Source organism: Saccharothrix coeruleofusca, assembly GCF_014648515.1.
Taxonomy (GTDB): domain Bacteria; phylum Actinomycetota; class Actinomycetes; order Mycobacteriales; family Pseudonocardiaceae; genus Actinosynnema; species Actinosynnema coeruleofuscum.
In genome coordinates this window covers 465,308-521,553 of record NZ_BMRG01000002.1, presented here as the reverse complement: position 1 = coordinate 521,553, position 56,246 = coordinate 465,308, and the positions used below count along the sequence as shown (strand labels likewise).

Below are 56,246 nucleotides of genomic sequence, written 5' to 3'. Positions count from 1 at the left end.
CCGCAAGGCCGGGCCCGCTGTGCGCGCGGACCCGGCCTCGCGTCCACTTCCTAGGGCTGCGTGTAGGGCGGCGTGAAGGTGCAGGAGGCGGTCTGTTCCACCGCCGTCCCCTCCTGGCAGGGCGTCCCCGCGTTCGCACTCGCGGTTGTGGCCGTGACGACTCCGAACGACGCGCAGAGGGCCGCGGCGGCCAGGAGTCTGCGGAGAGAGTGCACAACCATCGTCAAGCTCCGTTCGACCAGGGGACAAGCGTCCAAGCGGAGCATGGCACACCGAAGATGTCCAGCTCATCACCCAGTTTGCCCGCACTGGGGTAGGTAGAACCCCCGACTTTCACGGCTGGGCGGTCGCGTCGTCCAAACCGATCCACCACACGGCCGCCCCCGCCCGGTCCCGCACGCCCAGCGTCCGGTAGATCCGCTGGAGGTGGTTCTGCACGGTCTTCGGCGACAGCGCCAGCTCCTCGGCGATCGCGCCGGTGCTGGCCCCGTCGGCCACCCGCCGCAGCACCTCGATGCCGCGCTTGGTCAGGCCCGCCTGCAGCGCCCGCGCGATGCGCCGGTTGGTCTGCTCGGCGGTGGTGCCGCTGCGCAGCGGCCGGTAGCCGCGCGGCGGGGCGAAGGTCCGCTCGCGGTGCGGCTCGAAGCGGTGGTGCGCCAGCTGTTCCGCCAGCCGGGCCGACGGGTCGTGCTCGCGCATCCGCAGCAGGTCGCGTCCCTCCTGCAACTCCCACAGCCGGTACTGCTCCAGCTGCAGCCGGGCGTGCCGCAGCGCCTGCCGCAGCTGACCGGCCCGCTCGTGGGCGGTGCTGAGCGCGCCGTGGGCGCGCACCGCGACCTCCCGCGCCAGGCAGCCCATGGCCAGTTCGGCGGCCTCGGTGAGCTGCGCGATCTGGTCGGCCAGCCGGTTGCGGCTGCCGCTGCAGCGGGCCCGCGCGATGAGCAGCTCCGCGCGCAGCACCGGCCGGTCCCGGCCAGCCAGCAGCCGCTCCGCGCGGCGGCACGCGCGCTGGGCCCGCTCCACCTCGCCCAGGTCCAGCCGGACGTGCGCGACCAGCAGGTTGACCCGCGCCATGAGCAGCGGCTCGTCCAGCTGCTTCCACCGGTCGCGGGCTTGCCCGCACAGCGCTTCGGCGCGGCGCAGCTTGCGCACGCAGGGTTCGCCGTCCAGGCTGCACCGGGCCCCGTCGGTGCGGGTCATGCAGTGCTCGTGGTACTGCGTGCGCATGAGCTTGGCCTGCTCGAACAGGATCGAGCCGGTCAGCTCGGCGTCGCCGGTCAGCTCGGCCAGGCCCAGCGCCCTGGCCAGCGAGTGCAGCGACCGCTCCCGCGAGTCCAGCCGCAGCTCCACCACCGCCCGCGAGAAGCCGCACCACGCCTGCAGCAGCGCGTGCCGGTTGGCCGAGGCGATCTGCTGCACCCGGTCGATGGTGTCCAGCGCGCCGGGCAGCAGGCCGCGCTTGCCCAGCGCCACCGACTGCGCCAGCACGCCGAACGCCACGCCCTCGGCGTCGTCGAGCCAGGAGAACGCGGCCACCGCCTTCTCTGCGGACTCCAGCGCGTCGCCGGGGCGGCCCTCGTCCAGGGCCATCCGCGCCTCGCGCAGGTTGGCCACCGCGGTGGCGCGCGGATCGGCGTTCACCACAGCACACCCCGTGCCCGTGTGCCCCGACCGTGATTGCGCACGGCCCCGATAGTGGCACTACCTACCCACGAGTAGGAAGGGCGCGGGTGAATCCGGTCAGCTCTCGGGGGTGTCCGAGGCGTTGACCACGGCGTCCCGCAGCGCGGCCCGCAGCCTGCCGACCTCCAGCGGTGTCAGCACCGCGGCCTCACCCGGCGGCACGGTCACCACGACGTGCCCCTGGCTGACGAAGACGGTCATGTCGCGACGACGGGATGCGATGTCCCGACAGGCGATCTGCCACTCCTTGGCTGTGCTCACGTCCCCCTACCTCCCACTTCCTCGACACGGGTGCTCGGACCAATCCGGGCGCTCGCGGGGGTGGAGACGCACGCGGACTGGTGGCATGACGGGAGTTCCGCCAGGCGACCGTGCCGAGCCGCCATAGCGTCGCACAGCGTGTTCATCTTGGTCACCTGGAAGAGGGAAAAATGGCTAAACCGCAACGGATCGTGATAATCGGGTCAGCCCCGGTCGGTGGCCGCGCGGCCGGGTCGGTGCTGCTCCGGCAGGTCGGTCCTCTTCGGCCAGTCGGCGCACAGAGCACCGGAAATGCCTGATACGCAGGGGAAATCCGCCTTGGCAACCCCGATGCCCCGAACGCCCGCAGGTGCTGCCCGATCCGCGCGCCGCGATTCCCCCGGCTCGGACCTGCGGTAGACGTCATCGCGCTCTGTAGGGCCGAACGGGTGATCATTTGCTCACATGGAGTAAGGCAAGATCATTGTTGATCGGGAAACCACGTGGGCGCTGTCACACTGATCGGCGTCGTCCGGGAGGCGCGCGTCCGGGAGGTGCGATGTCCGAGCCGATCACCACCGCCGTCGTGCGGGCCGCCGAACTCACCGCCAGCGGACTCCCGCACCGGGCGATCGCCCTGCTGCGGCCCGCGCTCGCGGCCGACCCGCTGCACCCCGAGGCGTGGTGCGGGCTGGCCGCCGCCCACCTCGACGCCGGTGAGCCCGACCCCGCGCTGGAGGCCGCCAAGCGGGCGCTGGTGCTGGGCGGCGACCGGTCCTGGGCGCAGCGGCTGACCGCGCTGGCGCTGAGCGAGCTGGGCAGGCACACCGAGGCGGCGGTCGCGGCCAGGGAGTGCGCCCGACGCGCGCCCGGCGACTGGCGGTGCCTGGTCGTGCTGGCCGAGGTGCTCGCCTCCGACCCCGGTGGACGGCGGGAGGCCGTCGCGGTGGCGCGGGAGGCCACCCGGCTGGCGCCCGAGCAGGCGCGGACGTTCCAGGTGCTGGGGGACGCGGCGCTGCGCGTGCGGGACTGGGGCACCGCCGAGCACGCCTACCGCACCGCGCTGCGGCTGGACCCGTCCGCCGAGGACGTGCGGGCCAACCTGGCGACCGTGCGGCGCAAGCGCGGCGCACCCGCGCCCACCGCGTCCCCCGCGGCCGAGGCGCTGGCCGCCGCGCACGCGCTGGTGTGGCCCGCGTTCTCCCGGCTGGCCGCGGTGCTCGTCATCGGCGGGCCGCTGCTGCTCCTGGCGGGGATGCCGAGGCCGACCCCGGCGACCGGCGCGCTGTCCGGGGCGCTGGTGCTGCTGTGCGCGGTGATCGTGCTGCGGCCGGCGGCGCGGGGGCGCGCGGTCCGCAGGGCCCTGCTGCACCTGCCCCGGCACCGCCCCGAGGTCGCGGTCGTGGCGACCGCCTTCGGGCTGGCGCTGCTGGTGCTGGTGGGCTGGACCGCCGCGCTCCTGCTCGGCGCGAGCACGGTGCAGCCGCTCGTCGTCGCGTGGCTGTGCGCGCTCGCGGGCGGAACCGTCGTGGTGCTCGGCCGCACCGGTTAACCTGGTTGTCGGAAGGGGGGCGGATGACCCGACGCGCGGTGCTCGTGATCATGTCGTTGATCGCGGGCTTCGTCGTGTTCGGCCCCGTCGCCCCGGTCCACGTCGGCGCGGTGGCCGCGGTCGCCACGCCGATCGACGCGGCGCACCTGCCCAGCGCCACCAACCGCACCCCGGCGGTGCACCCGGTCCAGCACCTCGGCCACCTCGGCAAGCCGCTGGACGGCGTGCAGCCCGCCGTGCACGTGCCGCCCCAACCCGTGGTGCGCGCCGACGTCGTCGACCCGACCCACCTCGCCCCCGAGGGCCTGAGCCAGGTCCCGCTCGGCGAACGCGCCCCTCCCCGCACCTCCAGGTAGCCGAACCCACCCCGTTCGCCCTCACCCGGAGGTTCCCTTCCCATGCCGCGCCCACCGGCGCGGCGAGAGCTGCTCGTCCGAGGACTGCTGTCCTTGGGCGTTCTCGCCGCGTCCGCTTTCCTGCTGCTCACCAGCCAACCGCGCCTCGGCCTCGACCTGCGCGGCGGCACCCGGATCGTGCTGGAAACCCCGCCCGAGGCCACCGACCGCGCCCTGGAGGTGCTGCGCCGCCGAGTCGACGAGCTCGGCGTGGCCGAACCCGTGCTGGCCCGCTCCGGCGACCGGCGGATCGTGGTCGAGCTGCCCGGCGTCCAGGACCCGGCCGAAGCCGTCGAGGTGCTCGGCCGCACCGCCCAGCTGGCCGTGCGCCCGGTCACCGGCCCCGGCCAGGAGCAGTCCCCCGACGGAGCCGGACTGGCCCTCGGACCGGTGGCGATGACCGGCGAGGGCATCCGGGACGCGCGGGCCACGCCCAACCCGGCGGGCGTCGGCTGGCAGGTCACCGTCGACTTCCAGGGCGACGCCCCGTCGACCTGGCAGCGGATCACCGCCGAGGCCGCCTGCGCCGCGCCCGGCGACCCGCGCAGGCAGATCGCCTTCGTGCTCGACGGCGACGTCGTGTCCGCGCCGCAGGTCGACCCGTCGGTGCCCTGCCGCACCGGCATGATCGGCACCAGCACCCAGATCACCGGGCAGTTCGCCCAGGCCGAAGCCGAGGAACTGGCGCTGGTGATCCGCTCCGGCGCGCTGCCGGTGCCCGTCGAGGTGGTCGAGCAGCGCACCGTCGGCCCCACGCTGGGCGCCGAGGCGATCGAGGCCAGCAGCCGCGCGGCGATCATCGGCGTGGCGCTGACCAGCCTGTTCCTGATCTTCGCCTACCGAGTGGCGGGCCTGGTCGCGGTGCTCGCCCTGGCCGGGTACGCGGCCGTGGCCTACGCGGCGCTGCTGGCCGTCGGCGCGACCCTGACGCTGCCCGGCCTGGCCGGGTTCGTGCTGGCCATCGGCATGGCGGTGGACGCCAACGTGCTGGTGTTCGAGCGGGCGCGGGAGGAGTACGCGCGGCGCAAGCGCCTGCCCCGGTCGGTCGACCTGGGCTTCCGCGGGGCGCTCAGCGCGGTCGCCGACTCCAACGTGACCACCCTGCTCGCCGCCGGGCTGCTGTTCTGGCTGGCCACCGGGCCGGTGAAGGGCTTCGGCGTGACGCTGGCCATCGGCGTGCTGGCCTCGATGTTCAGCGCCCTGGTGCTCAGCCGCGTGCTGCTGCGGCTGGTGGTGCCGCTGCTGGAGAAGCGGCCCCGGTGGAGCGGCCTGCACGACCTCGGACGGGTGCGGACGTGGCTGACCGCGCGCGGCACGCGGCTGTTCCAGCGGCCCCGCAGGTGGCTGCTCGCGGCGGGCCTGCTGGTTCTGGTGGCGCTGTCCGGGCTGCTGGTGCGGGGGCTGGAGCTGGGCGTGGAGTTCACCGGCGGGCGGATGTTCGACTACACCGCCGCCGCGGTGGACACCGGTCGCGTGCGGGCGGAGCTGGCCGCGGCCGGGTTCGGCGACGCCGTGGTCACCACCTCGGGGGCGGACGGGATCTCCGTGCGGACCGGACCGGTGGACGAGGCCGCCGCGGCCCGGATCGGCGCGGCGGTGGACCGCGCGACCGGTGGGGCCGAGCGGGTCGGCAACGAGCTCATCGGCCCCAGCCTGGGCGCGGAGCTGCGCCGCGACGCGCTGATCGCGCTGGCCATCGCGGTGGCCGCGCAACTGGCCTACCTGGCCGTGCGGTTCGACTGGCGGCTCGGGCTGGCGACCGTGGTCGCGCTGGTCGCCGACGTCGCCGTGCTGGTGGGCGCGTTCGCCTGGCTGGGCAAGACGGTCGACGGGGTGTTCCTGGCGGCTCTGCTGACGGTCATCGGCTATTCGGTCAACGACTCGGTGGTGGTGTTCGACAGAGTGAGGGAGTTGCGCCGCGCGCAAGGGGACCAACCATTCGCGACAGTGGTCGGCAACGCTGTCCTGCAGACCGTGCCACGCACCGTGAACACCGGGATCGGGGTGCTGTTCGTGCTGGCCGCACTGCTGGTGCTGGGTGACGGGTCGCTGGCCGACTTCGCCACCGCCCTGCTGATCGGCCTGGTCGCGGGCACCACCTCGACCGTCGTGACCGCCGCTCCCGTCGCGATCGCCCTGGAGCGCCGATGAGCACCGGGCACGCGCTGCTCGCGGTCGGCGGGGCCTTCCTCGCCGCGGGCCTGATCGCGCGGGCGGGCGTCCGGATCGGACTGCCGACCATCCCGCTGTTCATGGTGGCCGGCATCCTGTTCGGACCCAACACGCCGGGGCTGTCCCTGGTGCGCGATCCCGCCGAGATGAGCGTGCTCTCCGGGCTGGGCCTGGTGTTCCTGCTGTTCTACCTGGGCCTGGAGTTCTCCGTGGACGACCTGGTCTCGGGCGGGCGGAAACTCGCCGTGGCCGGGACCGGCTACCTGCTGCTCAACATCGGCGGCGGGCTGGCGTTCGGGTTCGCCCTGGGCTGGGGCACGCGGGAAGCGCTGGTCGTCGCGGGCGCCATCGGCATCTCCTCATCGGCCATCGTGACCAAGCTGCTGATCGAGGCAGGCCGCATGGGCAACCCCGAGTCACGGCTGATCATGGGCATCATCGTGATCGAGGACCTGTTCCTGGCCGTGTACCTGGCGGTGCTGCAGCCGGTGCTCGGCGGCGCGGACGGCTTCGGCGCGGCGGTGCTGGACTTCGCCAAGGCGCTGCTGTTCCTGCTGGCGCTGGCCGCCGTCGCGCGCTGGGGCGGCCGGGTGGTGACCGGGCTGTTCGGCTCGGCCGACGACGAACTGCTGGTGGTGTGCTTCGTCGGCGTCGCGGTGACCGGCGCGGCGGTCGCGCACGAACTGGGCGTCTCCGACGCGATCGGCGCGTTCATGGTCGGCGCGGTGCTGGGCGGTTCCGGGGTCGCGCCGAGGGTGCACAAGCTCGTGCTGCCGCTGCGGGACGCCTTCGGGGCGCTGTTCTTCTTCATCTTCGGGCTCAGCATCGACCCGCGTGCCGTGGGGCCGGTCGTGGTGCCGGTGCTGCTGGCCGTCGTGGTCACCATCGCGCTCAACCTGGGCGCCGGGCTGTTCGCGGCCAAGCTGCACTCGTTCGACCGGCAGCAGGGCGTCGACATCGGCCTGACCGTGCTGACCCGAGGGGAGTTCTCGCTGGTCCTGGCGTCGATGGCGGTGGCGGCGGGGCTGGACTCGCGGGTGGCCCCGTTCGTCGCGGGCTACGTGCTGCTGCTGGCGGTGATCGGGCCGCTGGCCGTGCTGCGGTCGCACGAGCTGACCTGGCTGCTGCCCGCGCGGCTGTTCGCCAAGGCCGGAGCACGCCACTGAGGCGGTGTGCCGGGACGGGTTCCCCCGTCCCGGCACCGCACGTCAGTCCAGGCAGAACTCGTTGCCCTCGGGATCGGCCATCACGATGTGGCCCGCGCTCAGCGGGGGAGCGGGCTCGTGGCGGCGCACCCGCTTCGCGCCCAGCGCCACCAGCCGGTCGCACTCGGCCTCCAGCGCCGCCATCCGCTCCTCGCCCCGCAAACCGGGAGCCGCGCGGACGTCGAGGTGGACGCGGTTCTTGACGACCTTGTCCTCGGGCACCTTCTGGAAGAACAGCCGTGGGCCGAGCCCGTCCGGGTCCTCCACCGCGGAACTGTCGTTGCGCTGCTCCTCCGGCACACCGATCCGCGCGAGGAACTCGTCCCACGCCGCCGGCACGTCAGCGCCCTCGGGCAGGTCGACCCCCGGAGGGGCGGGGTGGACGTAACCCAGCGCGTCGCGCCAGAAGGACGACAGCGCCGCCGGGTCGTGGGCGTCGAAGGTGATCTGGACCTGGAGGCTCATCGGGTCGTCCCGTTCCTGTGCAGGTGCAGGTCGCGCAGCAGGCAGACCTCGGACAGGTGGTGGATCAGCTCGCGCTGGATGTGCAGCACCAGGTCCGCCATGGGCGCTTCGGGGAAGGGCTCCTTGTCCCCGACCGGGGCCCGCAGCCCGGCCTCGTCGAGAGCGCGCACCCCGGCCGTCCACCGGTCGAGCTGGGTCTCCAACTGCTCCAGCGCCGTGGTCGCGTCGCCCGCGTAGTCCCAGGTCTCGTACGACGCCTCCGGCGCGCCGAAGTGCGCCGCGTTGCGCATGGCGAGCACGCCGACGATGACGTGGCCCAGCCGCCAGGCGATCGTGGTGAAGGGCGGCGGGACCGGCTGGGGGAAGGCGAAGTCGATGGTGAAGTCCCCCGAGCCCCCCTGCGCCGGCGCGGTCGAGGTGCCGCGCGGGCGCACGCTCCAGGCGTCCGGCACCGGTGACCAGAAGTACTCGTCGTCGGTGAGGCCGTCGAGCCTGGCCCGGAGCTGGTGGTCCCAGTGGAACTCCCACTGCTCGCGCAACGTCCGGTTCCAGTCGAAATCGTTCATGGGGACACCGTGACACCCCTAGCGGACAGGATCGTTCCGCTATCTCTGGCAGGGTGGTCGCATGGCGGAGGAGCGGGGGACCACGGAGCGGGTGCTCACCCTGCTCTCGCTGCTGCAGCAGCGCCAGGTCTGGACCGGCCCGGAACTCGCCGACCGGCTCGGCGTCACCTCGCGCACGGTGCGCCGCGACGTCGAGCGGCTGCGCGCGCTGGGGTACCCGGTGCAGGCCTGCCAGGGCGTCGGCGGCGGCTACCAGCTCGGCCCCGGCCAGGACCTGCCGCCGCTGCTGCTCGACGACGAGGAGGCCATCGCCACCGCCGTCTCGCTGCTGGCCGGAGCCGGTGGCGCGGTCGCGGGCGCGACCGACGCGGCGCTGCGGGCGCTGACCAAGCTGGACCGGGTGCTGCCCACCCGACTCCGGCACGAGGTGCGCGCCCTGTCCGGCTCGGTGGAATCCTTCGGCGGAGGCCGCACACCGGTGGACCCCGAAGTGCTGATGACCCTGGCCAGGGCGTGCCGCGCGGAGGTCGAGGCGGGTTTCGGCTACCCGTCCGGCGGCCAGGTGCGGCAGCGGCGGGTCGAGCCGTACCGCCTGGTCGCCTCCGACCGGCGCTGGTACCTGCTGGCCTACGACCTCGACCGCGACGACTGGCGCAGCTTCCGCGTCGACCGGATGACCGACGTGTCCGCGCGGACCTGGCGCTTCCGCCCGCGCGCGGCACCCGACGCGGCGGCGTACGTGCAGGAGGGGGTGGCCAGCCGGGTCTACCGGCACCAAGCGCGCTGCCTCGTGCGCGCGTCGGCCGAAGTGGTGCGGGCGCAGATCCCGGCGTCGGCGGCCGTCGTGCACCCGCGCGGCGAGCACTGCGAGGTGGTCAGCGGCGCGGACAACCTCGACTTCGTGCTGATGCACATGGTCCTGCTGGGACACGACTTCGAAGTGCTCGACCCGCCGGAGCTGCGGGACCGCTGCCGCGTGCTGGCGCAGCGCCTGCTGGCCGCCGGTGCGCCCGTGCTTGCGGGTGGCGCGGGCCGGGAAGAGCATGATCGGCGGACCGTTGGCCGAGTGGATGATGGTGTGGGATGACGAGCTTCGCCGCGTACCAGAACGAGATCTACCTGCAGGGCCTGGCGGACAACAAGCCGCCCTTCACCACCAACCCCGACGAGCTGGAGGCGTCCGCCCGTGAACGCCTCGGACCGGGGCCGTTCTGGTACGTGGCGGGATCGGCCGGGACGGGGGCCACCGCGCGGGCCAACCGGGAGGCGTTCGACCGGTGGCGGATCGTGCCGAGGATGCTCACCGACGCCACCACCCGCCACCTGGGCACCTCGCTGCTGGGCACGGAGCTGCCCGCGCCGGTGCTGCTCGCGCCCATCGGGGTGCAGTCGATCCTGCACCCCGAGGGCGAACTGGCCACCGCGCGGGCGGCGGCCGAGCTGGGGGTGCCGTTCATCCTGTCCACCGCCTCCTCGCACACCATCGAGGACGTCGCCGAGGCGGCCGGGGACGCGGCGCGCTGGTTCCAGCTGTACTGGCCCAACGACCCGGACGTGTGCGCCAGCATCCTGGACCGGGCCCGCCAAGCCGGGTTCACCGTCCTGGTGGTCACCCTCGACACCTGGACGCTGGCGTGGCGCCCCCACGACCTGGACCAGTCGTACCTGCCGTTCCTGCGCGGGGTGGGCACCGCGATCCCGTTCAGCGACCCGGCGTTCCGCGCCGGACTGGCCGCGCCGCCGGAGGAGGACCTGCCGATGGCGATCCTGCGCTGGGTGCAGCTGTTCACCGGCACCGACCGCGGTTGGGACCAGCTGGCCTTCCTACGCGAGCACTGGGACGGGCCGATCGTGCTCAAGGGCATCCAGCACCCCGACGACGCGCGCAAGGCGGTCGACGCCGGGGTGAGCGGCATCGTGGTGTCCAACCACGGCGGCAGGCAGGTCGACGGGGCGGTGGCCTCGCTGGACGTGCTGCCGGAGATCGCCGAGGCGGTGGGGGAGCAGGTCGAGGTGCTGTTCGACTCGGGCGTGCGCTCCGGCGCGGACGTGGTCAAGGCGCTGGCGCTGGGCGCGAAGGCGGTGCTGCTGGGCAGGCCGTTCGCCTACGGGCTGGCGCACGGCGGTGAAGTCGGCGTGCGGCACGTGCTGCGCGGCCTGCTCGCCGACTTCGACCTCACCCTGGGCCTGTCCGGGCACCGCAGCCCGGCCGAGCTCAACCGGGAGGTGCTGCGGCGTCGCTGAGCAGGCGCAGCCTGGCCGTCAGCGCGGTGGGGCCGCCGGGCTGCACGGTGATCCACGCCGTGCCGTCGCGGCCCGTCGAGGGGGTGGACAGGTAGCGGCCGGTCGTCGTGTCGAAGAACGTCAGCGGCGCGGCGCACCGGTGCTTGCGGCCGAACCGGTCACGCCGCGCGGCGAACAGCTGACCGCCGCCCAAGCGCTGCTCGGCCAGCAGCTTGCGGACCAGCCCGGCCTCGACCACGTGGCCGCCGGTCCGGTAGTTGGCCTGGAGGAACGACTGCTCGCCGTGCTCGGAGCCCGCCCGCTGAGGTCCGTTGTCCCGCAACGACTCCGCGGGCAGCGAGATCACCCCGCCGCGCCCCGGCGGCATCTCCGGCAGCGCGGCGACCAGCGACCGCACCGCGTCCTCCGGCCGGATCGGCTCCAGCGCGAAGTGCCGGTCCGGCAGCAGGACCACGCGCAGCGCGTCGTCCCCGGACACCACCACCAGCGCCGACCGGGTGTCCTCGTCGCCCTGGTCGAAGAAGGCGTAGTACTCCGCGCCCGCCTCGGCGACCAGCCGCAGCGACCGGCCGAGGTCCGGGTGGACCCGCCCGCCGCGAGCCAGCCCCGCCCGCTCCAGCTCGGCCCACCCGGAGCGGGCCAGCTCGGCGAGCCCGCCCACGTCCCCCTCCGCCAACCGGTCCTCGTCGAACTCGACTCGCGTCAGCAGCGCGTTGTGCAGCGCGGGCAGGCCCTCCGCCTGCCAGGCGTTGTACAGCGCCACCGCCGGGACCACGACCCTGGTCCGCAGCACGTTCCCCCCTTGGTGGTCCTACTCGCCGATGACGGGCGGGGCGACCATCGTGCCGTCGCCGAAGATGTCCTCGGTCTCCTGCAGGTACGACGCGGACTTGTGCTCCTTGTCCTCGTCGCCCTGCCCCCGGCCCGCACCGGCGCCCACGCCGCCGGCGCCCATCCCGCCCGCGCCCATGCCGCCGGGACCTCCGCGCCCCGCCGCCGCGCCGCCCGGTCCGAAACCCGTGCCACCGCGCCCCGCGCTCTCGCCGTGGCCCGCCGTGCCGCCAGGGGGCATGCCGGTGCCCATGCCGCTGCCGGGCATACCGGGGCCGCCCATGCCGGGGAGGCGGGGCATACCACCCAGGCCGCCCGCGCCCCGGCCGCCACCACCCATGCCGCCGCCACCACCCCCGCGTCCGCTAGGGCCAGGCATCCTGGGCACACCGGACCGGTCGTTGGGGTTGCGCGGGTCCTTGAGGCCGAACGGGGGGACAACCGGTCCCCACGTGCGCTGGTCGTTAGGCCGCTGCGGAACGTCCGAGCGCGGCGGGTCGACCTGCAACGGCGGTGCCACCGGCCGCTCCGGGACCACGCCGGACCGGCGGGTGGTGCCGTCGTCGCTGGGCGGCGGCATGCTCTGATCGGTCCAGGACTTGTCGGTGCTCCCACCGATCCGGTCGCCGCTGTTGCCGCTGCGGTCGTCACCGCCGCCGGGCCGGTCCACCTCGTACCGGCCGTGACGCGGCGGGACGATCGGCGGGGGCGGGGTGGATCCGTCGTCAATGCCCGCGCCGACCTCGTCGGGCGACTGAAACCTGGGCAGCCCGGCGCTCGCGGAGTTCGCGGCGCTGCCGTAGGTGCTGAGCACCTGCATGTTGCGGGAGTTGACCTGCTGGCTCTTCTCGACCGCGTCGTCGTAGTCGGTGTCCCACGGGACCACGCTGTTGTACCAGGGCTTGTCCGGGACGTCGACGGGCTTCTCCACCTCGTTGTAGGCCCGGCGGAACGCCTCGCCGAGAGCGCTGGTGCGGTCTGCGGCCACGGTCGCGCTGGACGCCGCCGCGTCGGACCAGCTGGCCAGCGGTGAGGTGGACGCGCGGGCCTGGTCGCCCGCCGCGCCCTCCCACACCGCGCCCGAGTCGCGGACGGCCCGGTTGATCAGGTCGGCGATCTCGGCGTGGCTGCTGGCCAGGTTGCCCCAGTTCCGCTGGCCCGCGTCGGTGGTCTGGCCAGGACCCTTGCCCTCGCGGAACCACCCGTAGATCTTCTCGGCCCCGATGCCCACTTGCAGGAGCGCGAAGCCGCCGAAATCCATGTCCACGTTGCCCGGAGCCATGGTCAGCCCTTCAGGTTCGCAATGACGGTCTCGGTGAGCTTTTCGGCCGAAGTGCACGCTTGGCCGTTGTTCTTCGCGTCGTTCTTGGCGACGCTGATCTGCACGAGTACGGCGTCCTTGTCCGACGTCCGGATGGCGGTGGTGCAGTTGCGAAGCCCATCGGTGCCGTCGCTGCTGGCGATCGGGATGCCGGAGATCGTCGACTCGCTGTGGATCGGCTTCGCCTTGCTGTTCTCCACGATCTCTTCATAGGTGCTGCCGTTGGTGACGAAGACGATCTCGTAGCTCGAATCCTTCAACACGTCCGCGCCGGTGTAGGTGCAGCTGGGGCCACTGACACTCTGTCCAGCCTCCGGCTCCTCGAACGTGCCGAGGACCGCGACCTGGTCGGGTTTGAGGATGTCGCACGGCGCATCGACGTACTTCGCGATGTCCAGCTCGGTTCCGCCTGCGGGGGAGCCGTTCCCGGTCGTGGTGGTCGCACCGGTTGTGGTGGCCGGGCTCGGCGTGCCTTCGGTGTCCGAGCAGGAGGTGAGCAGGACCGCGGCGGCACCTATGGCTAGCGTGGCCTGGAGCATGCGGTTCAAGGGCTTCATCCCTTTGGCTTGAATGCGTCGCTGACTGCGGATTCGGTCGCTGTAGACGTCCTTGCCCGGTGAGCCGAGCAAGGTGATCTCCTCACCGCCGCAGCACGCTTGGACGAGCCGCTCCAGTGCCGAGATCAGCCCGTCCAGGGGTTCCGGACCTGGTCGGGGGTGACGGCGGGCTGCGACTGCGTGGCCTGCGTCGCCAGATCGGCTGCGTCCCTCACGACGGTCTCGGCCACGAAACCGATCCTCAGCCATGACCTCAGCCCTTCAGGTTCCCGATGACGGTCTCGGCTACCCGCTCGGTGGCCTTGCACGCCTTGCCGTAGTTGGGGTCGTCCTGACCCGCTGTGCTGATCTGGACCATGACCGCGTCCTCGTCGGAGGTGCGGATCGCGGTGGTGCAGCTGCGCAGCCCGTCGGTGGCGTCGCTGCTCATGATCGGCACGCCGGAGACGTCGGCCTGGCTGAAGATCGGGTCGGATTTGCTGTTGTCGACGATCTCCTGGTACGTGCTGCCGTCGTTGACGAAGATGATCTCGTAGGTCGAGTCCTTGAGCACGTCCGAGCCCTCGTAGGTGCAGCTCGGCCCGCTGGCGCTGGCCCCCGCCTCCGGCTCCTGGAACTTGCCTAGCGCGCTGACCTGATCGGCTTTGAGGATGCCGCAGGGCGCGTTGACGTACTCCGAGATGTCTAGCGCGTCACCACTGGTCGGCGTGCTGCTCCGGGGATCCGTGCCTGCGGTGGTGGTTGCGGGGTTCGGCGTGCCGCCGACGTCGGAGCACGCGACCAACGCGACTGCCGTGGCGGTGGTGGCGACGAGGACTCGAAGAATGCGGTTCAAGGACTTCATCCCTCTGGCTTGAACGCGTCGGTGACCGCGGATTCGGTCTGCCGGTATTGGGCCAGTGCGTCGTTGATGTTGCGGATCGTCTTCTCAAGCGCCTCCTGGGCCTTGGCGTTGGCCCACTGGTAGCCGCCCTCCTCCTCGCCGGCAGTTCGGTGGATGGCCATGGTCGCGAAGCCGCTGTAGACGTCCTTGCCGGGCGAGCCGGTACGCCGGATGTCGTCCGCTTCGCGCGTCGCGGCGCGCAGTTGCCGCAGCGCCTCGGTCAGCCCGTCCAGCAGTTTCTGGGCTTGGTCGGGGGCCACGGTGAACTGCGTCTGAGTGGCTCGGGTCGCCAGCCCGGCGGCGTCCCTCGCGACGGTCTCGGCCACGAAGTCGATCCTCTTGGCCGCTCCTGCGGCAGCGTCGAACACGATGCGCTCCCCTCGCACGTCGTCTCCCCGCGAGCGATGATCGCACAGGCTTCGAGGAGCATCCGCCACATCGGCAGGGATACCCCGTCCGGGGGACAGTGTCCGATTCGTTCAAGACCCGATGGGGTGAGCACGCCTAGGGTCGCCGCATGATCGAGCGAGCACGGACCTTCCTGTGGCACCACGCCCGCGTCCTGGAGCAGCGGCGCTTCGCGTTCCTGTTCGACGGCGGGCCAGCCGAGCCGGTGGTCGCGGCGGTGCTGGCGCACCGCAACGCCGACGGCGGGTACGGGCACGCGCTGGAGCCGGACGGTCGGGGGCCGAGCAGCCAGCCGCTGCACACGCGCACCGCGCTGGAGCTGTTCGCCGAGGTGGGCGCGCCGGAGCACGCGCTGCCCGCGTGCGATTTCCTGGCCTCCGCGGCCAATCCCGACGGCGGTGTGCCCAACGCGCTGGGCACGGCGGCGGAGCACCCCAGGGCACCGTGGTGGGTGATCGGTGAGGGCAGCGACCTGCTGATGACCGGCCTGCTGGCGGGCGCGCTGCACCGCCTGGGCGTCGAGCACCCGTGGCTGGACCGCGCCACAGAGTTCTGCTGGGACCGCGTGGAGAACCTGACCAAGAGCCACCCCTACGAGGCCAACGCCTGCCTGGTCTTCCTCGACCACGTGCCCGACCGCCCGCGTGCCGAGCGGGCCGCCGCGTGGCTCGGGGAACTGGTGCGGGAGCAGGGTTTGGTGGACTTGGGCGAGGGCAGGGCGCACGAGGGCTACGCGGCGGGCGAGACGCACAAGCCGCACGACTACGCCTCCCGACCGGACAGCCTGGCGCGCCGGTGGTTCACCGACGAGGAGATGACGCGCGATCTGGACGCTCTCGTTGCGGCGCAACGGGAGGACGGCGGCTGGACGTTCCCGTGGCCGGTGTGGACACCGGTGGTCGAGCACGAGTGGCGGTCGATCGTGACCATCGAGGCACTGCTGACGTTGCGCGCCTACGGACGGATCAGCTGACCCAGCGGGACTCCCGCGAGCTCGCGGACTTCACGGGACAGGTGGGCCTGGTCGGCGTAACCGGTGCGGTGGGCGATGTCGGCGAACGGGACTCCCCGCCAGGCAAGCGACATCGCCTCGTCGAAGCGCAGAATCCGTTGCAGCGCCTTGGGTCCGTAGCCGAACGCGGCCAGACTCCGCCGGTGCAGTTGGCGCGCGCTGAGTCCGAGCCGGTCGGCCAGGTCGGCGACGCCGCAGGTGCGGACCGCTGTGGCGATGGCCTGCGTGAGCGGGTCGGGCGGCGTGGCGCGCAGTCGTTCGACCGCGACGCGGGCGAGCACCGCCGACGGGTCGGGTGCCGAGGAGAGTTCTTCGCACAGCCGGTCCGTGCGGCCCCACAGCTCCGCCAGGGGGACGCGCAGGTCGCGCAGCGCGTGGGCGGGTACGCCCAGCACCGCCGGGCCGACGCCGGGGTCGAAGCGGACGGCGTGCAGGTCGGTCGGCCCCATCTCGGTGACCTTGCCCGAGGTGTCCGGTCCGGCCACGAACACCTCGCCGCCGGTGGCCGAGAAGATGATGTCCGTGCAGCCGTCCGGCACCACCCGGCCCACCTCGGTGGTCGTGGAGGAGCGCCGCCACCGGCAGCGCAGACCCGCAGGAGCGGGCAGTTCCTCGTACACGGCCCCAACCTAGCGCCGCCCCACCCAACAAACACGTCTGCAAGTACTACCCGTGCGGCTCCTGGGAGCGCGTAACTACTACCCGCGTTGTGGGGCGGGTAGTAGTCAGCGGCCCGTCGCGGCGGGGCGGGTAGTACTTGCAGACGCTGGGGTCAGCCGAACTTGATCCAGTCGACGCTGGTGAACGGTGCGGGCTGGCCGCTGGTGAAGGTGATGTAGACGTCGTGCGTGCCGGTCACCCCCGCGATGTTCGCGGGCACCGTCCGCCAGCTCTGCCAGCCGCCGGTGTTGGCGATGGCGAAGCTGCCCACGGGGGTCGCGGTCGGGCTGTCCAGCCGCACCTCGACCAGCCCGCTGACGCCGCTGGCCGCGCCGGAGGCCACGCGGGCGTTGAACTGCGTGGCGGTGCGGCTGCCGAACCGGACGCCGGAGAACTTCAGCGAGTTGCCGTTGCCCAGTTGCGCCACGGCCTGCCCGCCCTCGACGGTGCCGCCGGAGCGGGACGTGGCCTGCTCGGCCTGGATCTCACCGTAGGCGTCCCAGCCGCTGCCGCCGGGGTTCTCGCCGCCGCCGTTGCCGCTGGACCACACCGCCACGTAGTCGACCACCAGCGAGTGACCGGGCACGGTGGCCGCGGTGGGGGTGTTGAAGCCCGCCACGCCGTTGGGGAACGCGCCGCCCATGGCCAGGTTGAGCAGGATGAAGTAGCCCGCGTGGTTGGTCATGTTGTTCCACGTCTCCGCGCCGAGCTGGCTCTGGCTGACGGTGTGGAACTGCTGGCCGTCGACGTACCAGCGCAGCTCCTTGGCGCCGTCGTCCCACTCGAACCGGTAGGTGTGGAACGCGGACTGGCAGGACGAGCCGGGGCAGGCGCGGCTGGCGCCGCGGCCGTTGGTCTCGTCGCACGGCCCGCCGGGGTTCACGCCGCAGTGCAGCACGCCCCACACGGAGTTGAGGCCGTTGACGTTCTCCATGATGTCGAACTCGCCGATGGCGGGCCAGTTCCAGTAGTTGCCCCGGTAGGGCGAGCCGAGCGCCCAGAACGCGGGCCAGTAGCCCAGCGCGGCATCGCCGGTGACGTTGGGCATCTGGATGCGGCCTTCGATGGCGAGCTTGCCGCCCGCCGGCGGCTTGAAGTTCGACCGCTGCGTCTCGATGCGGGCGGAGGTCCAGTTGCCCGCGCCGTCGCGCAGGGCGGTGATGCGCAGGTTGCCCGCGCCGTCGAGCTTGATGTTGTTCGGGCTGTTGGTGTAGTTCTGGATCTCCCCGGTGCCCCAGTTGGCGGGCCCGCCGGGGTAGTTGTGGCCCAGGTCGAAGATCCAGTTCGACGACGAGGGCAGGCTGCCCGCGGCGCCGGTGAAGTCGTCGCTCCACTGCAGCGTCCAGCCCGGCGGGGTCGAGGGCACGGACGCGTTGGCGGGCGTGGTGACGGCGACCGCCGCCGGCGCCGCGGCGAGCACGGCCGCGGCGGCGACCAGCGCGCGTCGGGCGCGGTTGCTTCGGGGCTCCATGCGCGGGTGACCTCCTTGTCACGGTGTTGCACTGCGAGCGCTTTCATGAGAGCGCTCTCACGGCCGGGTCTCAATCACCCGAACGGCGCAACGACCCCTATTTCGCGTCGGCGTAGCTGTCCACCGGCACCGCCTTGAGCGGGAACCGCACCGGCGTCGCCCCGAACACCAGCCGGGACGCCTCCTCACCCGCCGCGGTGATCTGCGCGCACACCTGCTCGGCCAGCGGCGCCGGGCAGTGCACCAGAACCTCGTCGTGCTGGAAGAACACCAGGTGCGCCTGCGGGGAGACGGCGTGCAGCCTGCGCCGCAGCGCCCCCAGCAGCGCCGCGGTCCAGTCCGCCGCGCTGGCCTGCACCACGAAGTTGCGGGTGAACCGGCCCCAGTCCCGCGCGGCCCGGCGGGAGCGGCGCAGTGAGTCCTCGTCGTCGTCGGCGCTGCCGGTCACCTCGCGCCACGCCGCCGAGGGCGGCGGGCTGGTCCGGCCCAGCCGGGAGCGGACCATCCGGCCCTGCTCGCCCGCCACCGCCGCGGCCTCCACGTAGCCGACCGCCTCGGGGAAGCGGCGGCGCAGCACGGCCAGCAGCGCGGCGGCCGGACCGCTGGTGCCGCCGTACATCGCCGACAGCATCGCCGTCTTCGCCTTGTGCCGGTCGCCCTCGAACGCCCCGGCCGCCAGCGCGGTGTAGAGGTCGTCCCCGGCGGAGGCGGCGGCCAGCTCGCGGTCGCCGGACAGCGCGGCGAGCACCCTGGGCTCCAGCTGCGCGGCGTCGGCGGCCACCAGCCGCCACCCCGGGTCGGCGCGCACCGCCGTGCGCAGCGTGCGCGGGATCTGCAGCGCCGCCCCGCCGCGCGTGGCCCACCGGCCCGACACCACGCCGCCGACCACGTAGTCCGGCCGGAACCGGCCGTCGGCCACCCAGGCGTCCAGCCACGACCAGCCGTGCGCCACCCACAGCCTGGCCAGCTCCTTGTAGGCCAGCAGCGGCTCCACCGCCGGGTGGTCCACCGACTTGAGCACCCAGGCCCGCGCCGACGGGATGTCGATGCCCTCCCTGGCGAACGCCCGCACCACGCCCGGCGGGTGGTCCGGGTTGACCGGCTTGCCGCCGAACGCCTCGGTGATCCGGTCGGCCAGCTCCGCCAGCCGCGCGGGCCGCACGCCCGGCGCGGTGCGCGGCCCCAGCAGCTGCGCCAGCAGCGCCTCGTGCACGTCGGCCCGCCACGGCAGCCCGTGGTGGGTCATCTCGGCGGCGGCCAGCGCGCTGGCCGACTCGGCGGCGAGCAGCAGGCGCAGCGGATCGGCGTGCGGCAGGGTCGCGGCGACCCGCTGCTGCGCGGCGTGCACCGCCACGACGGCGTCGAGCGGGTCCGCGCCGCCGGGCAGCGGCTCCTGCTCGGGCTCGAACAGGGTGGGCTGGGCGTCGCGCTTGCGCGGGCCCCGGTCCTCGGGTGGTGGCAGGCCCGCCAGCCTGGCCACCGCGGCGGGCAGCTCCTTGGGCTCGTGGTGGCGGCCCTGGTAGGCCAGCAGCAGCGACTCGGCGTGGTGCAGGTCCAGGCAGCGCTCCACGCGCACACCCCTGGCCAGCAGGGCCGGGTAGACCTCGGCGGTGGCCGCCCACAGCCAGCGGGGGCGGTGCCTGGCCTCGTGCTCGGCCACCGCGCCCGCGAGGTCGGCGGTCTCCACCACGGGCCCCTCGGGCACGCCGGAGTCGGAGAGCGGCCGGAGCCGACCGGCGTTCTCCGCGTGCGACACGAGGGCGATGAGCACAGCTCATCTTGCGCCACACCCCCGACAATTCCGGTGGCGAGCACCGGGCGCTCGCGACGTCGGGTAGTAGTTGACGGCCCTGGTGGACACGTCGGGTAGTACTTGCAGGCGCGGGGGGTGGGCCCGTTGGGGTGGGGTCGGGGATCTCTTTCGTGGCGGCTGTAGCTGGGGACCATGGGTGCGTGGATCGGACGCCGTCTGTCGCTGAGCTGCTGGACCCGCGACGCGAGGTCGTGCCCTTCCACGGCCGGGAGGCCGAGCTGGACCGGTTGGGGCGCTGGCGCGACGCCGACAGCCCCTGGTCGCTGCTGCTCCTGCACGGTCCGGCCGGCTCCGGCCGGACGCGGCTGACCGGGGAGTTCGCCGCCCGCGACGCCGAACCGGACCGGGTGCTGGTCGTGGTCGACGACGCCGACCGCTGGCCGTGGCCCGCGCTGCTCCGGCTCCTGCGGGAACCCGTGACCACGCCCGCCGCGCACGTCCGCGTGCTGCTGACCGCCCGTGCCGCGGGCTGGTGGTGGTCGGCGTTGCGGCAGCACGCGGGCGAGCTCGACTACACCACCGCCGAGCTGGTCCTGGCGCCCTCTCCGGAAGACCCCACGACCTCGTTCGCCTCGGCCTGCGAGCACTTCGCCGCCGCCCTGGACCTGCCCGCGCCCACCGGCCCCGCCCCCGCCGCGGCCACCACGTTCGACCTGCACCTGGCGGCGCTGGCCGCGGTGCACGGCGCGGACGCCCACGCGGGCGGCCAGGAGCTGGTGCGCTGGCTGGTCAGCGTCGACCCGGCCCCGCCGCCGCCCGGCAAGCTGGCCGAGGACGTGCTCGCGGTGACGCTGCTGGACGAGCGCATCGAGCCCGAGCGCTCCCCGGACGCGCTGGAGACCCTGTTGCGCGCAGCCGAGCGCTGGCCGCACGCGCGCCGCCGCGTCGAAGCCCTGTTCAGCGCCGAACCGGACCTCGTGCGCACCGCGAGCGGCGCCACCCTCGTCACCCTGGCGCAGTGCCCGGCGATCGCGCGGGCCGTGGCCGGGCACGTGTTCCACGACGAGCGGTTCCACCGCGACCCGCTGCCCGCCGTGCTCACCCGCACCCTGCTGCGGGAACGCGCGCCGCACGCGGACCGGCTGGAGCTGGCAGAGCTGCACCGGATGCTCAGCGCCCGCGCCGCGCTGGCCTCGCTGCGCGAGGAGGCGGTGGAGGCGTCGCGGCGCGAGGTCGCGCTGTACCGGGAGCTGGTCGCGGCCGACCCGCGCGAGCACCGGGGCGCGCTGGCCGACGCGCTGGACGAGCTGGGGCTGCGGCTGGTCGCGGTCGGCCGCGAGCAGGACGCGCTGGCGGCGGCCGAGGAGGCCGTCCAGCTGCGCGGCCAGGTCGCCGAGGACGGGGACGGCACGCCCGAGCTGGCCGCCGCGCTGGAGCGGCTGAGCGCCCGCTACGCCGCGGTGGACCGGCGCGAGGACGCGCTGACCGCGCTGACCAGCGCCTCGGTGCTCTACCAGCAGCTGGCCAAGGACGACCCGACGCGGTTCCGGCTGGACTTCGCCAAGGCCAGCCACCACCTCGCGGTGCGGCTGTTCGACGTGGACCGCAAGCGGGAGGGGCTGGGCGCGGCCGACGCGGCCGTGCGGCGGTGGCGCAAGGTCGCGCAGGCCGACCCGCGCTACGAGCCCGAGCACGCCAGGACGCTGGTCTCGATCGCCGCGCTGCTGTCCGGGTTCGGGCAGTGCGAACGGGCCCGCAGCGTGCTGCGCGAGGCGATCGGGGTGCTGCGCAGGCTGGCCGAGGCCAACCCGGCCGCGTTCGAGCCGGAGCTGGCCGGGGCGCTGGAGGCGCTGGGCGCGGTCCTGCTGCGCTCCGAGCGCATGGGCGAGGCGCTGAAGGTGTCGCGGGAGGCCGTGGCGCTGCGGCGGCGGCTGGCCGGGGACGGCGAGCCCGCGGCGCGGGCGGAGCTGGCCGCGTCGCTGGTCGCGCTGGTCGACGCGCTGCCCGAGCCCGCCGACCGGGTGGCCGCCGCGGAGGAGGCGGTGCTCCTGGCGCGACCGCTGGCCGCCGAGCACCCCGTGCGGCACGAGGTGGACCTGGTCGTCGCGCAGGCCCGGCTGGCCAGGCTGCTGCTGGTGGCCGGTCGCGAGTACGAGGCGGGCGCGCTGGTGGAGGAGGTGCTGGCGGCGCAGCGGCGGCTGCCCCGGCGGCTGCTGATGACCCGCGCGGGCGGGCTGGCGGGCGCGCTGCACGCCCTGGCCACCGCGCTGGCCGGGATCGAGCACCACGGGTGGGCGCTGCGGCTGGCCGAGCAGGCCGCGGACATCTGGCGCGACCTGCTGGGCCACCACCGCGGCGCGCCCATCGCGTTCGCCATGGCCGTGCACCACACCGCCGTGCTGCTGCACGGCGCGGCGGACCCGAGGGCGCTGCCCCGCGCCCGCGGCGCCCTGCTGCTGTGGCACCTGGCCCGCACGCCCGAGCAGCTGCGCACCGAGCTGCGCTACGCCGACGCGCTGTCGCTGCTGGCCCGGCTGTGCGCCGAGACGGGCCGGGAGCTGGACACCGCGCTGGAGCTGGCGCACCGGGCGGTGCTGGTGCTGCGCACGGCCAGGGCCACCCCGGACCGGTTCATCCGGGCCGTGGCGGCCGCCGACGAGGTGGTGCGCGCCCACCCCGACCCGGAGGCCGCCCGGCGGCGGATGCGCGCCATGGCCGCGCGCGACCAGCCGGAGGTCAGCTCGTCGTGACCAGCGACCGCAGGAAGAACCCCACGTTCGCGGGACGCTCGGCGAGCCTGCGCATGAAGTAGCCGTACCACTGGTCGCCGTAGGGCACGTACACCCGCATCCGGTTGCCCTCGGCGGCCAGCCTGCGCTGCTCCTCGGGCCGGATGCCGTAGAGCATCTGGAACTCGTAGCCGTCCTTGGCGCGGTCGCGGGCCAGGTCGGCGGCGATGGCGATGAGCCTCGGGTCGTGCGAGGCGACCATCGGGTAGCCCTCGCCCGCCATGAGCACCTTCAGGCAGCGCACGTAGGACAGGTCCACGTCCGCCTTGTCCTGATAGGCCACCGAGGCGGGTTCCTGGTAGGCGCCCTTGCACAACCGCACCCGCGACCCGGCGTGCGCCAGGTCCCGGCAGTCCTGCTCGGTGCGCTTGAGGTAGGCCTGCAGCACCGCGCCCACCCACGGGAAGTCCACCCGCAGCTCGCGCAGGATGCCCAGGGTCGAGTCGGTGGTGGTGTGGTCCTCCATGTCCAGGGTGACCGTGGTGCCCGCCGCGCCCGCCGCCGCGCAGATCCGCCGGGCGTTCTCCAGGGCGATCTTCTCCCCGTCGGTGGGCAGGAACTGGCCCACCGCGGACAGCTTCACCGAGACCTCGGCGCGGTCGGCGTACCCGGCGTCGGACAGCCTGCCCAGCAGGTCCAGGTAGGCGGTGACGGTGGCGTCGGCCTGCTCGGCGTCGCGGGTGTCCTCGCCGAGGTGGTCGAGGGTGACCAGGCGGCCGTCGGCGAGCACCTCGCCGGTGGTGCGGATGGCCGCGTCCAGGTCGTCGCCCGCGATGAACCGGCGCACGACCGGCCGGGTCAGCGGGGTGCGCTCGACCAGCGAGCGCGCGGCGGTCGACCGCGAGGCGGCCAGCAGCGTGGAGCGGAGCACGGTCATCACCCCTGGTGCGGGTAGCGGTAGGAGGTCGGAGCCACGAAGGTCTCCTTGATCGAGCGCGGGCTCACCCAGCGCAGCAGGTTGTGCACCGAGCCCGCCTTGTCGTTGGTGCCCGACGCGCGACCGCCGCCGAAGGGCTGCTGGCCGACGACCGCCCCGGTGGGCTTGTCGTTGATGTAGAAGTTGCCCGCGGCGAACCGCAGCCGCTCCTGCGCGTGCGCGATGGCCGCCCGGTCGTTGGCGATGATCGCGCCGGTGAGGCCGTAGGGCGCGGCGCTCTCCATCTGCGTGACCACGGTGTCGTAGTCGGCGTCGTCGAACACGTGCACCGCCAGCACCGGGCCGAAGTACTCGGTGGTGAACACCTCGTGCTCGGGGTTGCTGCCCAGCAGCACGGTCGGCCGCACGAAGAAGCCGTCGGTGTCGTCGGCGGTGCCGCCCGCGACGACCTCCAGCGAGGAGTCCGAGCGCGCGGCGTCGAGCACGCCGGAGAGCTTGTCGAACGAGCGCCGGTCGATCACCGCGCCCATGAAGTTGGAGAAGTCGGTGACGTCACCCATGGTCAGCGACTCGACGTCGGCCAGGAAGGCGTCCTTGACCCGGTTCCACACCGAGCGCGGCAGGTAGGCGCGGGAGGCCGCCGAGCACTTCTGGCCCTGGTACTCGAACGCGCCGCGGACCAGCGCGGTGCGCAGCACGTCGAGGTCGGCCGACGGGTGGGCCAGCACGAAGTCCTTGCCGCCGGTCTCGCCGACGATGCGCGGGTAGGCGCGGTAGCCCGCGATGTTCGCGCCGACCTGGCCCCACAGGTGCTGGAAGGTCCTGGTGGAGCCGGTGAAGTGGATGCCAGCCAGGTCCGGGGAGTTCAGCGCGACCTCGGAGACCGCCAGCCCGTCACCGGGCAGCAGGTTGATCACGCCGGGCGGCATCCCGGCCTCTTCGAGCAGCCGCATGGTCAGGTGCGCGGCGAGGGTCTGCGTGGGCGAGGGCTTCCACAGCACCACGTTGCCCATCAGCGCGGGCGCGGTGGGCAGGTTGCCCGCGATGGCGGTGAAGTTGAACGGCGTGATCGCGTAGACGAAGCCCTCCAGCGGGCGGTGGTCGGTGCGGTTCCACACGCCGGGGCTGGACTGCGGCTGCTCGGCCAGCAGCTGGCGTCCGAAGTGGACGTTGAAGCGCCAGAAGTCGGCCAGCTCGCAGGCGGCGTCGATCTCGGCCTGCACGGCGGTCTTGGACTGGCCCAGCATGGTGGCCGCGTTGAGCGTGGCCCGCCACGGGCCGGACAGCAGCTCGGCGGCGCGCAGCAGGATCGCGGCGCGGTCGTCGAAGGACATCGCCCGCCACGTGGGCGCGGCCTCGCGGGCGGCCTTGAGCGCGTCCTCGGTGTCCCGCTGGGTGGCACCCCGGAAGGTGCCCAGCACGGCGCGGTGGTTGTGCGGCTGCACCACGTCGAAGCGCTCGCCGCCGCCGACGCGCTGCTCGCCGCCGATGGTCAGGGTCAGCTCCAGCGGCTCCTTGGCCAGCTCGGCCAGCTTCGCCTGCAGCCGCGCGCGTTCGGGCGAGCCGGGCGCGTAGGTCAGGACGGGCTCGTTCACCGGTGCGGGCACCTTGGTCACGGCATCCACGAGCGGCTCCCTTCGACGTGCTTGCGGTACCCAGAACGGTAGGTCTCCACCCCCGGCTGCCCGTTATCCGCGCGACTAGGCTTGCGGCACCGCCGTTGTACGAATGGACAAAAGCCGTGAGCCTGAGTCAGGTCCTGGTCGCGCTGGGTGACCCGCTGGTGGAGGTCCAGGTGGCCCCGCACGGCCTGGCGGTGGACGTGCTCGACGTGGTGATCCTCGACCCCGACGACGCCCCCGACGTGCGCCCCGGCGACTTCGCGCTGGTCATCGGCGCGCGGGGGCGGGCGGCGCTGCCGCTGGTGCGGGCCGCCGGGGCCGCGGGCGCGGCGGCGGTGGCGGTCAAGGTCGACGCGCCCGCGCCGGTGCTGCGGCAGGCCGCCGCGGACGCGGGCGTCGCGCTGCTGGCGGTGCGCCCGGACGTGCGGTGGGAGCACCTGGAGTCGCTGGTCAGGGCCGTGGTGGGCAGCGCTCGGCTGACCGCCGACGCGGGGGAGGTCTCGGGCGACCTGTTCGGGCTGGCCCAGACCATCGCCGCGCTGACCGGCGGCATCGTCAGCATCGAGGACACCGCCAGCCGGGTGCTGGCCTACTCGCGCTCCAGCGACGAGGTCGACGAGCTGCGCAGGCTGTCCATCCTGGGCAGGCAGGGCCCCGAACCGTACCTGGCGATGCTCCGCGAGTGGGGCGTCTACCAGCGGCTGCGCGCGGGCGAGGAGGTCGTGCGCGTCGACGAGCGGCCCGAGCTGGGCATCCGGCGGCGCATCGCGATCGGCATCCACGCGGGCAGCAGGCCGCTGGGCTCGATCTGGGTGCAGGAGGGCGCCACCCCGCTGACCGAGCAGGCCGAGCGGGCGCTGCTGGGCGCGGCGCGGGTCACCGCGCTGCACCTGGTGCGGCAGCGCGAGCCCACCGCCGCCTTCCGGGAGAACCTGCTGACCGCCCTGCTCGACGGCCGGGTGGACGCCGCGTCGGCGGCCGACCAGATCGGCGCGGACCCGGCCAAGCCCGCCGCCGTCGTGGTGTTCGCGCTGCGCGGCGGCGACGGTGCGGACCGCACCCAGGTCGAGCTGCGCCGCGCCGAGATGACCGGGCTGATCTCCGTGCACGCCGCCGCCTACCGGCGCAGCGCCCTGGTCAGCCAGTCCGGCGGGCGCACCTACGCGTTGCTGCCCGACCTGCCGCCCGGCGTGTCGCTGCTGCCGCTGACCAGGGAGATCGTCGCCGCCGCGCGCAGGCACATGGGGCTGCGCGTGCAGGCGGCCATCGGCTCGACGGTGCCCTCGGTGGACGAGGTCGTGCTCTCCAGGGGCGAGGCCGACCGGGTGCTCGACGCGATGGGCCGCGACCTGGACGCCGAGGTCGCCACGCTGGCCGACGTGCGGTCGCGGGTGCTGGTCAGCGAGACGCTGGCGCTGCTGGCCGAGCACCCGCGCGTGCGCGACCCCCGGCTGACCGGGCTGCCCCCCGAGCTGGCCCGCTCGCTGCTGGCCTACCTCGACGCGTTCGGCGACGTGCGGGCCGCGGCGGCGGGCCTGCACATCCACCCCAACACCCTGCGCTACCGGGTGCGCCGCGCCGCCGCGCTCGGCGGGTTCGACCTGGACGACCCCCTGATGCGGTTGTTCGCCCAACTGCAACTGCGCCTGTCATGAAGCCGCGGCGGCGAGGCCGTAGTTTGTGAGGGGTGACTCCCGAAGCACCGAGCAGGCGTGGCAGCGACTTCGCCGAGCTGTCGCGCGAGGTCAAGCAGGCCGGCCTGCTCGACCGGCGAATCCCCTTCTACCTGTGGCGGCTGGGCGGCGTGCTGGCCGCCCTCGCCGCGACCGGCGTGGCGCTGGTCCTGATCGGCGACTCCTGGTGGCAGCTCGCGGTGGCCGCCGTGCTGGCCGTGGTGTTCACCCAGATCGCCTTCCTCGGCCACGACGCGGGCCACCGCCAGGTCTTCGCGGGCAAGCGGGCCAACGAGACCACCGGCCTGCTGCTGGGCAACCTGCTCATCGGCGTGGGCTACGGCTGGTGGATGGGCAAGCACAGCCGCCACCACGCCAACCCCAACCACGAGGACGAGGACCCCGACGTCGACATCGCGGTGCTGGCGTTCAGCGCCGAGCAGGCGCAGCGCAAGCGCGGCTTCTTCCGGTTCGTGGTGCGCAACCAGGCCTGGCTGTTCTTCCCCCTCCTGCTGCTGGAAGGCTTCTCCCTGCACGCGATCAGCACCGCCGCCGCGGTCCGCCGCTCGGTCCGCGGCTGGCGGCTGGAGCTGGTCCTGCTGGCGGTGCACGTCGTGGGCTACCTGACCGCCGTGTTCCTGGTGATGTCACCGCTGAAGGCGGTGGCGTTCATCGCCGTGCACCAGGGCCTGTTCGGCGTCTACATGGGGTGCTCCTTCGCGCCCAACCACAAGGGGATGCCGGTGCTGTCGGCCGGGCACCAGCTGGACTTCCTGCGCAAGCAGGTGCTGACCTCGCGCAACGTGACCGGCAACTGGTTCACCGACGTGCTGCTGGGCGGGCTGAACTACCAGATCGAGCACCACCTGTTCCCGTCGATGCCCCGGCCCAACCTGCGCCGGGCGCAGGTCATCGTGCGCGACTTCTGCGCCCGGCACGCCATCTCCTACGCCGAGTGCGGCCTGTTCACCTCGTACGGGCACGTGCTGCGCCACCTGCACGAGGCGGGAGCTGAATTGCGCGGTGCAGCAGCGCTCGCTCCAGCAGCGTCCAAGTAGTGGTGGTCAGCAGGTAGACGCCCGCCGCCAGCGGCAGCACGGCGGCCACCAGCACCGTGCCGAACGGCAGCAGCCGCAGCAGCCTCGCCAGGGGCAGCTGCGGCGCACCGCTGTCCGCGGCGATCCCGGCCTGCCAGCGGAAGGTCCCGTAGGCGACCGCGGTCAGCGCGGCGAACAGGGCCAGGAACACCGGGGTGTGGCCGAACTCGCCCAGCCAGTGCGCGCCCAGCGGCGCCCCGAGCAGGGTGTCCTCCAGCAGCGGGCTGGGCGTGGTCACCAGGCGGTACATGATCATGAAGAACGGCGCCTGCACCAGCGCGGGCAGGCAGCCCGCGAACAGCGAGGTGCCCGACTCCCGGTACAGCTCCACGGTCTTCTCCTGGAGCTTGACCGGGTCCTTGCCGTACTTCTCCTGCAACTTCCGGACTTGCGGCGCCAGCGCCGCGCGGGCCTTCTCGCCGCGCACGGCGGCGCGGGCCAGCGGGTGCATCAGCAGGCGGACCACGGCGGTGAACAGGACGATGGCGAGCGCGGGCGCGGCGAACGAGGACAGGGCAGAGCCCAAGGCGTGGAACATGGGGAACTCCGTGTTGGATCGACCCGGCTCCGCCGGGTCTTCACGTGGTCAGGGATCGGCGGCCACTGCCCCTGCCGATCACGCGAACCGCGCGTTCGAGCACCGCGAACCGAGCGTTCGCGCACCCTGAACCGAGCGTTCGGGACGTCGACTAGACAGCGGCGGGGCCGAGCCCCGGCGCTCGGGGACGGGGGCGCCCCGCCGCGTCGGGGTCGCGCAACCGCAGGAAAGCGGCGCGCAGCGACCTCTCGCGCAGCGACAGGGACCTGATCCACGCGGGCGCGCTCCGCACCGCGGGTGTGGCGGTGAGCAGCAGCACGACCACCGCCACGGCCGTCACGGCGGCCAGCAGCTCGGCGGGGGAGTGCAGCAGGGTGAGCGCGAAGAGGCCCGGCAGGTGCAGCGCGAAGAGCAGCTGGAGCCGGGTCACCCCTCCACTGTACCCACGAGCGCGGGCCGGGTGGGGTGGTCGTAGCGCACCACGAGGTCCGCCTGCGGCTCGTAGTCGTCGTAGGCGGGCAGCGTCCACTGCCACTCCGGCGGGGTCCGGCGCCGCAGAGCGCCCGGCGACAACCACAGGTGCACCGCCAGCTCGAACGGCAGCCACTTGTCCAGCAGCAGCGTGCCGTCCAGCAGCAGCACCCCGCCGGGGGCCAGCGCCACGTAGTCCGCGCGGCTGGCCCGGTCGGTCTCGGCGTTCCACAGCGCCGGCAGGACCCGGCCGCTGCCGCCGGGGTCCAGCGGCTCCAGCACCTCGCGCAGCAGACCGCCGGTGTCGGTCCAGGAGTGCCGGAACGACTCCGGGTCGGTGCGGCCGTGCTCCAGCCGCACCGACGCCGGGCGCAGGAAGTCCTTCGCCGACACGCGCAGCACCGGGCGGCCCAGCGCGCGCAGCGGGTCCACCAGCGCGTCGGCCAGCTCGTGCGGGTTGGTCGCGGTGGCGCCGTCGACGACCACCCGCGCGTGGCCGTCGCGGGGCAGCGCGTCGATCCGGTCGACCAGCTCGGCGACCAGGGTTTCCGGGGACAGCGGGGTGACCTTCACGGCTGCGGGTAGTCCTCCCAGCCCTCGGGCAGCACCGGGACCGGCCAGTCCGGGTCCGGCTCCCACCGCGCCCACGCCGGGTCCCACCACGTCGTCCCGGCGGTCAGCATCGCCACGACCTCCCGGCCCGTCGCGCGGATCGACTCGGCCTGCTCGGCGGAGTACTTGCCCTCCACCACCTGCCGCTCGAAGTCCTCGCGGTCCAGCTCCTGCCAGGTGCCGTCCGGGGCCACCTCGTAGTCCAGCTCGTGATCGAGGGTGTCGAAGCCCTCGGGGGTGCGGCGGAACGGGTCCTGCAGGTTGAGGTACCAGCCCGCGAACCGGCGCTGCGGGCCGTGCCAGAACAGGTCCACCGAGTAGGCCAGGTCCGGGCGGTGCAGCTGCAGCCTGCCGTGGCCGCGCCAGACCGTGTTCCCCTTGAGCTGCCAGCCGTGCGGGCGGTGGTGCGGCGGGAAACCCAGCACCGTGCCGGGGACGCTGAACGTCACCAGCAGGTCCGGCCCGTCCTCGACGACCCGCAGCGGCATCACCGACCAGGGCCTGCCGTGCAGCACCTCGCGGCGCAGCACCACGTCACCCGGCGAGAAGTAGCCCATGCGGTCCAGCCTAGGCGGGGCCGGTTTTGTGGGCCGGGATGACCGGATGATCGGTGTTACGTTGGGTGCCCTGCGTTCGAAGGAGTCCGATGCGTCGCTCTGCCGAACCCCTGTCAGCCACGAAGTTCCCCCGAACGGCCGCGGCCCTCGCGCTGGCCGCGCTCCTGCCCCTCGGCCACACCGCCTCGGCGGCCTCCGAGTTCTCGGCCCCGGAGTTCTCGGCCCCGGAGTTCTCGGTGCGGGGCCGGACCAGCCTGCGCGCCGCCGACCCGAGCGTCATCCGGGTCGGCGGTACCTACATCTCGGTGCAGTCGGTGAACAACGGCATCCAGGTCCGCCAGGCGTCATCGCCCGACGGCTTGGCCGCGGTCGCGGCCCGCCAGGTGTGGACCGACACACGCGGCATGGGCTCGGTCTGGGCTCCCGAGATCGTCTACGACGGTGGTCGCTACTACATCTACTTCTCCGCGGGCAACGACGCGGCGCACCGGATGTACGCGATCAGCTCGTCGTCGCCGGACAGCGGTTACACGGCGGAGCGCAAACTCGCTCTCCCCAACGACAAGTGGGCCATCGACGGCACGATGTTCGTCTTCAACGGCCAGCGCTACTTCGTCTGGTCCGGGTGGGAGGGCGACACCAACGTCGAGCAGAACCTCTACATCGCCCGCATGGCCGACCCGGTGACGCCGGTCGGGAACCGCTACGTCATCTCCCAGCCCCGCGAGTCGTGGGAGCGCGTGGTCGGGAACCCGTTCATCAACGAGTCCCCGGAAGCCATCAAGGACCCCAACGGGCAGCTGCACATCGTCTACTCGGCCAACGGCAGCTGGAGCGAGCAGTACTGCCTGGCCGACCTGCGCCTGCGGGCGGGCGGCGACCCGACTTACGTGTGGGACTGGTACAAGTCCAACGGCTGCCTGTTCGGCTCCAACCGCGCCACCATGATGAGCGGCTGGGACCCGACGCTGCACGTCAACGGCCCCGGCCACCACACCTTCGTGCTGCTCAACGGCGACATCGCCACCAGCCCGCCCGCAGGACCGAGGTTCCCGCTGATGTACCACGCGGTTGCCAAGGGCACGCCGTACAGCTGGGCCAACCGGTACTGGTACACCGGCACGTTCGCTTGGTGGGGCAACACCACCTACCGGCGTGCCAACGTGCCCGGCGCGAACACCGACACCGGCTGGAGCCTGAAGTTCTTCGAGTAGCCCCGTCCACCAAGCGCGCCTGCAAGTACTACCCGTGGCCCCCTGACGGGCGCGTAACTACTACCCGGCTCGGCGGACCGTGAGGCGGGTAGTAGTCAGCGGCCCATTTCGGTGGGTCGGGTGGTACTTGCAGGCGCGGTTCTGTGGTTGAGCTACGACTTGACCCACAGCAGGTGCAGCTTCACGTCCTCGCCACCCTTGAAGCGCTCGAAGGTGGCCAGTGCGCTGTCCGGGTCCTTGGCCGTGGCGCGGAAATCGCCTTCGGTGGACACGACGTCGGCGCGGTCGGCGAAGGCCATGCCCCACGCGGCGATCCAGCCGTCCTGGCGGGTGCCGTACTCGTGGGCGATGGCGAACAGCCGTGGCGCGTCGTCCTGGGCGAGCCCCTGGAGGAAGTCGGCGAACCCGGCTTCGTCCCACAGCGGTTCCTGATCGGCGAGCTCGTTCATGCGGTGTGCCTTTCGGTGGTTGTGCGCTGTCACCTTTGGAGTGCCAGGGCGGGAGGAGTCAACGCCGCGATTGCGGCTACTTGATCGGCGCCATGAATATGGCACAAAGAAATGCAGAGTGCCTTGTATCGAATGGGTGGACCTGCTCCACACGGCGTAGTGGAGACCGGCAGACTGGGCCGCCCGACGACGAGGAGAGTCACCGACGATGCCCAGCTCAGCAGCACCGATCCGGCGTCGGAAGCTGGCCGTCCGGCTGGCCGAGCTGCGCAAGGCCGCCAAGAAGCAGCAGAAGGAAGCGGCCGAGTGGACCGGCTTGTCGCAGAGCACGATCAGCCGGGTCGAGCGCGCCGAGTACCCGATCGAGATCAAGCACGTTCGATTGCTGGCGATGTGTTACGGGGTGGAGTCGCCGGAACTGGACCAGTTGTTGAGAATGGCTGAAGAGTCCGATGATCGTGGACTATTGATCGCCCACTCGGACACGGTGCCCGACTTCGCCCGCGACTACTTCGAGCTGGAGGGGTACGCCACCGAACTCTGGGTGCACGAACCCGCGTGGGTCTTCGGCTTGTTCCAGACCCCGGCCTACGCGCGTGCGGTTCTGCTCGCGGCCGAGCCGAATCCGACAGCTGCGGAGCTGGATCGAGCGCTGGCGCTGCGCATCGCCCGCCAAGCGCGGCTGTACGGCGAGCAGCAGCCCATCCTGCGGGTGGTGCTGGACGAGGCGGTGCTCCACCGCGCAATCGGTGGGGCTGAGGTGATGGCCGAGCAGTTGGCGCACCTCGTCGAAGTGTCGAAGTTGCCCACGGTGGACTTGCGGGTGCTGCCCTTCAGGACAGGCGCGCATCGAGCGGTGGGTGCGGGGTTCACCGTGCTGCGGTTCGAGGACACACCTGGCATGAACGTCGTCTACACGGAGAACCTCCGCTCCGGCGCATACCTGGAGAAACCGACCGATCTGGACCACCACGTCCAGGTGTTCGAGGAGATCGTCAGCGCCGCGCTCGCACCCGAGGAATCCCGTGACCTGCTGGATACCCTGAGGCAAGCACTGTGGAGGCAACCGGAAGGGGCGCTGTGATGATCGACCTCGCCTGCACGACGTGGCGCAAGAGCAGCCGATCGGGTCCCAATGGAGGCCAGTGCGTCGAGCTCGCCTGGCCCGGTGGGAGGTTAGCCGTGCGGGACAGCAAGAACCCCGACGGGCCGGCGCTCGCCTGGACGCCTGCCGCCGTGGGAGCGTTCTTCGCCGCTGTGCGGAGCGGGCGGCTCGGCTGAGCCGTGGCCCCGGTAGCCCGGCTCGGGGACGCCGGGGCCGCGTTCGCACTACCTGAACGTAGAACTCGCACTACCTGAACGTAGAACTCGCGGTACCTGGGCGTTCGACTCGCGGGGGAGTGGGCGTCAGGGGGTGGTGAGGAGGCGGCGGAGCTTGGTGGTGGCCAAGGCGTGCCGGGGGTCGGTGCGCGGGAGCAGGTGGGCCAGGCGGTCCAGGACTTCCGCGTCGTCGGCGACGCTGGCGTAGCACCACAGCGCTTCCACGTCGCCCGAGTCGAGCACGCCCCGGCGCACCGCCGCAGCCAGGTCCTCGCGCTCCTCGCGCACCACCGGCGCGTCCGAGCGCGGCAGCAGCTCGCCGTGGTACGCCGCCGCCGCGCGCGGCACGTCCCGCGCCCGCAAAGCCTCGCGCACCGCCAGGAAATCGCCGCGCACCTCGGCCAGCAGCCGGTACGGCCGCGTCAGCAGCACACCGCCCAGCTGGGCGCGCAACCGGTGCAGCTCAGCCCGCACCGTGGTCGGGTTGCCGCGCTCGCCGTACAGCTTGAGCGCCAGCTGCTCGGCCGACAGCCCGCGCGGGTGCAGCGCCAGCGCGGTCAGCAGCTCGGCGTGCCGCAGCGTCAGCACCAGCTCCCGGTCCTCCAGCCGCCCGGCGGGCTCGCCCAGGAACCGCAGCGACAGCACCGGCCGCCGCACCGCCCGCCGCGGCACCCGCAGCAGGTAGCCCTCGTCCAGCGGCTCCACCACGGCCTCGCGGCCGTCGGCCAGGCGCACCCGCTCCGCGTCCACGTCCACCCGCGAGGTCAGCAGGCCGTGCGGCTCGGCGGCGAGCACGCGGCCGGTGGGGCTGAGCAGCGCGCCGGGCTCCCCGTGCAGCGCGATCAGGTGCCGCATGTTGACCGACCTGAGCCGCTCCTCCCGCGCCGCCAGCCGGGCCCGCAACTGGGCCTCGGCCAGCCGCGCGGCGGCCGACACCAGCGCGGCCGTGGCCGGGTGCACGCTGGTCAGCGGGCCGCTGACGTCCACGACGCCGAGCGTGCGGCCGGTGTCCGGGTCGTGCACCGGGCTGGCCGCGCAGGTCCAGCCGTGGTAGGTCCGCACCAGGTGCTCGGCCGAGTGCACGGTCACCGACGAGCCGGTGGCCAGCGAGGTGCCCATCGCGTTGGTGCCGATCGCGTCCTCGCTCCACCGCGCGCCCTCGCACAGCCGCACCCGCTCGGCCAGCTCGCGCACCCGCGTCGAGCCCTCGCACCACAGGACGCGCCCCTCCGCGTCGGTGACGAGCATGACGTGCACCGCCTCGTCCGCGATGCCGACCAGGGTTTCCCGCAGCACCGGCAGCGCTTCGGCCAGCGGGTGCCCGCCGCGCAGGTCGGCCACCTCGTGCGGGTCCAGCACCACCGGCGGCTCGTGCCGGTCGGGGTCGATGCGCGCGGCCAGCGAGCGCCGCCAGGACTCCACGATCAGCGGCCGGGCACCCGGCGCGGGCGATCCGCTCAGCACCGCTTCGCGCAGGCGGGCGAGCTCGCGCGCGTCGTTGTGCATCCTCTGCCTCCCAGGGGGACCAGGATGGCCGGAGCACGGGCCGCGTGCCAACCTCCGACGTAATCCGTTCGGGTGCAACGCGGCTGCAACGTAGGTTCACCTAACTTCCCGGCATCCGACGCGGCGAAGCGGGGAGGGCCGACCAGATGGCGAAGTACGCGGCACCAGGGCGACCGGGCAGCATGGTCAGCTACCGCGAGCGGTACGACCACTTCATCGGCGGCGAGTACGTGCCACCCGCCGAGGGCGGCTACTTCGAGAACCGGACCCCGGTCACCGGCGAGGTGTTCACCGAAGTGGCCAGGGGCACCGCGCCGGACGTGGAGCGGGCGCTGGACGCGGCGCACGGCGCGGCCCGGGCCTGGGGCCGCACCTCGGCCGCGGACCGGGCCAGCGTGCTCAACGACATCGCCGACCGCGTCGAGGACAACCTCGAAGCCCTCGCGGTGGCCGAGACGTGGGAGAACGGCAAGCCGATCCGCGAGTCGCTGGCCGCGGACCTGCCGCTGGTGGTGGACCACTTCCGCTACTTCGCGGGCGTCATCCGCGCCCAGGAGGGCGGCATCTCGCAGATCGGCCACGACCTGGTCGCCTACCACTTCCAGGAGCCGCTGGGCGTGGTCGGCCAGATCATCCCGTGGAACTTCCCGCTGCTGATGGCCGCCTGGAAGCTGGCGCCCGCGCTGGCCGCGGGCAACGCGGTGGTGCTCAAGCCCGCCGAGCAGACGCCCGCGTCGATCCACGTGCTGGTCAACCTGATCGCCGAGCTGCTGCCGCCGGGCGTGGTCAACGTGGTCAACGGCTTCGGCTTGGAGGCGGGCAAGCCGCTGGCCTCCAGCCCCCGCGTCGCCAAGGTCGCCTTCACCGGGGAGACCAGCACCGGCAGGCTGATCATGCGCTACGCGGGGGAGAACATCATCCCGGTGACGCTGGAGCTGGGCGGCAAGAGCCCGAACATCTTCTTCGACGACGTGGCCGCGCGCCGCGACGCCTTCTACGACAAGGCGTTGGAGGGCTTCACCATGTTCGCCCTCAACCAGGGCGAGGTGTGCACGTGCCCGTCCCGCGCGCTGATCCAGAGCTCGATCTACGACCGGTTCCTGGCCGACGCCACCGAGCGCACGAGGGCGATCAGGCAGGGCGACCCCCTCGACACCGAGACGATGATCGGCGCGCAGGTCAGCGTCGAGCAGCTGGAGAAGATCCTCGGCTACATCGACGTCGGCAAGCGCGAGGGGGCGCGGCTGCTCGCCGGCGGGGAGCGCGCGGACCTGGGCGGCGAGCTGTCCGGCGGCTACTACGTCACCCCCACCATCTTCGAGGGCGACAACAAGATGCGGGTCTTCCGGGAGGAGATCTTCGGGCCGGTGGTGTCGGTGACCCGGTTCGACGACTTCGACGACGCCATCAAGATCGCCAACGACACCCCGTACGGGCTGGGCGCGGGCGTGTGGTCGCGCGACGGCGGCGTGGCCTACCGCGCGGGCCGGGAGATCCAGGCGGGGCGGGTGTGGGTGAACAACTACCACTCCTACCCGGCGCACGCGGCGTTCGGCGGCTACAAGCAGTCCGGCATCGGCCGGGAGAACCACCGCGCCATGCTCGACCACTACCAGCAGACCAAGAACCTGCTGGTCAGCTACTCCGAGAACGCCCAGGGGCTGTTCTAGCCCGCACCCCCGGTGGGGCGGCAAGTACTACCCGACCGGGTAGTACTTGCCGCCCCACCGCACCGGTCAGGACTGCCAGGGCACCTGGGACGAGGCGTAGAAGTTCACGCCCGCCGCCCGCCAGCGCGGGCCCTGCGCGGCCAGCCGCTCCCGGAACCCGTCCCAGCCCAGCGCGGCCGACGGGGACCAGCCCAGCTCGGCGATGGCGGCCAGGCGCGGGAAGGCCATGTACTCGATGTGCGCGGACTCGCTCAGCGTCTCCGACCACAGCGGGGCCTCGACGCCGTGGATCGCCGACTCCGGCACACCCCGCAGGTAGCTGCCGGGGTTCCAGTCGTAGGCGTCGCGCACCTCGACGTACCCGGCCCAGCTCAGGCCCAGCGGGGTGTCCTTGTGGTACTTCATGTCCAGGTAGGCCCGGTTGGCCGGGGACAGCACGATCCTGTTGCCGCGCGCGGCGGCCTCGACCAGGGTGGGCGCCTCCGGCGAGGTGCCCCAGAACTGCGCCACCGCCGACGGGTCCGGTCCGGTCTTGACGAACTCGTGCCAGCCGGTGGCGACCTTGCCGTGCTTGGCCACGATCGGCAGCACCCGGTCCATGAACGTCTGGTAGTCCGGGTCGGTGGTGGCGTGCGCCTCGTCGCCGCCGATGTGGATGTACCGGCCGGGCGTGATCGCGGCCAGCTCGCCGATCACGTCGTCGACGAACTCGTAGGTGATCTCCTTGTCGATGCACAGGGAGCTGAAGCCGACCTCGATGCCGGTGTAGAGCGGCGGGGCCACGCCGTCGCAGTTCAGCTCGGCGTAGGAGGACAGCGCGGCGTTGGTGTGGCCCGGCATGTCGATCTCCGGGATCACCGTGATGTGGCGCGACTGCGCGTACGCCACGATCTCCTTGTACTGCTCCTGGGTGTAGAAGCCGCCGGGACCGCCGCCGACCTCGGTGCTGCCGCCGTGGGTGGTCAGCCGGGGCCAGCTCTTGATCTCGATGCGCCAGCCCTGGTCGTCGGACAGGTGCAGGTGCAGCCGGTTGACCTTGTACGCGGCGATCTGGTCGACGTAGCGCTTGACCTCGTCGACGGAGAAGAAGTGCCGCGACACGTCGAGCATCGCGCCGCGGTGGGCGAAGCGCGGGTAGTCCAGCACGCTGCCGCCGGGCACGGTCCACGGCCCCGGCTGCGGGGTCCTGGCCTCGACCCGCGCGGGCAGCAGCTGGCGCAGCGTCTGCACGCCCGCGAACAGCCCCGCCCCGGTGCGGGCGCGGATGAACACCGCCTTGCGGGTCACGTCGAGCTGGTAGCCCTCGGCGCCGACGCGGTGGTCCGCGCCGACCAGCAGCAGCACCACGCCCTTGCCCACCAGGCCGGGCGTCACCGGCAGGCGGTAGCCGGTGGACGGGCGCAGCACGCCCGCCAGGTGCTCACCGGCCTTCCTGGCCTCGGCCGAACCGGGCTGGGTGAGGATCTTGGCATCCGGCTCCAGCGCGAAGTCCGCCCCCGGACGCGGGGTGACCTGCACGGGCGCGGGCACGATGGTGCGCAACGGCGACTCCGGGGCGGCGGCGTGGGCGGGCACCGCCGTGCCCGCGACGCCGCCGACGAGCAGCAGCGCGGCGAGCACCCGGCCCAACCCGGCTCTGATTCCTGTGGGGACCACGACATCCTCCTGGCGGCGCGGTGGCAGCGGGCGGCGGCGAACCCACCGTGTCAAGCCGCTCACCTGGTGTCAAGGTCTGGACCAATCAGGAGAGCTTCGGCCTGCCCAGCGCCCGCCACGCGGCGGGGAAGCGCTCCTCGGCGTGCCGCGCGCGACCCTGCTCCAGCCCGTGCAGCAGACCGAACGCGAACGCGTTCTCGTTGTCGCGCTGCGCCTGCGCGCCCAGCTCCCGCAGCACGGGCCGCGCCACCACGCTGTCCTGGTGCTCGCCCAGCAGCTCCTGCAACGCCTTGAGCCGCTTGCGGTAGCGGGTGGCGCGCTTGCCGAACAGCGGCTCGACCGCCTCCACCGCGTAGCGCAGCCGCTTGGCCGCCTTGCGCGTCTCGTGCAGCGCGGTGTCGTCGTCGCCGATGTGGCGGGTGGCCTCGGCGGCGCGCTTGGCCAGCCTGCGGTAGGTGCGCTCCACCAGCGAGGGCAGCACCTTCACCGCCTTCCTGTCCGCCAGCGGCGTCAGCGGCGGGTCGGCCAGCAGCGCGTCCACCGCGTCCAGCAGCGCGAAGTAGCGGGAGCTGTCCAGCGCGGCCACCAGCGCCCGCTGGGCCTCGGTCTCCAGCGGCGCGAAGTGCCGGGTGAGCCGGGCCGCCACCGGTCCGGGCACCAGCTCGGGCTCCAGCCCGGCGACCACGCCCTCGAACCGCCCGCGCAGCACCTCCAGGTCGCGCGCCTGGCCCAGCACCCCCGCCAGCCACTTCAGCTCGTCGGTCAGCTCGCGCGTGCGGTCCCGGTCGACGATCGAGCCGAACGCCTGCAACGCGCTGCGCATCCGCCGGGTCGCCACCCGCATCTGGTGCACCGCGTCGTCCTCCTGGCGGCGCACCCTGGGGTCCTGCCGCTTGAGCGCGTCCGCCTGCTCCCGCAGGTAGGCCAGCACCACACCGCCCGCGGTCCCGGCCGACCCCGGCGCGGGCCCCGGCGAGGAGAGCCGGTCGGCCAGCAGCCGGGTCAGCTTCGCCGACGAGGTCGACCGCCGGATGCCCGCCTCGGCCAGCAGCCGCTCCACCCGCTTGAGCAGCTTCGGCTCCCCGCCCTCGCCCAGCTCCACCTCGATCTCGCGCCAGGAGTCGGCCCCGGTCCCGTCCGGGACGGCCTGCGCCGACACCAGGTCCTCCACCACCTCGGCCAGCAGCTCCCCGTGCGCGTCCACCAGCTGCCAGCGCTGCCGCGTGGTCTCGATGCGCGCCACCGGGCCCAGCTCACGGCCCCTGGCGTGCACCCGCACCAGCGCGCCCAGCTCCTCCGGCGGGTGCTCGGCCGCCTCGCCCACCGGCAGCCGCACCTCCTCGCGGGTGTCGCCGCCCACCGGCAGCTTCAGGTGCCAGCCCGCGTCGTGCCCGCCGGTCCGCCTGCGCAGCGTCAGCCCGGCGCGCGCCAGGCGCAGGTCCGGGGTGTCGTAGTAGACGGCCTCCAGCCGCTGCTCCTCCGGACCCGCCGCGGCGGCCACACCCGGCAGGCCCGCCAGGTCCGGCAGCGCCGTGCCCGCAGGCGCTTCGTACTTCCGCTCCGTTTCCCGCACCGACGTCGCCATGCCCCAGGCATACACCGATCACCACGTGTTCATTCACTCACTGTGCGTAGTGGGGCGTTGACCTGCACGGGCGTTGGCGTCAGCCCGTCCGCGTGGTTTTCCCGCCGACCTCCTGGACTGGCGCGTTCCGTCGGGTTGGCTGGGGGGCGTGGCCCCCACCGAGAAGGAGCGGCTCGACGCGGTCGAGCCGGTAGTCGCGGAACTCGTCACCGCGACCCAGGAGCTCGCCGCCGAACTGGGGCGGGTGAGCGCCCGGCTGCTCGTGCTCGAACGCAGGCTGGCGGGCGCGGGCTCCGGACCGGACGAGGACCTGGACCGCGTCGACGACGAGATCGCCCACGTCGTGGCCGCGCTGCGCGCGGCCTGGGACGCCGAGCAGGAGCTGCTGGCCGACTCGGTGCGGGTCGAGCTGCGCAACGAGGTCGCCGACTTCGAGGAGCTCAAAGCGCGCCGCGCGAACGCCAGCACCCGGTTGTCGGGCAGGCGGATCACCCGCATCGAGCGCGACGCGCTGGAGCACGAGGTGCACCAGCTGGGCTGGAAGATCGGCGCCCGCGAAGCCGACGCGGCCACCGCGGTGCGCAGGCTGGAGGCCGACCGGCACGCGAGCGAGGAGAGCTGGCGGCGCGAGGCGGTCATCGCGGGGGAGAAGGCCCGCGAGGAGATCCGCGACGCGGCGCGCAGGCGCCTGGACCGCGCACTGGCCGCGGACACCCGGCTGCCGGTGTGGTTCCGCGTGGGCACCGGCGAGATCACCAACCCCGACCCGACGCCGTGGCTGCGCGCGGCCACCGGCCTGGTCGCCTACCGCCTGGAGTACGGGGTCACCGACCCCGTCTCGCCGCTGGGCGAGGTCCCGTCCACCGCCTCGGGGTCGGCGGCCTGGGTCCGCCGCGCCGAGGTCTACGCCGACCTGGCCGAGCAGCTGCGCGCCCTGCGCCCCTGAGGACGCCCGTCCCGGCCTGCGCCGATCAGCCCTGGCACCCGGCGAGCAGGGAAGCCAGGGCGTCGTGCTCGGCCTGGTCCACGGTCAGCTGGTAGTTCGCCTTCACCGCGACCCAGTTGCGCGCGTAGGTGCACAGGTAGTCCCGGTTCGGCGGCTGCCACTTGGCCGGGTCCTGGTCGCCCTTGGCGCGGTTGCTGCGCGCCGTGACCGCGATCAGCTGGAGCCCGCCCAGGTCGTTGGCGAACTCCTCGCGCCGCTGGTCGGTCCACTTGTCCGCACCCGACCGCCACGCCTCGGCCAGCGGCACCACGTGGTCGATGTCCAGCGCGCCCGCGTCGGTGACCACCTCGCCGTCGTACACGCTGGTCCACGAGCCGGAGACGGCCTTGCAGGCGGAGTCGGTGCGCACGTCGGCGCCCTGCCGCTGGAGCACGACCTCGCGGGTGTCGCACGAGTTGCCCTGGCCGCTCCAGTGCGGGAACCGGTCGCGGCTGTAGCCGGTCATCTTCCCCTCGGGGGCCACGGTCAGCCCGGCCAGCTGGGCGGCGGCGTCACCGGTCGGTGCGGTCGTGGGCGGCGCCTGGTCCGGCTGCGACTCGCGGTACTGGGTCAGGTAGTAGCCCGCGACGGCCAACAGGATCAGCACGACGAGGCCGGTCAGCGTGGTGGACCGCGTTCGGCTCATGGACCAATGATCAGCGATCGGCGCCACCGCCGGGCCGCCGCCCCCACATCGTGTCAGCGGAATCGGATGATCCGGACGGGCTGGTCACTCTCCGTCGCACGATCCTGCCCGCTGCGGTGACCGCGTCCTACCCGCTGGTGGTCCACGCCGCGCTGGTGTTGTCGGCGTGGACCTGCCTCGCGGTCGACCGCGCGCTCGGCGGTCAGGGGCGGCTGGTCAGGTATCCGCCCATGTGCGTGAAGTACTCGGTCGCGCCCATCTCCACACCGTCCTCGGTGCGGACCCGCTTGACCAGCAGGGCGTGGTTGCGGCCCCGCCGCGCGTCGGCGCCCGCGACGATCGCCACGCCGTCGCCCTCCCGGTAGAAGATCCGGCCCGGCGTGCCGCCGTAGCGCGCCCGGGACACCTCGGCCTCCACGATCTCCAGCCGCTTGCCCCGGTGGAAGGCGAACGCGCTGGGGTAGGGCGCGGACTGCGCCCGCACCAGCCGGTCCAGCTCCTCGGCCGACCAGGTCCAGTCGATGCGCAGGTCCTCCTCGGCGCGCTTGTGGAAAAAGCTGGCCTTGCTGCGGTCCTGAGGGGTGAAGTCGGTGCGCCCCTTGGCGATCTCGGCCAGCCCGTCGACGGTGATCGGCCCGAACAGCTCCAGGGTCTTGTGGAACAGGTCGGTGGCGGTGTCCCTCGGCCCGACCGGCACCGAGCGCTGCAGCACGATGTCACCCGCGTCCAGGGTCTCGTCCATCATGTGCGCGGTGACGCCGACCTCCTTCTCGTCGTTGAGCAGGGCCCAGATCAGCGGGGAGAAACCGGCGTAGGCGGGCAGCAGCGAGTCGTGCACGTTCAGCGTGCCGTGCTTGGGCAGGGTGAAGATGTGCGGCGGGATCCAGGTGCGCCAGTTCGTCGCCACGATCACGTCCGGCTCGACCGCCTTGAGCCGGGCCACCAGCTCCTCGTCGTCCGGGCGCTCGCGGACCAGCACCTCGACGCCGTGCTCGGCGGCCAGGTCGGCGACCGAGTCGCTCCAGATCCGCTCGTAGGCGTGGTCGCTCTTGGGGTGGGTGACGACCAGCGCCACCTCGTGCTCGGAGTCCAGCAGGGCCTGGAGCGTGCGGTGCCCCCACGTCTGGTAGCCGAACATGACGACCCGCATCGGGTTCCTCCTCGGATTGGCAAGCCTTGCCTAACTTAACCGACCCTAATCCAAGCATGGGCTAGCCTGCGCGAGTGATCCTCGATCTCAAGCTGACCGGCGGCCGGGTGCTGACCATGGCCCCCGACCGCCCCGCCGCGAGCACCGTCGGCGTGTGGCGCGGACTGGTCGTCGGCCTGGACGAGGAAGTGGCGGACCTGCCCGCCCGGCGCGAGGTCGACCTCGACGGCGCGGTGGTGCTGCCGGGGTTCGTCGACGCCCACAACCACCTCGCGTGGGCGGGACGCGCCGCGCGGACCCTGGACATCTCCGGGTGCGCCACGGCCGCCGACATCGTCGACCTCCTCGCGGCCGACCGCGGCACGGGCTGGCTGGAGGTGGCGGGCTACGACCACCGCGCCCTGGACCGCCCGCTCACCGCCAAGGACCTGGACCGGATCGGCAGGCCGGTCTACGTGCAGGACCTGTCCGGCCACGCCTGCGTGGTCGACAGCGCCACCCTGGCCGCGCTGCCCGCCGAGGCCCTGCGCGACGTGCAGCGCGACGAGCGCGGCGAGCCCACCGGCTTCCTCGCCGAGGCGGCGCAGACCGCCGTGCGCGCCCTGCGCCTGCCGTACTCGCTGGACGACGTCGTCGCCGACATCGAAGCCGGAGCCAGGCAGTGCCTGCGGCAAGGCGTCGTCCTGGCCGCCGAGGCGGGCGTCGCGGGCGGCCTGATCGGCAGCACCCCGCTGGAGGTCGGCGCCTACCAGCGCGCCGACCTGCCCATCCGCGTCCAGCTCATGGTCGCGGCGGACCAGCTGCGGCCCGTCGCGGCGCACCGCGACGACCGGCTCGACCGCGCGGTGGCACTGGGCCTGCGCACCGGCCTTGGCGACGCGAAGCTGTCCATCGGCGCCCTCAAGGTCTTCACCGACGGCGGCATGATCGCCCGCACCGCCGCGCTGACCGAGCCCTACGAGGGCATCGGCGGCCGGGGCCAGCTCCAGGACGACCCCGAGGTGATGCGGGCCTCGATCATCGACGGCCACGCCGCGGGCTGGCAGCTGGCCGTGCACGCGATCGGCGACCGGGCGATCGACTTCGCGCTGGACGCCCTCGCCGAGGCGGTGTCCCGGCGACCCCGCCCCGACGCCCGGCACCGCATCGAGCACTGCGGCCTGGTCCGCCCCGACCAGCTCGACCGGATCGCCGAGCTGAACCTGATCCCGGTGGTCCAACCCACTTTCCTGTGGGCCTACGGCGACGACTACTCCGGGATCATGGGCCCCCGGCGGGCGCCCTGGATGTACCGCGGCAAGTCGTTCCTCGACCGCGGCATCCCGATCGCGGGCAGCTCGGACCGCCCGGTCGCCGACGGCAGCCCGCTGCGCGCGATCCAGTTCATGGTCGAGCGCCTCTCCAGCACCGGCCTGCCGGTGGGGCCGGACGAACGGCTCACCGTCGAGCAGGCCCTGTCGGCCTACACGGCGGGCTCCGCCTACGCGTGCAGGCGGGAGCACGACCTGGGGTCGGTCGCACCGGGGAAGCGGGCGGACTTCGCCGTGCTGGAAGCCGACCCGCGGACCACCGAGCCGTCCAGGATCGCCGACATCGCCGTCCTGGCCACCGTGGTGGCGGGCGAGTTCGCCCACAACCCGGCGGGCTTCCCCGGCTGACCCGCACGCCCCCTCAGGCGCTCATCCGCCAGTGCACCACGTACCCCGCGGCCTCGGCCGCGATCAGCGCGTCCAGCTTCGCCAGGTTCGTCCGCCGGGACATCCGGAACGCCCGGCCCCGCCGCGCGTCCAGCACCAGCGGCTCCGCGCCCGCCAGCGTCAACGGCATCGTGTGCTGCAAGATCCGCAACCCGACGTTGGCCACCTCCTGGGTCATCGGCTGCTCCTTGACGTACACCAGCACCGCCGCGGTCGAGCCGTCCGGCCCCAGCAGTCCCAGGTGCGGCCGCACCTTCAGCGTCAGCTCGCCCGCCGACCAGCGGGTCGTGCCGGTCGGCACCCCGGTCGCCCGCGTGGACCGCAGCCACGGCAGGAACCCGTCGCGCAACTCCTCGAACGCCCGCAGCTGGCCGTTGAGGCTGGCCGACCGGACGGCCCGGTCCAGTTCCGCCTCCGGGTCCGGCGAGTTGGCCGCGCGGCGCATCGCGTCGCGCATCGGGTTGTAGAAGCCGCACACCCACCGATCCGCGGTCAGGTAGATGCTGCGCTGCTCCGACACGATGTTGATGCGGCCCCGCTGACCGCTCATGACGTACTCGGTGAAGGACAAGGCGGTGACGCTGACCGGCTCCACGGCAGGCTCCCCTCGCAGCGGTCGAACTCGTGTTCGATTCTACCGGCGGGGTACGACAATTCCGTGGTCCGAAAGGGGCTTGCTCACCTCCTCTGAAGAGCACGTTCGGGTGAGTTCGCTCGGCTGGTCCGACCGGGTGTTGTAGCTTCTGGTGCGGCGGTCGCGGCCGCCGTCGAGGCTCCTCCTGACCCGGAAGGAGCGGGTGCCTCCAGAGCGCGCGTCCGCGCACCGCGACCACCCAGCACCACCTTCGGACTGGGCTTGCCGACCGGGCGGCACCCGCGGAGGTCGTCGTGCCAGCCAGCTTCCCGCCCACGCCCCTGGTGAAGCGCTGCTGGTGCACCGGCGAGACCCAGAACACGGTGCGCAGGCGGGGCTCGGCCACCGGTCCGCTGGTGCCCTCGGCGGCGACCGGCGCCCAGCGGCGGTTCGAGGCGGCGCTGCTGACCGCCGTGCACCGGGCGATGGCGCGGATGCGGCGCCGGAGGGTCGCCGTGCGGCCCACCGCCCTGATCGGCTGCGTGCAGCTGGACGAGCGCGTGCTCGGCCTGCGGGTGCACGACGCCGCCCTGGACCACCTGCTGGCCGAAGCGCTGCCGTCGCTGGCGGGCGGAGAACTGCTGGGAGTGCCGGGCCTGCGCGCCCACCCCGGTCGCGACCACCTCGACCTGCGGGCGCCCGGTGGCGAAGTGCGCCTGCTCGGCGTGTCCCGGCAGCGGTGGCGCCAGGCCAGGACCGCGGGACTGCCACCGGGACCGGGCGAGCAGCTGCACCCGCTGGAGCGCCGCGCCCTGCGAGCCCAGGCCGCCCTGCCCGCCGAGCTGATGAGCGGCGTGCTGCGCAGGCTGCCGCTGTGGCGGGGCGCTGCCTGGCTCGACGGCGTGGTCGTGGGCGACACGGTGGAGCTGTACTGGCGCGGCGGCCCGCCCGACGACTCGGTGGCGGCGATCCTGGCCGATTCGTCGTGCGGCATCCCCGGCACGGTCGCGCTGCCGCACGGCGTGCACGACGCCATCCGCGGTGTGGTGCTGTCCGCCGTGCCCGAGGTGCCGCACCGGCCGGAACCGGAATGGGCCTGGACCAAGTGGTTGGCGGGCACGGCTCCCGGACCCGCGCTCACCGAGCACGCGGTCCTGGCCCGCGAGGTCGACCTGCCCGACGTGTGGGAGCAGCCCGCCGTGCGCCAAGCCCTGGCGCACCGCGACATCTCCTCGGTCTACCGCGTGCTCGTCCGCCACGGCGTGCCGCCCGCGCGGATCGCCGCGCTGACCGGGCAGCCCGAGGTCGAGGTGCTCGACGTCGTGGCGGGCAAGGCGGTCGAGGTCTACGACACCCTGGTCGGGATCGCGCGCGGCCTGGGCGTCCCGCTCGGCTACATGGGGCTGGCCCACGACGAGCCCGTGCCCGCCCCCACCACCTGCGAGTGCGCCCTGCTGGACGAGCGGGACAAGCGGGAGAGGTTCCTCGCCCACGCGGCGCTGATCTCCATCGGCTCCGCCGCTGTCGACTCGTCGAGGTGGGGCTGCCGGTCGCGGTCCTGCCGGACCGCTCCGCTGTCCGACGCGGCGATCCTGATGTGACCACCCGGCGCGGGAAAGGCGACCACCGCCCACGAGGCGAGCGTGGTCCCGCAGCCACCTCAGCAGCGGTGCGAACCGCGAGTCTTTGTTCATGGGCTGAACGCTATGGGCGCGCCCGACCGTCCACAATGAACGAACGGCCAGAGGTGTCCTTGCCTTTCGGCAGGTCGGTCGACCTGCCGAAAGGCCAAAGACTCCACCGCGAGGCGACGCGCCGGTCGGTTCGCGGAGTTGGCCGGAATCCGTTGAAGGTTGGCGATCCAACCACTGCTGACCCGCGCCGGTCGTAATTAGCGTTGCCCGCATGCGTGCAGAAGTGGTGTTGTTCGACGGGTTCGATCCGCTGGACGTGATCGCCCCGTACGAAGTGCTCGCAGGCGCCGCCATGGTCGCCGACGAGGGCGTGGACGTGGAACTGGTCTCGGCCGAGGGGCCGCGCGAGGTGCCCAGCGGGATCAAGGGGGTGGCGTTGCGCGCCACCGCGAGGCTGGACCCGCGACGGGCCGACCTGGTCGTCGTGCCCGGCGCGCTGGGCAGCCTGCCGGAGCCCGACGCCGAGGACCCCGCCGAGGACAGCATCCCGGTGCTGCTCGGGCGCACCCTGGAAACGGAGTTGCCCGCGCTGCTCAAGGAGGCCCTGGACCGCGAGGGGGTCACCGTGGCCACGGTGTGCGGGGGATCGCTGGTGCTGGCCATGGCCGGGCTGATCGAGGGGCGTCCGGCGACCACCCACCGGATGGGCCTGGACCTGCTGGAGGCCACCGGCGTCCGGATGCTCGACGTGCGGGTGGTCGACGACGGCGACCTGGTGACCGCGTCCTCGGTCACCTCGGGCCTGGACCTCGGGTTGTACCTGCTGGAACGCGAACTCGGCCCCCGCGTGGCCATCGCGGTGGAGAAGCTCATCGCGCACGAGCGCCGGGGCACCGTGTGGCGGGGCACCGGGGTCGCTTCGACGGTGGGGGTGTGAACGTGGCCGAGCCCGCCGTCACCGGGACTTGGCGCCTGGTCATCGACACGCCGATCGGCAAGCAGCACGCCGTTCTGGAACTGTCCACCCAGGACGGCGTGCTGCGCGGCGTCGCCAAGGACGACAAGCACGGCGACGAGATCCCGCTCACCGACCTCGCGCTGGACGGCGACCGGCTGACCTGGGCGCAGTCCATCCGCAGGCCCATGCGCCTCAACCTCACCTTCGACGTCACGATCACCGGCGACGAACTGACCGGCCGCGCGAAGGCGGGCAGGCTGCCGAGCTCGAAGGTCAGCGGCCACCGGGTCACCCCCGTGTGAACCCGGTGACCGCGCTTCCCCCGCCCGATCGGCGGGGGAAGCGCGGTCGCGCTCAGGCCGTCGCGGTGGTCCGGCGGTCCAGCACGTGCGACACGGCGTCGTGCAGGCTCTGCTCGGGTGAGACCGCGAACGCGTTGAACCTGTCGACCAGCGCGGTGCCCGCGCTCTCGGGGGAACCGGCGTCGAACGGCGGGGCGGGGGTGTACTCCATGGCGAGCTGCGCCAGCTTCGCGGTCTCCTCGCCGCGCAGGTGCGCCACGAGCGCGAGGCCGAAGTCGATGCCCGCGGTCACCCCGCCGCCGCTGATCCTGTTCCGGTCGACGCACACCCGCTCGGTGGACACCTCCACGCCGAGCCGGGCGAGGTGGTGGCGGGTGGCCCAGTGCGTCGCCGCCCGGTACCCGTCGAGCAGACCGGCCGCCGCGAGGACGAGCGACCCCGTGCACACCGAGGTGATGTAGGGGGTGTCGGCGCGAGCGGTCAGGAAGTCCAGCTTCGCGCGGTGGCGCATGGTCGGACCGACGTGCCCGCCGGGCACGAACAGCACGTCCAACCGCTCGGGGCAGTCGTCCAGGGTGGTGGTCGGCAGGACGCTGACACCGGTGTCCCCGACGACCGGGTCGAGGGTGTCGGACACCAGGTGGACCGCCATGCCCGCCGAGGCGAAAGCCGTGTGCGGACCGATGAAGTCGAGGAATGTCACCCCGTCGAACAGGAGCATCCCCACTTCCAGCGGACGCCCGCTGGCCACCTGCTCGAAGTCGAACTCGGGAATGTCGGACAACTCCGCCACACCTCCGCGTTTCCGGGAACGGCTGCTTGCACCACCTCGATGCTCTCGGTCCGCGGTGGTCACGAGAACCGGCATTTCCGCCACGTCGCAACGGGTTGTGGCCAAACCCGCACGGATGGCGACGATCAGGGGCCGCTGATCGTCTGCGCCGCGCAGGTCAGCGCGAAGGCGAGCTGCTGCGCGTGGAACGCCGCGCCGACCCTGTGGTAATCGATGGCGTGCCCGGCGGCCGGAACGGCGGCGGCGTCGATCCACGGCGAGGACTCGAGCTCCGCGACGAACTCGGGGATCTGGTCGTCGGCGTCGCCCCACAGGGGATCGAACCGGCCGTGGCGGAGCTGGACGGGGACGGTGATCTCCGGAGCGAGGTCCCGGAAGGACTTCTCCCACCCCGCCCCTCCTGTCAGCTCGGCGGTGAGAACGGGGACGTTGGCGAAGAAGCTCGCCCGCGGCATGTCGTCGCGGCGAGTCCACTCGGGACCGAACATCAGCTCGGCCTTCTCCTCGACGGAGACGTCGAGGTAGGTGCCGGGGGCGGCCGCCCAGGTCTCGGCGAAGCCGTCGCCGTGCCGCAGCAGGCAGCCGGACACGGACAAGCCCAACAGCGGCCAGCGGGGTCTCCCACCCGCGATCGCCAGCGCGACCTGAGCTCCGATGGAGTGACCGACCAGCACGATCCCCGCAGTGCCCGCCCCGTGGGTTTGCCACAGCTCGCCGATCAGGTGGTCCACCGTGGCTGCGTTCGCCAGGTACGGCGAGTCGCCGAGCGGGACCGGGGTGCTACCCCCGTAACCCGGCCGGTCAACGGCGATGACCGGCACGCCCGCGCCCGCCGCGCGGTCCAGCAGCGAGTAGCCGGGCACGTCGAAGTAGGCGGAGGTGTAGCCGCCGCCGTGCAGCGCGACGATCAGCGGGACGTCGTGAGTGTCACCCGAGGTCCGGCGCAGACCGGTGAAAACCATCCCCCTGGCCGCTCCGGCGGAGGTCACCCCGTGGGCGAAGCGGTGGGTGGCAGTTGAGAGCACGGTGCTTTCCTTTCGCGGTATCGGGTCTGCTTCGTCAGGGTCGTTCGGGGGAGGCGGCGACCGGAACGCGGTCGGCGTCGCCTCGGGGGGCCGGGCGGAGGAGGACGAGCACGGCGAGGTAGGCGAGGACACCGGTGATGCCGGAGACCCACAGCGTCCAGCCGACGCCACTGACCGAGGAGGCGCGCAGGGCGGTGTCGAGGGCGGCACGACCGCCTTCCGGCACCCCGTCGAGCAGGGCGGATGCCTGGCCCGCGGACAGCGCCCGCGACGTCCCGGCGGGGTCGGGCACGTCGTGGGCGGACAGGACGCGCCCGACCCTGGCGGAGAAGACTGAGCCGAGGACGGCGATGCCCAGGGCGAAGCCGAGCTGGCGGGCGGTGTTGACCGCGCCCGCCGCCATGCCGCCGCGCTGCACGGGCACCGCGCTCATCGCCGTCGAGCTGAGCGTCGGGGCCGCCATGCCCGCGCCGACCCCCGCGATCACGTAGCCGGGGACGAGCGCGACCCAGTCCGCCGAGCCGCGCAGCAGCAGACCGCCCGCGATCCCGCCCACCCCGACCAGTGCCAGACCGCAGGTGATCACCGGTCCCGGTCGAGCGGAGTGCAGGAACCGGCCGACCGCCACTGAAGCGGCGAACGAGGCGATCGTCAGCGGCGAACCCGCGAGCGCGGCCCCGATCGGGCTCATTCCGAGCACCGACTGCAGCCAGAGCGACGTGTAGGTCACTCCCGCGAAGGCGCTGAACGACATGAAGAACGCGGCCAGCAGGAGACCCGCGAACGAGCGATCGCGCAGGAGGCGCAGGTCGAGCATCGGGTGGGCGGCCTTCAGCTCGACGGCCGCGAACAACGCCAGCAGCACCGGCCCGGCCGCGATCCAGGCCCATGTGGCCGGATGGCCCCAACCGTGCTCATTGGCGCGGATCAGGCCGTGGACCAGGGCGGCGATCGCGGCGGCGAAGGTCACCATGCCTGCCACGTCCACGCGCCCCCGCTCCCGCGGGTGGGCATCACCGAGCACAGCGGCGCCGAGCGTGATCGCGACGATGCTGAGCGGGATGTTCACGAAGAAGACCCAGCGCCACGAGGCGCCTTCGGTGAGCAGGCCGCCGATGATCGGACCAACGGAGGCCGAGATGCCCGCGACCGCGCCCCACACACCGTAGGCGGTGCTCCGGTCACGGCCGGAGTAGTTGCTGTTGAGCAGGGCGAACACGGTCGCGAGCATCGCCGCCGCCCCGATGCCCTGCGCGATTCGGGCCATGATCAGCACGGCGACGTCCGGCGCCAGGCCGCAGACCAGCGAGGCCGCCGCGAACACCGCCAGACCACCGAGGTAGGTGCGGCGGTGGCCGACCAGGTCGGCGATGGAACCGGTGCCGAGCACGAGCGAGGCGAGGACGAGGGCGTAGGCGTCCACGACCCACTGCAATGAGCCGAAGGACGTCTTGAGATCCCCTGCCACGGCGGGCAGCGCGACGTTGACGACGGTCACGTCGATCAACAGCATGAACGTGCCCAGCAGGACAGTGGCCAAGGGCAACCACTTGCGCATTGTCGGATCTCCCGGTCGAGGTGGCTGTGGCCAGTGTCTCGACCCGAGGTGATGGGGACGGCCCAGTCGGCGGCGCGCGTGTAGATTTTCGACGTGGATTCGTCGCCAGCGCCGAAATCAGTCACGCTGGACTCCTTGGACAAGCGGATTGTCCGCAGCTTGCAGATCAGTCCGCGGGTTCCGTTCCGGAGGCTCGCGGAAGTGCTCGACGTCTCCGAGCGCACGGTCGCGCGGCGGTACAACGCCCTGTACCGGGCCGGGACGCTGCGGGTGGCGGCGAACGTCGACCCGACCGCGCTCGGTGAGAGCGACTGGATCGTGCGGGTGCGCACCCGGCCGGACGCGGTCCTCGATCTGGGCGGGGCACTGGCGCAGCGGCGGGACGTGGCTTGGGTCGCGGTGACCGCAGGCGGCGCGGAGGTTGTCTGCTCGGTGCGGTCCCACACGCAGGAGCAGCGCGAGCACCTGCTGCTGGGACGCCTCCCGCGCTCCGGGGCGGTCCTCGATGTGGCGCTGTCGGTGATCCTGCGCCGATTCGTCGGAGGCAGGGCGACCGACCTGATCGGGGACCAGGACGTGCTGACCCCCGACCAGGTCGAGCGGCTCGCCCGCGACATGCCCGCCTCGCGACGGGCGACCAGCCGGGTCATCGGCTCCCTCGAACCCGTCGACTACGCCATGCTCAAGGCCCTCGGCAGGGACGGACGGGCGTCGATCGGAGCTCTCGCGCGGGCGGCGGGGATCTCCGAGGGGCGTGCCGCGCGACGCCTGGAGACGCTGCTGACCGACGGCGTCGTCTACTTGCACGTCGACCTGTCCGCCACGGCTCTGGGCTACCCGGTTGAGGCCTACCTGTGGCTGACCGTCCAGCCCGCCGCGGTCGAAGCGACCTGCCGGGCGCTGTCCGAGCACCCGGAGACGTTGTTCGTCGCCGCCGTCACCGGTCGAACCAACGTCATCGCCTGGCTCACCTGCCGCAGTCTCGACGACCTCTACCGCTACATCACCGAGCGGACGGGCGGGCTCGACGGCGTGCGCGAGGTCGAGGTCGCCCCGGTGCTGCGCAGGCTCAAGCAGTCCGGCACCCGCGTGGACGGCACGCGCTTGGAGATCCCCGGCTGACCGGTCGGGCTCCTCTTCTCAACGCCCCCGGCAGGCGGTCGGTCACCTGCCGTCCGATCGCTGCGGGCGCAGCCGGTCGGCTCCCCAGAGGGCGTACTGGGACCGCGCGGGCGGCGCGGACGGTTCGGTGGTGTTGCCGTAGACGAGCAGGCTCCGCGCCAAGGGGCCGTGCTCGCCGCCGAAGCGGACGTGCGAGATCCAGGTGTCGCCCAGCAACAGCCGCACTCCGCTCGCCCCGGCGGTGATCTCCAGGGACTTCAGGACGCCGAGCACCCCCGACCCGCCGTCGGCGGGCACCGCGTGCTCGCCGGAGCCGAGGGTGAGCACTTGCCCGATCGAGGCGTCCAGCGGCAGTCCGAGCCCGGCCATGGTGTCGACGGCGGCGCGCAGGACCTCCACGCCCGAGGCCGGGTCGCGCAGCGGTCCCGGCATCCCGCCGGGCTCGGCAGGGCGCTCCAGCAGGGTGTGGTCGGCGATCTGGGCAACGATGCGCAGCCCCCACAGCAGGAACAGCAAGTAGCCGCCGCTGTCGTGGTGGCAGTGCCGGTCCCAGGCCGTCAGCACCTCAACCGCGGCGCGCAGGTCCTCCCTGCCCGCCGCGGCGGCGAGCAGGTCGTCGAGGACGAGATCGGCCAGCAGCGCACGGGTCGTGTACTTGAGCCCGAGCAGTTCGTCGGGGGTGATGCGCTCCCGCCCGACCAGTTGGCCGCGGGAGGCGTGCGGACGCAGGTCGTCGATCGTCCAGACCGACGGGGCGATCGACGCCGGGTACTCCGACGGGTCCAGCGGCGGGTCGGTGTAGAGCCACGGCGTCTCGTTGCAGTTCTGCACCCACCCGCACTCGGGGTCGAGAACCCTCGGCATCGACGAGGCCGGGTGCACCGCGTCCCAGAGCCACGTCGGATCGTGGCCGGGCAGCCTGCGCTGCAGGTCGGCATGGCTCGCGCCGGGCAGGACCGGTGGGGTGCCGCAGTAGAGCGCCCCGATCGAGCCCGCCGAGTCCGCGGCGATCACGTTGAACAGCGGCAGCGGCGACGCGTCGTGGATCGCGAAGAGCTCCGCCACACCGCCCGCCCGCGACATCCGCCACCAGCCCTCCAGCGCGGAGGTCGCCGGGTGGTGCAGCGAGCCCGCCATCCGCACGGCGACCTCGGCCCCGTCCGGGGCGGTCACGATCGGCCCGTGCACGCTGCGGCGCTCGGTGACGGTGGCCGCCGCACCGCCCGCCACCTCGATCCGGTGCTCGACGGTGGTCACCGGACGGCGTTCGCCGTCGAACAGGTAGGTGCCGTCGACCAGATCCAGCTCGTAGACGGTCAGGTTGGGCACCGGGTTGACGGTGTGCCCCCACGCCACGGCCGGGCTGTAGCCGATGTTCTGCCACGGCAGCCCCATCAGCTGAGCGCCGTGGAAGTCCCGTCCGGGGTGGACGGTGCGCACCTCGAACCAGCGGTGGTAGCCCTGCCAGCCCAGGTGCGGGTTGATGATCAGCTGGGCGTTCCCGGTCGAGGAGAGCCTGCCCGACACCGCCCAGCCGTTCGACCCCGCCGCGTCGACGAACGCGTCCGGGGCGAAGGCCCGCCCGGTCGCGTCCACCGTCGAGAAGCGCACGAAGACCCGCAGCGCGTGGGCCACCACGTCGCGGGGCGTGACGGGAAGCGCTTCCCGACGGCCCGCGCCCAGTACCGGGTCTTCCGCGCACGCGGCGTTGAAGCCTTCGCAGAACGCCGCGATCCTGGCGATGGTCTCGGGCGACTGCGCGTCGAACCAGACATCGCTCTGCGCGTCCAGGCCCAACCGCGCGCCGAAGGTGTCCTCGGCCAGGAACTCCGCCCCCCACAGCGCCGCCGCGCACCCGCGGGCGATGCCGTAGAGCTCCAGCACCAGGCCCGCGTTCGTCCGCGCCTGGGCGTAGCCCACCCCGAAGGTGACGTCGAGTTCGTCGTCGGCCACCACGGTGGGTACGGCCCACTCGTCCCAGCTGATCTCCACGGGCTTGTCCGCCCGCCGGATGTGGTGGACGTGTTCGGCTGACCCGCCGCTCATGAACGCGGGTTCCCGTCGCGAGCCGCGGCTTTTCGTTCCCGGTCCTCTTTGAAGCCCCGCACGGCCGCTCGGAACGACACCAGCACGACCAGCCCCAACGTAATCCACAGGGCGTAGTCGTCGATCACCAGCACGACATCGACCGCGTGCTGTCCCACCCCGTAGCCCAGCCCCGCGACCAGCCCAGCGACCGCTCCGGCGCCGATCGCGTCGGCGATCAGGAAGGGGACCAGGCGCATCCGGCTCAGTCCGGCCAGCGCGAACACCGCGGGTGCGGGAACGCCGGGGAAGGCGGCCACGACGACGGCGAGCGGGATCGTCCACCGGGGCCACGACCGGATCCGGTCGACGAACCGCTTCGCGCCCGCCCCCGGAGCCCACAGCGCGATGATCTTCATGCCCCAGCGGCGGCCCGCCAACCAGAACAACCAGTCGAACTTGACCATCCCGAACGCGCCGACGACGATCACCCACCACAGCTCGCCCTCGCCGATCCTGGCGAACGCCGCGCCCGCGCCGATCGCGGACAGGCTGCCGGTGACCGCGCTCAGCGCGATCGGGTGCGAGGCCACCAGGAACGGCCGCACCGGCATCGAGGCCAGCATCAGGAGCACGACGCCGAGCGTCGAGAACACCAGCACCTTGTCGCCGCGGGTCATCGGGTGCTCCCACGGCACGACCTTCCGCCAGGCCTGCTTCGCCTGTTCGCGCTCGGCCGCCGAGTAGTCGCTGTTCCGCCACCGCGACCCCGAGCGCCGACCGGCTTCGGGGGACTGCTCCGCCGCCGCGACCGGACGCGCGGCGGCGGGGATGCGAACGGTGTCGGCCTCCGGCCTGCGGAGCTGTTGCCGTCCTGGACCTGTTCCAGCCATGGACTTCCCATCTGAGCTGCGGTTACCGGCCTGCGTGACGAACGGGCGGTCCGGGCGACGCGCGGCGGGGCGGGCAACGCGCACTCCTTCGCCGGTGCCGCGCCCGATCGCGCCACTAGCACAACGTACCAGTACAACGTGCTAGTACAAGGTGCTAGGGGAGCTCGGCGGTTCGTCCGGGGTAACATCCGGTCCGGGGTGCTGCGGTTCGCCGCTGGTTTCCGCTGGTCGGCGGCATCGGCGACACGCTGGTGTCCACACCGGACCGCCTGCCGCCGCGACCGTTCGTCCGCCCGTGCCGACGAGAGGACAAGGAGATCTATGCCTGGCCGTCGACGGCAGGAGATCGTGGACGCGGCGAGGGCGCTGCTGGCCGAGGACCCGGAGGCCACGCTCACCGTCCGGGCGGTCGCCGAGCGGGCAGGCATCGGGGCCAGCACCCTGCGCCACTACTTCCCCACCCAGCGGTCGCTGCACCAGGCGGTCTTCGCCGCGGCCCTCGACGGGACGCCGTCCGACCTGCGCATCCACGACACCTCCCTGCCCGCCGAGGTGCGGCTCCGCGAATGCCTCGCGCAACTGCTCCCCCCGCTGCAACCCGCCGACCAGAGCACGGCCGACAAGTGGCTGAAGGTCTTGAACGCGGCTTTCGGCCCCGGCGGTGGCACCGAAGCGCGCAACGCGTGGGCGTCCTACACGGCCAGGGCGCTCGACGCCATCGCGGGCTGGCTCCGCGTTCTCACCGAGCAAGGTGCCGTTCCGGAAGCCGACGACAAGCGACGTGCCCGTTTCCTGCTCACGGTCGTCGAGGGCATCGCCCTGACCCGGATCATCCCCGTCGCGCGGCCGGGTGGCGGCGAGGAGGAAGCCGTCCTCGACGACGCCGTGTCGGCCGTCTTCCACGCTCCCCGCGTCGACAACCGCACGGCGTGATCGTCCACTCGGGACGTTCGATCGGTCGGTCGGGATGTCAGCGGGCCGCGGCGACGCGGCGGTACTCCAGGACGGTCGCGAGCGCGTAGCCGCCACCACCCGCGAGGGCGAGGACCCAGAACGTGCCGGGGGTGGCGAGGAAGAGCGCCGCGGTCGAGATCAGCGTGAGCCAAGTGCCGAGCAGGTAGTGCAGGACGTTGCGGCGGGCGGCGCCCTCCGCGAGGTAGAGCAGTCCGACGACGAAACCGGAACCGGTGGGCCACAGCGTGCTCTGCAGATCCGGCATGCCCGGCACAGCGGCGAGCCCGGTGATCGCGAGGAAGAGTCCGACGAAGGCAGTGATCCAGGACGCGCCCAGCAGCTTGCCGGTCACGGCCTCGGGTCCGTCGGCGTCGCGCTGGGCGCGGGTGGCGGCGAGAGTGGCGAGGACGGTGCCCGCGCCGAGACCGGAGCCGAGCAGCGCCACCGGCAACCAGGCGGGGAGGGCGACCAGCGGGTCGGCGCCGCTGGAGATCGCCCTGCTGCCGTGCCCGAGGAGGTAGGCCAGCCCGAAGCTGATGTAGGTGGTGCGGTTGTCGACCCCAACCGCGCGGGCGACGGTGCTGGTGGTGCTCGTCGGGACGGGTAGTTCGGTGGTGGTCACGACTGGTGCCTCCGGATGAGTGGGCAGGGCGATGTCGGCCGGTGGTGGCCGGTGTGGCGGCGCCGGGGCGTTCGCCGCTAGGGGACGATGACGATCTTGCCCGCGGTGGTGCGCGACTCGGCCAGTTCCAGTGCCGCGGTGGTCTCGGTCAGCGGGAACTCCGCCGCGATCTGCGGGGTGAGCGCACCGTCGGCCACCAGTCGCAGCACCTCGGTCAGGTCCTCGCGCATGCGGGCCCGGAAGGCGTCGGGACA

At 73.1% G+C, this 56,246-nt stretch carries 53 protein-coding genes; 21 read left to right on the top strand and 32 right to left on the bottom strand.

All coding sequences use genetic code 11. The features are described from left to right. Positions 1-333: 333 nt before the first annotated feature. Complete coding sequence (locus IEZ00_RS07110; protein ID WP_189222236.1) at positions 334-1,641, bottom strand: LuxR family transcriptional regulator; 1,308 nt, start codon at positions 1,639-1,641, stop codon at positions 334-336. Between the two features lie 99 nt (positions 1,642-1,740). Continuing rightward, the gene (locus tag IEZ00_RS07105; RefSeq protein ID WP_189222235.1) at positions 1,741-1,944 is read right to left on the bottom strand and encodes a hypothetical protein; all 204 of its coding nucleotides are present in this window, start codon (positions 1,942-1,944) and stop codon (positions 1,741-1,743) included. Between the two features lie 538 nt (positions 1,945-2,482). Between IEZ00_RS07105 and IEZ00_RS07100 the strand changes: the two genes are divergently transcribed. From IEZ00_RS07100 to IEZ00_RS07085, 4 genes are read left to right on the top strand one after another with little or no spacing between them, the layout of a single operon-like run. Next, complete coding sequence (locus tag IEZ00_RS07100; RefSeq protein WP_189222234.1) at positions 2,483-3,475, top strand: tetratricopeptide repeat protein; 993 nt, start codon at positions 2,483-2,485, stop codon at positions 3,473-3,475. Between the two features lie 23 nt (positions 3,476-3,498). Beyond that, positions 3,499-3,831, top strand: a complete 333-nt coding sequence (locus IEZ00_RS07095; protein WP_189222233.1) for a hypothetical protein — start codon at positions 3,499-3,501, stop codon at positions 3,829-3,831. Between the two features lie 42 nt (positions 3,832-3,873). Continuing rightward, positions 3,874-6,021, top strand: a complete 2,148-nt coding sequence (gene secD, locus IEZ00_RS07090) for a protein translocase subunit SecD (RefSeq protein WP_189222232.1) — start codon at positions 3,874-3,876, stop codon at positions 6,019-6,021. Continuing rightward, positions 6,018-7,208, top strand: a complete 1,191-nt coding sequence (locus tag IEZ00_RS07085; protein ID WP_189222231.1) for a cation:proton antiporter — start codon at positions 6,018-6,020, stop codon at positions 7,206-7,208. Before secD ends, IEZ00_RS07085 begins: the two co-directional genes overlap by 4 nt. Before the next feature lie 42 nt (positions 7,209-7,250). On the opposite strand, the gene IEZ00_RS07080 is transcribed toward IEZ00_RS07085, so the two are convergent. Then, positions 7,251-7,712 carry a VOC family protein gene (locus tag IEZ00_RS07080; RefSeq protein ID WP_189222230.1) on the bottom strand — a complete coding sequence of 154 codons (462 nt, stop codon included), beginning with the start codon at positions 7,710-7,712 and terminating at the stop codon, positions 7,251-7,253. Continuing rightward, complete coding sequence (locus IEZ00_RS07075; protein ID WP_189222229.1) at positions 7,709-8,278, bottom strand: DinB family protein; 570 nt, start codon at positions 8,276-8,278, stop codon at positions 7,709-7,711. Before IEZ00_RS07075 ends, IEZ00_RS07080 begins: the two co-directional genes overlap by 4 nt. A gap of 61 nt (positions 8,279-8,339) precedes the next feature. Between IEZ00_RS07075 and IEZ00_RS07070 the strand changes: the two genes are divergently transcribed. After that, positions 8,340-9,365 (top strand): helix-turn-helix transcriptional regulator, encoded by a 1,026-nt coding sequence (locus tag IEZ00_RS07070; protein ID WP_189222228.1) that lies wholly within the window; start codon positions 8,340-8,342, stop codon positions 9,363-9,365. Next, entirely contained in the window at positions 9,362-10,522 is a 1,161-nt protein-coding gene (locus IEZ00_RS07065; protein WP_189222227.1) for a lactate 2-monooxygenase, read from the top strand. Before IEZ00_RS07070 ends, IEZ00_RS07065 begins: the two co-directional genes overlap by 4 nt. Here IEZ00_RS07065 and IEZ00_RS07060 read toward each other — a convergent pair. The 5 genes from IEZ00_RS07060 to IEZ00_RS07040 form a co-directional block, all read right to left on the bottom strand. Continuing rightward, complete coding sequence (locus IEZ00_RS07060; protein ID WP_189222226.1) at positions 10,494-11,315, bottom strand: ESX secretion-associated protein EspG; 822 nt, start codon at positions 11,313-11,315, stop codon at positions 10,494-10,496. The two genes, IEZ00_RS07065 and IEZ00_RS07060, sit on opposite strands and share 29 nt — an antisense overlap. Before the next feature lie 18 nt (positions 11,316-11,333). Further along, entirely contained in the window at positions 11,334-12,635 is a 1,302-nt protein-coding gene (locus IEZ00_RS07055; protein ID WP_189222225.1) for a PPE domain-containing protein, read from the bottom strand. Between the two features lie 2 nt (positions 12,636-12,637). Beyond that, complete coding sequence (locus tag IEZ00_RS07050) at positions 12,638-13,303, bottom strand: DUF3558 domain-containing protein (protein ID WP_189222224.1); 666 nt, start codon at positions 13,301-13,303, stop codon at positions 12,638-12,640. Positions 13,304-13,484: 181 nt separating this feature from the next. Continuing rightward, positions 13,485-14,075, bottom strand: a complete 591-nt coding sequence (locus tag IEZ00_RS07045) for a DUF3558 domain-containing protein (RefSeq protein WP_189222223.1) — start codon at positions 14,073-14,075, stop codon at positions 13,485-13,487. After that, entirely contained in the window at positions 14,072-14,482 is a 411-nt protein-coding gene (locus IEZ00_RS07040) for a hypothetical protein (protein ID WP_189222222.1), read from the bottom strand. The genes IEZ00_RS07045 and IEZ00_RS07040 overlap by 4 nt, the downstream gene beginning before the upstream one ends. 149 nt (positions 14,483-14,631) lie before the next feature. Here IEZ00_RS07040 and IEZ00_RS07035 point away from each other — a divergent pair, with 149 nt between their 5' ends. Next, positions 14,632-15,495: a prenyltransferase/squalene oxidase repeat-containing protein gene (locus tag IEZ00_RS07035; RefSeq protein ID WP_189222221.1), complete on the top strand. Its 864-nt coding sequence runs from the start codon at positions 14,632-14,634 to the stop codon at positions 15,493-15,495. Here IEZ00_RS07035 and IEZ00_RS07030 read toward each other — a convergent pair. The 3 genes from IEZ00_RS07030 to IEZ00_RS07020 all read right to left on the bottom strand — a co-directional run bounded on the left by IEZ00_RS07030 (position 15,477) and on the right by IEZ00_RS07020 (position 19,436). Beyond that, the gene (locus tag IEZ00_RS07030) at positions 15,477-16,154 is read right to left on the bottom strand and encodes a helix-turn-helix transcriptional regulator (protein ID WP_229795187.1); all 678 of its coding nucleotides are present in this window, start codon (positions 16,152-16,154) and stop codon (positions 15,477-15,479) included. The genes IEZ00_RS07035 and IEZ00_RS07030 overlap by 19 nt on opposite strands. Positions 16,155-16,306: 152 nt before the next feature. Further along, entirely contained in the window at positions 16,307-17,665 is a 1,359-nt protein-coding gene (locus IEZ00_RS07025) for a carbohydrate-binding protein (RefSeq protein WP_189222220.1), read from the bottom strand. 97 nt (positions 17,666-17,762) lie between these two features. Further along, positions 17,763-19,436, bottom strand: coding sequence for a bifunctional 3'-5' exonuclease/DNA polymerase (locus IEZ00_RS07020; RefSeq protein ID WP_189222219.1), 1,674 nt, complete (start codon positions 19,434-19,436; stop codon positions 17,763-17,765). A 182-nt stretch (positions 19,437-19,618) separates the two neighbouring features. On the opposite strand from IEZ00_RS07020, the gene IEZ00_RS07015 reads away from it, so the two are divergent. Beyond that, positions 19,619-22,168 (top strand): tetratricopeptide repeat protein, encoded by a 2,550-nt coding sequence (locus IEZ00_RS07015; protein ID WP_189222218.1) that lies wholly within the window; start codon positions 19,619-19,621, stop codon positions 22,166-22,168. Here the strand turns inward: IEZ00_RS07015 and IEZ00_RS07010 are convergent. Both IEZ00_RS07010 and pruA read right to left on the bottom strand, forming a co-directional pair. Then, positions 22,155-23,078, bottom strand: a complete 924-nt coding sequence (locus tag IEZ00_RS07010) for a proline dehydrogenase family protein (RefSeq protein WP_189222589.1) — start codon at positions 23,076-23,078, stop codon at positions 22,155-22,157. The two genes, IEZ00_RS07015 and IEZ00_RS07010, sit on opposite strands and share 14 nt — an antisense overlap. Before the next feature lie 5 nt (positions 23,079-23,083). Further along, positions 23,084-24,709: an L-glutamate gamma-semialdehyde dehydrogenase gene (gene pruA / locus IEZ00_RS07005; RefSeq protein ID WP_189222217.1), complete on the bottom strand. Its 1,626-nt coding sequence runs from the start codon at positions 24,707-24,709 to the stop codon at positions 23,084-23,086. Positions 24,710-24,825: 116 nt separating this feature from the next. Between pruA and IEZ00_RS07000 the strand changes: the two genes are divergently transcribed. Further along, entirely contained in the window at positions 24,826-26,361 is a 1,536-nt protein-coding gene (locus IEZ00_RS07000) for a PucR family transcriptional regulator (RefSeq protein WP_189222216.1), read from the top strand. 32 nt (positions 26,362-26,393) lie between these two features. Continuing rightward, the gene (locus IEZ00_RS06995; protein ID WP_229795185.1) at positions 26,394-27,437 is read left to right on the top strand and encodes a fatty acid desaturase family protein; all 1,044 of its coding nucleotides are present in this window, start codon (positions 26,394-26,396) and stop codon (positions 27,435-27,437) included. On the opposite strand, the gene IEZ00_RS06990 is transcribed toward IEZ00_RS06995, so the two are convergent. The 4 genes from IEZ00_RS06990 to IEZ00_RS06975 all read right to left on the bottom strand — a co-directional run bounded on the left by IEZ00_RS06990 (position 27,346) and on the right by IEZ00_RS06975 (position 29,654). Then, the gene (locus tag IEZ00_RS06990; RefSeq protein WP_189222215.1) at positions 27,346-28,014 is read right to left on the bottom strand and encodes a YidC/Oxa1 family membrane protein insertase; all 669 of its coding nucleotides are present in this window, start codon (positions 28,012-28,014) and stop codon (positions 27,346-27,348) included. The genes IEZ00_RS06995 and IEZ00_RS06990 overlap by 92 nt on opposite strands. Before the next feature lie 151 nt (positions 28,015-28,165). Beyond that, positions 28,166-28,444 carry a DUF6412 domain-containing protein gene (locus IEZ00_RS06985; protein WP_189222214.1) on the bottom strand — a complete coding sequence of 93 codons (279 nt, stop codon included), beginning with the start codon at positions 28,442-28,444 and terminating at the stop codon, positions 28,166-28,168. Beyond that, a complete protein-coding gene (locus tag IEZ00_RS06980; protein ID WP_189222213.1) occupies positions 28,441-29,058 on the bottom strand; it encodes a nucleoside/nucleotide kinase family protein in 618 nt (205 codons plus the stop codon). The genes IEZ00_RS06985 and IEZ00_RS06980 overlap by 4 nt, the downstream gene beginning before the upstream one ends. Further along, on the bottom strand, positions 29,055-29,654 hold the full coding sequence (locus IEZ00_RS06975) for a ribonuclease FAU-1 family protein (RefSeq protein WP_189222212.1): 600 nt from the start codon (positions 29,652-29,654) through the stop codon (positions 29,055-29,057). Before IEZ00_RS06975 ends, IEZ00_RS06980 begins: the two co-directional genes overlap by 4 nt. Positions 29,655-29,743: 89 nt before the next feature. Between IEZ00_RS06975 and IEZ00_RS06970 the strand changes: the two genes are divergently transcribed. After that, positions 29,744-30,868, top strand: a complete 1,125-nt coding sequence (locus IEZ00_RS06970; RefSeq protein ID WP_189222211.1) for a glycoside hydrolase family 43 protein — start codon at positions 29,744-29,746, stop codon at positions 30,866-30,868. 152 nt (positions 30,869-31,020) lie between these two features. Here the strand turns inward: IEZ00_RS06970 and IEZ00_RS06965 are convergent, their stop codons facing one another. Next, complete coding sequence (locus IEZ00_RS06965) at positions 31,021-31,317, bottom strand: hypothetical protein (RefSeq protein WP_189222210.1); 297 nt, start codon at positions 31,315-31,317, stop codon at positions 31,021-31,023. Between the two features lie 208 nt (positions 31,318-31,525). Here IEZ00_RS06965 and IEZ00_RS06960 point away from each other — a divergent pair, with 208 nt between their 5' ends. After that, entirely contained in the window at positions 31,526-32,401 is an 876-nt protein-coding gene (locus IEZ00_RS06960) for a helix-turn-helix domain-containing protein (protein WP_189222209.1), read from the top strand. Continuing rightward, on the top strand, positions 32,401-32,598 hold the full coding sequence (locus tag IEZ00_RS06955) for a DUF397 domain-containing protein (RefSeq protein ID WP_189222208.1): 198 nt from the start codon (positions 32,401-32,403) through the stop codon (positions 32,596-32,598). Before IEZ00_RS06960 ends, IEZ00_RS06955 begins: the two co-directional genes overlap by 1 nt. Positions 32,599-32,724: 126 nt before the next feature. Here IEZ00_RS06955 and IEZ00_RS06950 read toward each other — a convergent pair whose 3' ends face one another. Next, positions 32,725-34,143 (bottom strand): GAF domain-containing protein, encoded by a 1,419-nt coding sequence (locus IEZ00_RS06950; protein WP_189222207.1) that lies wholly within the window; start codon positions 34,141-34,143, stop codon positions 32,725-32,727. Between the two features lie 146 nt (positions 34,144-34,289). Here IEZ00_RS06950 and exaC point away from each other — a divergent pair, with 146 nt between their 5' ends. Then, the gene (gene exaC, locus IEZ00_RS06945) at positions 34,290-35,813 is read left to right on the top strand and encodes an acetaldehyde dehydrogenase ExaC (protein ID WP_189222206.1); all 1,524 of its coding nucleotides are present in this window, start codon (positions 34,290-34,292) and stop codon (positions 35,811-35,813) included. A 66-nt stretch (positions 35,814-35,879) separates the two neighbouring features. Here exaC and IEZ00_RS06940 read toward each other — a convergent pair whose 3' ends face one another. Both IEZ00_RS06940 and IEZ00_RS06935 read right to left on the bottom strand, forming a co-directional pair. Beyond that, the gene (locus tag IEZ00_RS06940) at positions 35,880-37,469 is read right to left on the bottom strand and encodes a beta-N-acetylhexosaminidase (RefSeq protein WP_189222205.1); all 1,590 of its coding nucleotides are present in this window, start codon (positions 37,467-37,469) and stop codon (positions 35,880-35,882) included. Between the two features lie 85 nt (positions 37,470-37,554). Then, positions 37,555-39,054: a CYTH and CHAD domain-containing protein gene (locus tag IEZ00_RS06935; protein WP_189222204.1), complete on the bottom strand. Its 1,500-nt coding sequence runs from the start codon at positions 39,052-39,054 to the stop codon at positions 37,555-37,557. Between the two features lie 148 nt (positions 39,055-39,202). On the opposite strand from IEZ00_RS06935, the gene IEZ00_RS06930 reads away from it, so the two are divergent. Next, positions 39,203-40,000 (top strand): hypothetical protein, encoded by a 798-nt coding sequence (locus IEZ00_RS06930; RefSeq protein ID WP_189222203.1) that lies wholly within the window; start codon positions 39,203-39,205, stop codon positions 39,998-40,000. Between the two features lie 25 nt (positions 40,001-40,025). Here IEZ00_RS06930 and IEZ00_RS06925 read toward each other — a convergent pair whose 3' ends face one another. Both IEZ00_RS06925 and IEZ00_RS06920 read right to left on the bottom strand, forming a co-directional pair. Beyond that, entirely contained in the window at positions 40,026-40,685 is a 660-nt protein-coding gene (locus IEZ00_RS06925; RefSeq protein ID WP_189222202.1) for an HNH endonuclease family protein, read from the bottom strand. 202 nt (positions 40,686-40,887) lie between these two features. Further along, positions 40,888-41,835: a methionyl-tRNA formyltransferase gene (locus tag IEZ00_RS06920; protein ID WP_189222201.1), complete on the bottom strand. Its 948-nt coding sequence runs from the start codon at positions 41,833-41,835 to the stop codon at positions 40,888-40,890. A gap of 74 nt (positions 41,836-41,909) precedes the next feature. On the opposite strand from IEZ00_RS06920, the gene IEZ00_RS06915 reads away from it, so the two are divergent. Then, positions 41,910-43,493 (top strand): amidohydrolase, encoded by a 1,584-nt coding sequence (locus IEZ00_RS06915; protein WP_229795183.1) that lies wholly within the window; start codon positions 41,910-41,912, stop codon positions 43,491-43,493. Positions 43,494-43,506: 13 nt separating this feature from the next. On the opposite strand, the gene IEZ00_RS06910 is transcribed toward IEZ00_RS06915, so the two are convergent. Further along, a complete protein-coding gene (locus IEZ00_RS06910; protein ID WP_189222200.1) occupies positions 43,507-44,127 on the bottom strand; it encodes a hypothetical protein in 621 nt (206 codons plus the stop codon). A 293-nt stretch (positions 44,128-44,420) separates the two neighbouring features. On the opposite strand from IEZ00_RS06910, the gene IEZ00_RS06905 reads away from it, so the two are divergent. From IEZ00_RS06905 to IEZ00_RS06895, 3 genes are all read left to right on the top strand, one after another. Continuing rightward, the gene (locus tag IEZ00_RS06905) at positions 44,421-45,707 is read left to right on the top strand and encodes a hypothetical protein (protein WP_189222199.1); all 1,287 of its coding nucleotides are present in this window, start codon (positions 44,421-44,423) and stop codon (positions 45,705-45,707) included. Positions 45,708-46,011: 304 nt separating this feature from the next. After that, entirely contained in the window at positions 46,012-46,677 is a 666-nt protein-coding gene (locus IEZ00_RS06900) for a DJ-1/PfpI family protein (protein WP_189222198.1), read from the top strand. A gap of 2 nt (positions 46,678-46,679) precedes the next feature. After that, positions 46,680-47,000 carry a hypothetical protein gene (locus IEZ00_RS06895; protein WP_189222197.1) on the top strand — a complete coding sequence of 107 codons (321 nt, stop codon included), beginning with the start codon at positions 46,680-46,682 and terminating at the stop codon, positions 46,998-47,000. A gap of 52 nt (positions 47,001-47,052) precedes the next feature. On the opposite strand, the gene IEZ00_RS06890 is transcribed toward IEZ00_RS06895, so the two are convergent. The 3 genes from IEZ00_RS06890 to IEZ00_RS06880 form a co-directional block, all read right to left on the bottom strand. Next, positions 47,053-47,784 (bottom strand): DJ-1/PfpI family protein, encoded by a 732-nt coding sequence (locus IEZ00_RS06890; RefSeq protein ID WP_229795181.1) that lies wholly within the window; start codon positions 47,782-47,784, stop codon positions 47,053-47,055. A gap of 134 nt (positions 47,785-47,918) precedes the next feature. Continuing rightward, complete coding sequence (locus IEZ00_RS06885; protein WP_189222196.1) at positions 47,919-48,818, bottom strand: alpha/beta fold hydrolase; 900 nt, start codon at positions 48,816-48,818, stop codon at positions 47,919-47,921. Between the two features lie 34 nt (positions 48,819-48,852). Beyond that, on the bottom strand, positions 48,853-50,376 hold the full coding sequence (locus IEZ00_RS06880) for an MFS transporter (RefSeq protein ID WP_189222195.1): 1,524 nt from the start codon (positions 50,374-50,376) through the stop codon (positions 48,853-48,855). A 93-nt stretch (positions 50,377-50,469) separates the two neighbouring features. Here IEZ00_RS06880 and IEZ00_RS06875 point away from each other — a divergent pair, with 93 nt between their 5' ends. Next, complete coding sequence (locus tag IEZ00_RS06875) at positions 50,470-51,498, top strand: Lrp/AsnC family transcriptional regulator (protein ID WP_268248661.1); 1,029 nt, start codon at positions 50,470-50,472, stop codon at positions 51,496-51,498. A 42-nt stretch (positions 51,499-51,540) separates the two neighbouring features. Here IEZ00_RS06875 and IEZ00_RS06870 read toward each other — a convergent pair whose 3' ends face one another. Both IEZ00_RS06870 and IEZ00_RS06865 read right to left on the bottom strand, forming a co-directional pair. Next, positions 51,541-53,544, bottom strand: coding sequence for a penicillin acylase family protein (locus tag IEZ00_RS06870; protein WP_189222193.1), 2,004 nt, complete (start codon positions 53,542-53,544; stop codon positions 51,541-51,543). Beyond that, complete coding sequence (locus tag IEZ00_RS06865) at positions 53,541-54,416, bottom strand: DedA family protein (RefSeq protein ID WP_229795177.1); 876 nt, start codon at positions 54,414-54,416, stop codon at positions 53,541-53,543. Before IEZ00_RS06865 ends, IEZ00_RS06870 begins: the two co-directional genes overlap by 4 nt. A 321-nt stretch (positions 54,417-54,737) precedes the next feature. Between IEZ00_RS06865 and IEZ00_RS06860 the strand changes: the two genes are divergently transcribed. Continuing rightward, complete coding sequence (locus IEZ00_RS06860) at positions 54,738-55,349, top strand: TetR/AcrR family transcriptional regulator (protein WP_189222192.1); 612 nt, start codon at positions 54,738-54,740, stop codon at positions 55,347-55,349. A gap of 37 nt (positions 55,350-55,386) precedes the next feature. Here the strand turns inward: IEZ00_RS06860 and IEZ00_RS06855 are convergent, their stop codons facing one another. Continuing rightward, complete coding sequence (locus IEZ00_RS06855; protein WP_189222191.1) at positions 55,387-55,992, bottom strand: ABC transporter permease; 606 nt, start codon at positions 55,990-55,992, stop codon at positions 55,387-55,389. A gap of 77 nt (positions 55,993-56,069) precedes the next feature. Further along, positions 56,070-56,222, bottom strand: coding sequence for a zinc-binding dehydrogenase (locus IEZ00_RS36320; RefSeq protein ID WP_306344664.1), 153 nt, complete (start codon positions 56,220-56,222; stop codon positions 56,070-56,072). Positions 56,223-56,246 lie beyond the last annotated feature (24 nt).

Bases quoted from the DNA above. Each gene is read 5' to 3' on its own strand.
- IEZ00_RS07100 (WP_189222234.1), top strand. From the start codon at position 2,483: ATGTCCGAGCCGATCACCACCGCCGTCGTGCGGGCCGCCGAACTCACC.
- IEZ00_RS07095 (WP_189222233.1), top strand. From the start codon at position 3,499: ATGACCCGACGCGCGGTGCTCGTGATCATGTCGTTGATCGCGGGCTTC.
- secD (WP_189222232.1), top strand. From the start codon at position 3,874: ATGCCGCGCCCACCGGCGCGGCGAGAGCTGCTCGTCCGAGGACTGCTG.
- IEZ00_RS07085 (WP_189222231.1), top strand. From the start codon at position 6,018: ATGAGCACCGGGCACGCGCTGCTCGCGGTCGGCGGGGCCTTCCTCGCC.
- IEZ00_RS07080 (WP_189222230.1), bottom strand. From the start codon at position 7,712: ATGAGCCTCCAGGTCCAGATCACCTTCGACGCCCACGACCCGGCGGCG.
- IEZ00_RS07075 (WP_189222229.1), bottom strand. From the start codon at position 8,278: ATGAACGATTTCGACTGGAACCGGACGTTGCGCGAGCAGTGGGAGTTC.
- IEZ00_RS07070 (WP_189222228.1), top strand. From the start codon at position 8,340: ATGGCGGAGGAGCGGGGGACCACGGAGCGGGTGCTCACCCTGCTCTCG.
- IEZ00_RS07065 (WP_189222227.1), top strand. From the start codon at position 9,362: ATGACGAGCTTCGCCGCGTACCAGAACGAGATCTACCTGCAGGGCCTG.
- IEZ00_RS07055 (WP_189222225.1), bottom strand. From the start codon at position 12,635: ATGGCTCCGGGCAACGTGGACATGGATTTCGGCGGCTTCGCGCTCCTG.
- IEZ00_RS07045 (WP_189222223.1), bottom strand. From the start codon at position 14,075: ATGAAGTCCTTGAACCGCATTCTTCGAGTCCTCGTCGCCACCACCGCC.
- IEZ00_RS07035 (WP_189222221.1), top strand. From the start codon at position 14,632: ATGATCGAGCGAGCACGGACCTTCCTGTGGCACCACGCCCGCGTCCTG.
- IEZ00_RS07025 (WP_189222220.1), bottom strand. From the start codon at position 17,665: ATGGAGCCCCGAAGCAACCGCGCCCGACGCGCGCTGGTCGCCGCCGCG.
- IEZ00_RS06990 (WP_189222215.1), bottom strand. From the start codon at position 28,014: ATGTTCCACGCCTTGGGCTCTGCCCTGTCCTCGTTCGCCGCGCCCGCG.
- IEZ00_RS06975 (WP_189222212.1), bottom strand. From the start codon at position 29,654: ATGGGCTACTTCTCGCCGGGTGACGTGGTGCTGCGCCGCGAGGTGCTG.
- IEZ00_RS06970 (WP_189222211.1), top strand. From the start codon at position 29,744: ATGCGTCGCTCTGCCGAACCCCTGTCAGCCACGAAGTTCCCCCGAACG.
- IEZ00_RS06965 (WP_189222210.1), bottom strand. From the start codon at position 31,317: ATGAACGAGCTCGCCGATCAGGAACCGCTGTGGGACGAAGCCGGGTTC.
- IEZ00_RS06960 (WP_189222209.1), top strand. From the start codon at position 31,526: ATGCCCAGCTCAGCAGCACCGATCCGGCGTCGGAAGCTGGCCGTCCGG.
- IEZ00_RS06955 (WP_189222208.1), top strand. From the start codon at position 32,401: ATGATCGACCTCGCCTGCACGACGTGGCGCAAGAGCAGCCGATCGGGT.
- IEZ00_RS06950 (WP_189222207.1), bottom strand. From the start codon at position 34,143: ATGCACAACGACGCGCGCGAGCTCGCCCGCCTGCGCGAAGCGGTGCTG.
- exaC (WP_189222206.1), top strand. From the start codon at position 34,290: ATGGCGAAGTACGCGGCACCAGGGCGACCGGGCAGCATGGTCAGCTAC.
- IEZ00_RS06935 (WP_189222204.1), bottom strand. From the start codon at position 39,054: ATGGCGACGTCGGTGCGGGAAACGGAGCGGAAGTACGAAGCGCCTGCG.
- IEZ00_RS06925 (WP_189222202.1), bottom strand. From the start codon at position 40,685: ATGAGCCGAACGCGGTCCACCACGCTGACCGGCCTCGTCGTGCTGATC.
- IEZ00_RS06920 (WP_189222201.1), bottom strand. From the start codon at position 41,835: ATGCGGGTCGTCATGTTCGGCTACCAGACGTGGGGGCACCGCACGCTC.
- IEZ00_RS06900 (WP_189222198.1), top strand. From the start codon at position 46,012: ATGCGTGCAGAAGTGGTGTTGTTCGACGGGTTCGATCCGCTGGACGTG.
- IEZ00_RS06880 (WP_189222195.1), bottom strand. From the start codon at position 50,376: ATGCGCAAGTGGTTGCCCTTGGCCACTGTCCTGCTGGGCACGTTCATG.
- IEZ00_RS06870 (WP_189222193.1), bottom strand. From the start codon at position 53,544: ATGAGCGGCGGGTCAGCCGAACACGTCCACCACATCCGGCGGGCGGAC.
- IEZ00_RS06865 (WP_229795177.1), bottom strand. From the start codon at position 54,416: ATGGCTGGAACAGGTCCAGGACGGCAACAGCTCCGCAGGCCGGAGGCC.
- IEZ00_RS06860 (WP_189222192.1), top strand. From the start codon at position 54,738: ATGCCTGGCCGTCGACGGCAGGAGATCGTGGACGCGGCGAGGGCGCTG.
- IEZ00_RS36320 (WP_306344664.1), bottom strand. From the start codon at position 56,222: ATGCGCGAGGACCTGACCGAGGTGCTGCGACTGGTGGCCGACGGTGCG.